We start from the raw sequence: 55,472 nt of genomic DNA, 5'->3' as shown, positions 1-55,472 counted from the left end.
CATTTAGTTTAAAATCAAGAGAATATTTAGCCATAGAAAAACACCCCAAAGTTGGTGTCCAACTTTTGGGGTGCAGTTCACCTTCGGGTGTTTTGTTTTTTCGTTTCCCCCTTTTCTTTCTCAAGCCATATGGTGTCGGCTGATTAATTACAACAAAAAAACCTCGCCTTAGCGAGGCTTCTATTATCCTAAAAATACTTTTATATCAGCCTATTCCCTTTTTCATCGACAACATTTTGTCCATCTTCTTTTGAAAAGGCACCTTTCTGTGCTTTTGGCAGAATATCTAAGACGACTTCAGAAGGACGGCATAACCGAGTTCCTAAGGATGTCATAACAATAGGTCTATTGATTAATATTGGATATTGCAACATATATTCAATAAGTTGCTCATCAGTCGCATTAATATGGTCAAGATCTAATTTATCATAAGGTTCAACATTCTTTCGTAATAATGCTCTAACTGAAATTCCCATATCAGCAATCAGTTTCTCTAAAACAGGCTTAGAGGGTGGCATCTCAAGATAATGGATAATTTCAGGCTCTACGCCACTGTTTCGTATCATTTCAAGCGTGTTTCGTGAAGTGCCACAATTGGGATTGTGGTAGATTATAACGCCACTCATATTGTCACCACTAATTCATTAATGTCAGTCTAAGTGCTAATGCAACCAATGTGACTGTTAGCACAGGAATAGTCATAATAATGCCCGTTTTAAAGTAATAGCCCCATGTAATGGTCATATTCTTTTGCGACAGAACATGTAACCACAATAATGTTGCTAAACTTCCTATTGGCGTAATTTTGGGGCCTAAATCTGCGCCAATGACATTGGCATAAATCATCGCTTCTTTAATTAAACCCGTGGCATTGCTTCCTTCAATTGATAAGGCTCCCACAAGAACTGTTGGCATATTGTTCATAATTGATGATAGAAATGCAGTGATAAAGCCTGTTCCTAATGTTGCTTCCCATATTCCTTTCTCTGCCAATATATTAAGTATTTCTGATAAATGATGAGTCAAACCAGCATTACGTAATCCATAAACAACAAGATACATACCAAGGGAGAAAATCACGATTTGCCAAGGTGCTCCTCGTAAAACTTTTCGAGTATTAATCGTCTTTCCTTGTGCCGCGACAAACCACAAAGTTACAGCACCAACTGCGGCAATAGCACTAATTGGAATACCCAAAGGTTCCAGTATGAAAAAACCAAGTAATAAAAGAAGCAATACCAACCAGCCGGCTTTAAATGTTTTTACATCTTTGATCACTGTCGCAGGCATCGCTAATTTAGACGTGTCATATTGCTGAGGAATATCTTTCCGGAAAAACCAATGCAACATAATTAACGTTGCAAAAATAGCCGCAATATCAACGGGAACCATCACTGACGCATATTCCGTAAAGCCGATATTAAAGAAATCAGCAGAGACGATATTAACTAAATTTGAAACTATTAAAGGCAAGCTGGCGGTATCTGCGATAAATCCTGCCGCCATAACAAAAGCTAATGTTGTGCCTTTACTAAATCCAAGTGCTAACAACATTGCAATCACAATGGGTGTTAAAATAAGTGCTGCGCCATCATTGGCAAAAAGCGCCGCAACAGATGCACCTAACAGGATAATATAGCTAAATAAAAGACGACCTTTACCACCGCCCCATTTTGCAACATGAAGTGCTGCCCATTCAAAGAAGCCACTTTCATCAAGAATAAGACTAATGATAATAACAGCGACAAATGTAGCGGTTGCATTCCATACAATATTCCAAACCACGGGAATATCTTGGAGAGTAATGACGCCGAGCAATAATGCGATTAACGCCCCCACTGTCGCACTCCAACCGATCCCTAATCCTTTGGGTTGCCAAATAACAAAAGTGATTGTCAGAACAAATATTAATACTGCAATAAACATAAAAACCTCTTTCAGAAAGATCACTAAGCGCTTTCTACCAGAAAAATTAATCAGCCAGTTTGCTCAATGCGTCAACACCAAGTGCCCCTTCCCGTGCTACAACATAACGTGGGATCAAAGGCGTCTCGCTTTTTCATATTGATACCTCATATCTGTTTTTCCATATATATTAAGTTAAAAAATTTTATTCAGAACAACAACTCACAGATCCTTTCTTTTCAATAGATTGAAGTAAATCTGCTATTTTATTTCTCTCTGTCTCATAAGTGACTTCAATGATATTTTTCACCCATGGCAATAATGTAGGAGACAAACGATAATGAACCCATTTCCCGTGTTTAGAATCAAGTAATAGTCCACTTTCTCGTAACATCGCTAAGTGACGAGACGTTTTCGGTTGGGATAAATTTAGCGCTGTATAGATGTCACAAACACACAACTCGCCAGATGCTTTAAGCAATAACACAATATCTAGCCTTGTTTGATCACTTAATACCTTAAATAATTGCAACGGTTCCATATTTGCTCCTCTCTTTAATACGTTCTAACGTATACTTGGAATACATATCTGTCAAATCATATATATTGAAATCATTGTTCTTACTTAACCATGCGCCCTCAAATAAGCATACCCTGTTGACTTATATCAAATGAACCAACGTTAAATGAATCGATTCATCTCACTAATGAGCTACCTCTCTTGACTTAATAAACGATGGGGTGAAAATGTACTAATACTTTAATTTATCTGAATAATAATCTGATATTGGAAGGTTTATCATGAGCTATCGTATGTTTGATTACTTGGTACCGAATGTTAACTTTTTTGGCCCTGGTGCACTGTCTGTTGTTGGCGAACGTTGCAAATTATTGGGGGGTAAAAAAGTCTTGCTGGTAACAGATAAAGGTCTACGAGCGATAAAAGATGGTGCTGTAGACAAAACTATTGGTTATCTAAAAGAAGCGGGTATTGATGTTGCCGTATTTGATGGTACTGAACCTAATCCAAAAGATACGAATGTACTTGAAGGTCTTGCCATGTTTCGTAAAGAACAATGCGATATGATCATTACGGTGGGAGGCGGTAGCCCGCACGACTGTGGTAAAGGTATCGGTATTGCCGCTACTCATAAAGGTGACCTTTATCATTACGCAGGTATTGAAACACTAACCAATCCACTTCCACCGATTATTGCAGTGAATACGACTGCCGGTACAGCAAGTGAAGTGACTCGCCACTGTGTTCTGACCAATACAAAAACTAAAGTTAAATTTGTTATTGTAAGTTGGCGTAACCTCCCTTCTGTTTCTATTAATGATCCATTGTTAATGATTGGCAAACCCGCTGGACTCACTGCTGCAACAGGTATGGATGCGTTAACTCACGCAGTGGAAGCTTATATTTCTAAAGATGCTAATCCAGTCACTGATGCCTCAGCGATCCAAGCAATTCGTTTAATTTCTCGTAACTTACGTCAAGCCGTAGCGTTGGGAACAAACCTGAAGGCTCGTGAAAATATGGCTTATGCTTCACTTTTAGCGGGAATGGCGTTTAATAACGCTAATCTTGGTTACGTACATGCAATGGCTCACCAATTAGGGGGGTTATATGATATGCCTCATGGTGTTGCTAATGCGGTACTGTTACCACATGTGCTGCGTTATAACCTGATTGCAAACCCAGAAAAATTTGCAGATATTGCTGAATTTATGGGCGAAAATGTCACAGGATTATCCGTGATGGATGCTGCGGAACGCGCTATTGCAGCTATCGCTCGCCTCTCTGCGGATATAGGTATTCCTCAACATTTAGCTGAATTAGGTGTGAAAGAATCTGATTTCCCATATATGGCGGAAATGGCACTTAAAGACGGGAATGCATTCTCAAATCCTCGTAAAGGTAATGAAAAAGAGATCATTGACATTTTCCGCCAAGCCTTCTAATTCTTCAAAAAAATACTAAACATCATTAACCCACATCATAGTGGGTTAATGTTTATTTATTCGTTGATAATTGACTCATTATTAAACGGAGGAAAGATCAACTTTATCCACATTAATGCCATAATTGCCATTGTAAATAGTGCTATTGAAAGCAACGGCATCAACTGGCGATGAGATGTCATACTCATATTTAATGAGAGTTTTTCCAACGCAAATACACCGAAAGAGAAACACCAGAAAAGCCATTTTAAGAGTTTTCTCTTCGTTGTTCCCGAATATTCCGATCCTAGTATAAATACGATAGGTTTATTTTTATATTGTCCTTTATATCGGAGTTTATAAAAATGAATATCACGTTAAAAAAGATTGGAACACTGTGTGTCGCTTCTGTTCTGCTTTTTTCACTTGCGGGTTGTTCTAGTATGACAAAACGCGACCGTAACACAGCAATTGGCGCCGGTGCAGGTGCTATCGGTGGTGCTATTTTAACAGATGGTAGCGCATTGGGTACCATTGGTGGTGGTGTCTTAGGTGGCGTTATTGGTCACCAAGTCGGTAAAAAATAACTACTCGTTTCCTATTCTACTAGACTGGGTTTATATTTTTTACTCAGTCTAGTCACATACTGCATTAAGATAATCTGCATTTATTTTGGTGTGACATGAACAAATCATTTATCTCTCTAAAAAAAGCCATCGTGGTTTTATATAAGTCGTTTAGCGATTTCATTCATATTATGGTGACCTTTATTTTGTGTTACTTCTGTTTTCTTTTATCACCCACATTGGCTATTGCCGTTATTGGTAGCATCATTGTTATTATTACCATGTTCTTACTTAGTTTATTTATTTTACCGTGATGCCAGCTCAATTTTGTTTTCTTTTTTAATAAAAAAATCAACGAAATAATGGCCTCTTTTTCTGTCAGTTAAAAACCAAAATACAGATTATTAAAGATAAAAATCTTTTATATAAGAAAAGAAGCTTGTTTTTAGCCTGATTTATCACAAAGCCGATTTTTAAACTTGACTCTTTCTGGTGATAGCCTTTTACTTTCAATTATTATCACTATCGAGGGGAATTAAATGATTATTTTTATCACGGGTGCTTCCGCGGGCTTTGGTGAAGCCATTGCGCGTCATTTTATCAGCCATGGACATAAAGTTATTGGTACCGCTCGTCGTTTGGATAAACTTAATAACTTGCATAAAGAGCTAGGTGAAGCATTTTATCCATTGCAGTTAGATGTTACAGATAAAAAATCCGTCAGTGAGATTTACACGCAATTACCTGAAAAATGGCGTGAAATTGATGTGTTAGTCAATAACGCAGGCTTAGCCCTAGGTTTAAACACCGCCGATAAAGCCAACCTTGATGACTGGGATACGATGATCGAGACAAATAATAAAGGACTGGTTCATGTTACCCGCGCTATTCTTCCTTTTATGGTAGAACGAAACAAAGGTCATATTATTAATATCAGTTCAACCGCCGCGTCTTGGCCTTATATGGGCGGTAACGTTTACGGCGCTACTAAAGCATTTGTTAAGCAATTTAGTTTAGGATTACGTGCTGATCTCCAAGGTAAAAAAGTTCGTGTGACTGATATTGAACCCGGTCTTGTTGGTGGTACAGAGTTTTCATTAGTTCGTTTTAAAGGTGATAGTGATAAAGTTGAACAAACTTATGCTAATGCAAATGCATTAACACCTGAAGATGTAGCGGAAGCGGTATATTGGACTGCAACATTACCTGCGCATGTAAATATCAATACCCTAGAAATGATGCCTGTCAGTCAGTCATTTGCAGGATTGAGCGTTCATCGTCAAAACTAAACGCACTGAAAACACATTTTTTATTAAGGTATCAGCTATAATTATTAAGATATAATAGTCATTGAGAGCAATAGCTACATAACTTTAGAGGATCGCAACCATGATAAATACACTCACTAAGAAACAAGTCATCAGAACCATGGTGTTCTCCTTATTTCTTGGTTTATCAGTGTCTTCTTTTTCTTCTATTGCCGCTTCAACTAATGTAACCATTAATGGCAATGGCTATGACAATGTCTTAGATAAAGAACAAGCTCGGCAAATGAAAGAAGACTGGGATCAGAAACGCGAGCTTCGTACCCAAGTCAATCAACGGGAAAAAATCGAATTTAATAAAGTAGATAAAGCCATTGATGAGCGCGATGCTTGCCTGAAAAGCGCGAATATCTATGCATATTGGGAGCCAGAAACCCGTCGTTGTTTAGACAGTAATACCGGTCGCCCTGTTAACCCGTAAGAAAATAGTGTAAAACAGTGATGTTTTACTCCATAAAACAAGGAGAGAATGAGATGAAAAAATATGTATTTGCAGTAATGGCAACACTGGTTGCATTTGCACCTTTAGCCGCGAATGCGGGTTGTGATGAAGTCGTTGAGTCTATTCAACAAAAAATCGTTAATAATGGTGTACCAGCAGCGAACTTTACTTTAACTGTCGTCGAAAACGACCAAGTTGCACAAACAGAAGGTAAAGTTGTTGGAACTTGCGAAAATGATAGCAAGAAAATCATCTATACTCGTCATTAATCTATAGTTGATAAAATCATGTGATTAAAAAAGGGCGCAACGTTAGCGCCCTTTTTCTTTTTCTGCGGTTTATCAATGACTACTCTTTTGATTTATCAGTATTTTATCTTCTTTAGCCTTAATTTTGTGTGCTGTTTTTATTATTAGTTATGCTTGAGACTAAATCAGAAAAAACAAAAACACCCAATGAATTGACTCATCAGGCGTTTAAAAGTAACAAGTTTGGTATCGTTTAAAAACAGATAGCAATCCACTTCGTTACTTGTTTATATTTCCTCTTAAGCAGGTACAGCGATTTCCAACTGACTTAAATCGAGGTAACAAGAGAGATCACGTTCTTCAGGACGTAACAAATAAGGGATTTCACCAATCAGCGGTGCAGGAATATGCTGAGACAGCCTTTCCACAATTTTCGCGTAATAAGGTAATCCTGGATTTATCCTGTTCGCAACCCAACCTACTAGTTTTACACCATCGTTGATAATAGATTGCGCTGTTAATATTGAGTGATTGACACAGCCTGGTTGAATACCAACAACCAAAACAACTGGGATTTGTTCTTTTACCACCCAATCAGAATAAAAGGTATTATCATCAAGTAGATAACGCCAACCTCCATTACCCTCGATAACAACACACTCTGCTTTTTTACTTAAATTATTGAGCTCATTTGAAATTTTATTAAAATCAATTTCATTTTCGCTAACATAACAATTATCAAGCAAAATAGGATTAATTTCGTCGTAGCGAACTTCAACTGGCGATGAATTATGAATAATCATAGCATCACGATTACGTTCACCATCAGCCGTTTCATGCAATTCTGTTGCAATAGGCTTATAACCCACTGCCGTTGACCCGCCACGATTTAATGACTGAAGAAGTGCTCGGGTTACAACAGTTTTACCCACGTTGGTATCTGTCCCCGTAACAAAAAAGCGTGTTAACATATAATTTACTTCCGTTATGACAGATAAATCAGGTTCATAAAAAATGACAGAGATTAGAGTTTAGGGTAACACTGTTTCGGGTGGCTTGAGATAGCTCAATTTTTTAGTTAATTGGTCAAAAATAGAGAATTCGTTAATGATCAATTGACGCATTTACGCATAAAAAACAATTTTATTACGTTTTATTTAGCTTAATTTAGCCTTGCATTAATTCAATTAACAAAGAACCGTTGTACAACGCTTCTTTTACTAAAGACGCAGCTGGCAATGTGCCTTTATTTCTTAACTCTGTTTCTTCAATAATGAGTGAATTCGCATAACGAGGCATGGCGTGATCTTGAATATGACTCAACATCAACGGAAAGAGCACTGATTTAGCGCGACACAACGGCGAACCAATTAATATTTTTTGCGGATTAAAGATATTAATCATAACCGCCAAAATAAAACCTAATCGCTGAGCAACTAAATTCACAATCTCAAGTGCTGTTTTATCACCCACCAATATCGCATCACACAATGTCTCCACGGTAATAGGATATTTGTTTAGCAATGAAGTGGGATCTTCTTGAGCTAATAATTGAGCTTTTTTAATTAATTGAGGGATCGCAATTTCTGTTTCTAAACACCCTGTTGCCCCACAATAACAGCGATTTTGAGAATCGATAACTTTAGTGTGTCCAATTTCAACAGCGCTATGACTGTTAGAATGCAATGTTTTTCCATTGCTTATCACGCCAGCACCAACAATATCATCAATAACAATTTGCAGAATATCTGATTTGTTTTTTGCCGCACCATATAAAGATTCAGCCATTGTCCATGCAGTTACACTATGTTGTAAAAATACAGAAACACCTGTTTTTTCATGGATACTATCGGCGAGTGGAATGTCTTTAATATCATAATAAGGTGAGCTATAAATAACGCCACTAATAGGATCAACAATAGCATTCATTGTAATGCTAATTGCCGTCAATCGTTCAACATGAGATTGATAACGCTCAAAAAATTTATCAATAGCAGCTAAAAAGTGATTAAGAAAATCATCACTGTATTCTTTGGGAAAATCAAAAGTATCCTCAGTAACCAGTTTGCTGTCTAACTCTCTTAAACTAAAAAGCAAACTACCTTTATTGACGCGAATACAGAGGAATTGCCAGCCTTGGCTTTCTAATTTTAGTCCGACAGCAGGTCTGCCACGAAATCCCACATCTGGGAACTCTGTTTCATGAATAAGATGTGCTTCAACTAATTCTCGCGTGATCTTAGTAATACTTGCTGGCGCAAGCTCTGCCTTTTTCGACAATGAAATACGAGAAATGGGACCATGTTCATCAATCAACCGAAAGACTGTACCAAGATTAAATTGTTTTACGTGATCGATGTGGCTAGGTTGGTTCCCCATTGAATGCATCCTTAATTAAAGAGCCATAATTAATTCGAGGCTCCAAATAATTCATTACCGATTATGTCGTCAGTTTGTGATAATTGTACAATACTTACATAAAAAGCGTGATCAAAAACACAGATAAATCAAGATTTTTGGTGATCTAAGATATTTTTCAACAGCAATTGCGTTAATCGATTCGCCGCTGCGGGAATAGCTCGTTTATTATGTGAAACTAACCAAACTTCAGAGAATGCCTGAGAATTTGCAAAATGTAGATAATGTACCCCATCAACTTTCATTCGTGTAAATGATTTTGTCACAATGGAAATACCAAGCCCAGCCGCAACTAACCCTAAAATCGTCATGGCTTCACCCGCTTCTTGTGCAATAGTTGGTGTAATTCCTGATAAGCTAAGCAGTTGAATAATCTCATCATAAAGTGCCGTACCGACATCCCTTTCAAAGAAAACAAAAGGATATTGCCCAATATCTTGAATATTGACCCCGGTTTCTTTATAAGCAAGCAGAGGATGCCCTTCATAAACCGCTAAAATAAAAGGTTCACGAAACAACAGCTGGTGGTGCAAATTGTCTGGTAATGTTGTATTTCGCATGATCCCAAGATCAATTCGTCCCGTCAGTAATGGGGATATCTGTTGTTTTGTATTCATTTGATGCATATGAATACCAACTTCTGGATAGTTTTCTCGAAACTGTCGCAAACTCAAGGTGACTAAATGCATAAAAGGCGTTGTTGAGGTAAACCCTATTGAAATTTCACCTAACTCACCTTTCTCCATTCTAGCCGCACGCGTTGCCGCTGCGTTGACCTGCGCCATAATTTGATACGACTCTTTTAAAAACATTTGTCCGGCAGGTGTTAACGACACAGAACGGTTTGTTCGCTCTAAGAGTCTAGCGCCTATTTCGTTTTCAAGTGCTTGTATTTGTTGGCTTAAAGGGGGCTGAGAAATATTCAATCTTTCTGCTGCTTTACCAAAATGAAGCTCTTCAGCAACAGCAATAAAATAACGCAAATGTCTAAGTTCAATATTCATATTTCTCTCATATCGTCATTAATACTTTAAAAGTCTTATTTCTAATGATTAATATATTAGACAAAAAAATCAAATATTTCTAACATTGACATAAATCAAATTTAAGTAATGGAAGTTTAATCAATATGGATACTCACGAAATAGACAGTAAACACATGAGCTTAGGCACTGATATTTCAGACAATACATCAAGTATAGAAAAGCCTGCTCATCGTCAATCTAACCCTAAACACTATATTCAACGTGATGATGCACTGTACATAAAAGTAACAGTGTCCTTTTTTATGGTTGGCTTAGCGACATTCGCCTTACTCTATTTTGTGCAACCCATATTGCCGGTGTTATCTAACGAATTTTCCGTTAGCCCTGCAACCAGTAGTTTAGCGCTTTCACTTTCGACCGCTTTAATGGCATGTGGATTATTAATCACAGGTCCTCTATCAGATGCCTTTGGTCGTAAAAATGTCATGGTTATCGCACTGTTTTGTGCCGCATTTTTTACATTATTAAGTGCAACCATGAATAGCTGGACAGGCATTTTAATTACGCGAGCTTTAGTTGGACTTTCATTAAGTGGCGTTGCAGCAGTGGCAATGACGTATTTAAGTGAAGAAATTCACCCCGCTTATCTCGCATTATCCATGGGGTTGTATATTAGCGGGAACTCTATTGGAGGGATGAGTGGGCGCGTTATTACAGGGGTATTAAGTGATTATTATTCTTGGCGTTTATCCGTTGTTATTCTAGGCATTTTTGCCCTTTTTGCCGCGATTACTTTCTGGAAGATATTACCCGCTTCACAGCACTTTAGACCGACAGCATTAAAACCTCGTAATCTTCTTATTACTACTAAATTGCATTTTAGAGATAAAGGACTGCCTTTGTTATTTATTGAAGGTGGCTTATTAATGGGCGGTTTTGTCACTTTATTTAACTATATTGGCTATCGTTTATTAGATGCACCCTATTCATTAAGTCAAACGACTGTAGGGCTGATTTCTATCGTCTATTTAAGTGGTACGTATAGCGCATCTAAAGCAGGCTTATTAACCACTAAATACGGTTTAGGCAAGGTCTTTATTGCTGGCATTTCAATGATGTTAATTGGCATATTGATTACCTTAATTGAATCACTGCCCATTATTTTTATTGGGATGCTTATCTTAACGACAGGTTTCTTTGCTGCTCATGCGGTCGCAAGTAGTTGGGTTGGGCGTCGCGCTAAGCGAGGAAGAGCCCAAGCCTCTTCACTTTATCTTTTTACTTACTATGCAGGTTCTAGCCTTGCTGGTACGGTGGGTGGATTATTCTGGGTGAGTTACGGTTGGCTTGGCGTAGGATTATTTATCGCCCTTTTAATGTTAACCGCTTTATTAATAGCATTACACTTAAACAAAGTTGCCCAGTAAATTTATTGATAATAAATAAAGTGCAAAAGCAGATTAACACCGTTTAATGTTGTCGATTTTGCACTCACTTCTTAAGGTATAAACCTATTCTTTAAGAAGGAACGACGATTATGCCTACCATAAAACTATCTATTACCCTGCTATTTCTCTTTTTCTCCTCTTTTGCGAGTGCATTTACAAAACAGTGTCCACCAACAAAACCAGATTGTGATGTTATTTATGACTCGTTAATACAGCCGAATGAAAAACAGACTGCCTTTGATTTAAAAACCATCAAATAATCTCCTTTTAAGAAAAATATCAAATAATCTCCTTTTAAGAAAAATATCATCAAAATATGCCCTTTTTTCGCTATACTGTATAAATAAACAGTATAGCGTATTTTTCGCATTTTACCCTATTAGACCCATGTACTTTCCACTGAAGTTAATGTATTGTTTTAAGTAAAGGCTAACTGTATGTTGTAACTAAATAAGGATATGAGTATGAACAAGTATGATTTAATCGCACAATTTAATGACTGCTTTAAACAGTTAGAAACAGAGATTGAAATGTTATCAACTTTGCTTAAAACGCTGACATTATTGCCTTCTGCTGTATTTGAATTACCCGATGTGAGTAAAGAAGAAGAACATGATGAGGTTGTTCGCGTTACAGTGTCACCTTGCTATAATGAAGAAGCCAGAGATCTCACTTTAAAACTAATAGCGAATCTTTTTATTTATGATAATGCTCCACATATCAGTAGTAAACGCGCTATTCGTTTACCCGGCGTACTCTGTTTTAGTACCGATAATCAAACATTTAAGTCTGTAAAAAAACAAATTGAGCAAATTAATTTATTAAAAAAACAGCTTTCCGATATTGTCACTAAAGAATCTGGTATATCAAAAGAAGAACGTTTTGATTTCGTTCATAACCAGCTGAAAGGCTTAATTACGCTTAATGCTTATCGTACCCTCACCCTATTATCTGATCCAGATACAGTGCGTTTTGGTTGGGCAAATAAGAATATTATTAAGAATTTAACGCGTGATGAGGTATTAACTCAATTAGAGAAAAGCCGTGCTGCCAATCGCGCAGTCCCCCCTTATACCAGTGAACAATGGGCTGAACGTCTGGACAAAGAGATCATCACGCTTTCTCAATTACCTGAAAATGCAAAATTAAAAATAAAGCGTCCGGTCAAAGTGCAACCTATTGCGCGTGTTTGGTATTCAGAACGACAAAAACAAGTGCAATATGCGTGTCCTTTGCCTTTATTCGCTTTCTATATTGATAAAGAGAGCGACTTTAAACCCGTTATTGGCGAACTTCCTGATTATGATGCGAATAACATTCAAATTCGCCATCGCCCTAAAGCTAAAAAGCTGCAATTAATTATTCCAAGAATGCATTTGTATCTTGAAAAATAGCAGATCAAAATAATGGCTTATTTTTCAATAAGTTTAATTGAGCTTCCTTGAAGAATTTGCTGAAGATAATCATTAAGCTGAACAAAGTGAGTGTCTTCAATATCTAAGCAAATTGTTATCACCACATTGTTTTTTAATACAAGGGTAATATTTTTTCGATCTAGGATGATTTTTTCAACCGTATTAATGGCTTCAATATCAGATAAATGAGTCATTAAACCAATAGAATTATCTATATCTTCATCTTCTTCATCAAATCTTGAAAGAATAATGAAATGATCTGGAGAAACAGCATCATCCCCAATTCCGATAATGGTGACATCATCTTCGACATAACAATTAACTTCGGTTGCAGTAAACGTAATATCTTCAGTCATTATTTTTCCTATAAGATCTAAAAATCCCGCCATTAATAGCGGGATTTAATATCGGCTAAATAAGTGTATTTAACACTTATTTTTTCATGCTACCAACCATATCTTCTGGACGTACCCAGCTATCGAATTCTTCCGATGTCAGGTAGTTCAGTTTCAGTGCAGATTCTTTTAACGTTAAGCCTTCTTTATGCGCTTTCTTCGCAATTTCAGCGGCTTTATCGTAACCGATATGAGTGTTTAACGCAGTAACTAGCATTAATGATTCATGCAGTAGTTTATTGATACGTTCACGGTTTGGTTCAATACCAATTGCACAGTGCTCATTGAAACTACGCATACCATCAGCCAGTAAACGGACTGATTGTAAGAAGTTATCAATGATCATTGGACGATAAACGTTCAGTTCAAAGTTACCTGATGCGCCACCAATATTGATTGCAACATCATTACCCATGACTTGAGCACATAGCATTGTTAATGCTTCACATTGTGTTGGGTTAACTTTACCTGGCATGATTGAACTACCTGGTTCGTTTTCTGGGATAGCGATTTCGCCAATACCACAACGAGGACCAGAAGCTAACCAACGTACGTCATTAGCAATCTTCATTAATGATGCAGCTAAACCTTTTAACGCACCATGCGCATGAACTAATGCATCACAAGTTGCTAATGCTTCAAATTTATTAGGAGCCGTGACAAAAGGCTGACCTGATAATTCAGCGATACGCTTAGCAACACGCACAGCATATTCTGGATGGGTATTTAATCCTGTACCCACTGCTGTACCGCCGAGTGCTAATTCACAAACATGAGGAACGGAGTCATCGATATGTTTGATGCTGTGCTCAAGCATAGCAGCCCAACCGGAGATCTCTTGACCTAATGTCAGTGGTGTCGCATCTTGCAGGTGAGTACGACCAATTTTAACGATATCATGGAAAGCTTCTGCTTTCTCTTTGAATACTTTCAGCAGTGATTTTAATTCTGGCAATAAATCCTGACGTAATGCAATAACAGCAGCGACATGCATGGCCGTTGGGAACACATCATTTGAACTCTGACTTTTGTTAACATCATCGTTCGGATGAATTTTGCGTTCCATGCCACGAATACCACCAAGTATCTCACTACCGCGGTTAGCTAACACTTCATTCATATTCATATTTGATTGAGTGCCAGAACCGGTCTGCCAGATTGCTAATGGGAATTCAGTTGGGTGTTTACCTGCGAGCACTTCATCTGCGGCTGCGATAATTGCATCTGCGCGCTCTTTGGGTAATAAACCTAAATCCATGTTAACACCAGCGGCGGCTTTCTTCGTGATAGCAAGCGCATGGATAAGTGCAACCGGCATTTTTTCAACTGAAATACGGAAGTGTTCAAGAGAACGCTGCGTTTGAGCTCCCCATAACTGGTCAGCGGGTACTTCGATTTGCCCCATTGAGTCTTTTTCAATGCGAGTGGCTGCCATTTCAATCTCCTTAAGTACACAGAATAATTGATTAATTCCGAATCACTTTTTAGTAAATAACTCGGATACCAATATCATGCCATAAACAGAATAATAAATATGAGAGCTAAAGCGAGCTTATGAAATTTATAACAGAATGAAATCTGTTGATTTTTTTAGAAAATAGGGTTAGCAATTTTATTTTATTCCTAATGTTATTTTTTAAGCATTCATATTTATATCCATACATATTATGAGCCTTTATTATTCATCATAAATAGAATTACATCACAATTAAATATTGTCTAAATCTAAAAAGGAGTAAGAAAAAAGCATTTTTATCCACTCTCAAATTATCTTATAAATCATATTCATTTTGCTTTAAACTCATTATGTTAGCGATTAACTAAGTAAGTTCTGATTGCGATTTTATTCCACTAAATCTATATTTACGGTTAATATAGATGGCGATGTATATATGTGGATTGTCTATATTTAAACTTAGTAAAATTTATCACCAATTTATCGGGTTGTTTAAGGGTTACAAAACAGCCTTTATAACGTACATCGCCAGATGTACACAGAGGATGGACTAGAATTATGAAGAAATCGCTTGTCGCTGTTGGTGTTATCGTCGCACTCGGTGTTGTTTGGACTGGTGCGTCATGGTACATGGGCAGCAAAATTGAAAGTCGCTTACAGGAAGAAACGAAACTAGCTAATGAACAATTGGCGCAACTTGCTAAAAAAGCACAGTTTGGTGCTGATGTTAAACTTGAAATTCGTGACTATAAGAAAGGGGTTTTCACCTCTAATGCAGACTTTGTTGTCGTGATTTCACCAGATGCTAGTGATGCAGACCAAGAAAAAAAAGTAGAAGAAGTTATCTTCTCTACTGATATTGACCACGGTCCATTCCCTCTTTCTGATCTGGCTAAATTTAATTTGGCGCCAAAATTAGCAGCAATGGATAACACGCTAGTTGATAACAACTCAACAAAAGAGTTATTCAAGCTGACTAAAGAAAAATCGATTCTGAATGGTCACACTTCTTTAGCTTTCGATGGTTCAGTATCCGGTACTGCGACACTAAGCTCTATCGATTTTGCTGAAAATGGTGGCACAGTTAAAACGACACCTATCACTGTTGAGTTCTCATCAGACAAAGATGCAACAAACTTTGCGACCAAAATTAAAGGTGACCAAGTTGTTGTGACTAAAGATGATGAAGAAACCTTCACAATTAAAAACATCTCTGGTGCGATTGTTGGAACGAAAGTAAATGATGATCAGTACTTATTTAATGAACAATTATTAAATTTTGCTGAAATTGCGCATACCAGCAAAGACAAAGCATCTGATTTCTCACTAAAAGATTTTTCTCTGACAACAAAAAGTGATATCAAAGATAAGCTCTTTAATATCTCTCAAACTTATTACTTTAAGTCACTGAATGTTGCTGGGCTAGAATTTGGTGCAGGTAAATTTGGCTATTCAATTGATAAAGCTGATCCAGATGCAATGTTGTTATTAACTAAAGTTTATAACAACTCATTGTTACCGTGGAATAAAAATCATTTCGACAATTCTGAAATCGTTGAACAAGCTGTTCGTGATGTTCTGGAAAAAGGCTTAGTTTTCCGTATTGATGAAGCCTCTTTAACAAACAAAAGCGGTGCAAGTAAGCTAGCCTTTAACTTAGATCTAAATGCATTTAACGTTAAGGTATTAGAAAGCCAAGAGAAATCACCAGCAGAGTTATTTAACTATCTGTTTAAAAATATCGATTTTAATATTGATTTATCTCTTCCAATGTTAGCTGAATTCCGTAACACCACTCAATATCTTGATGCGGCTCGTTACCAAGAAACAGCATTAACAGATGAAGAGAAAAAAGAGATTGAAACAGCAACAGCGGCTGATATTGAACAGTTAAAAACTGAGTTACAGCAAAATATCAACCAAATTTCTCAAGACGAGAAAGATGCATTACCTCTGATGTTACTTGCTCAGGATGGTAAAGCATTAAGCATGAAACTGAACTATGCTGCAGATAAATTCACCATGAATGGTAAAACTTATACTTTTGATGAGTTTATGGAAGTCACCCAAGCTCCTCAAATGTTAGGTTTAGCTGCAATGTTATTCGGTATGGGTGCATCATCTTATGATTACGATGACTCTGATTATTCAGAAGAAGGTTATCAAGAAGAAATGACAGAAGATCCAGCCATTATCGAAGAACAAGACATTTTAATTCCTGAGCAACCAGCACAAGCTCAATAATTGACTTTTTGTTAGAACCGTCAGTTGTTAAAACAATAAATACCCCATTTGTGAATAACATAATGGGGTATTTTTTTAGCATCGTGTTTTCATTAACAATCGCGATCTTTAGCTGGAATATGGTGATGACTCCATTCATCTTTACAACAAGAATCAATAACCTTATTAATAATTCCCGCAAGAGTATTTACAGTGGAAATAATAGAAGTGAGTTGTGTGCAGACCTGATTACAGTTAGATGTTTTTTCATCCGGTTTAGGAATATCCGGTAACGTCAAGCTATCACAGAGTATTTCTTGTAATACTAATGAGAATTGCGCAATACCTGTAGTATAGATATATGAGCGCCCTCCTGTCTCTCTTGCTAAACGTTCATATTCTCTTGTAATACTATCTCTATCAGCAATACTTGGGAAACGATCTAAATTCGTTATTTTATTATCAGGTGTTCCTTGATAGGTATACACTTTAACTTTTTTGTTCTGAGCTACAGAGATAGCTTCATCATTTTTTCTAACTGCATCATTTGTAAGAACACCACCGCCCCCTTCCATCCCTTCATCACCCAACACAAAAATAGCGCGGCGGGCACCGTCACGCCAATCAAAATACTTACTTAAATCAATTACTGCACGACATAAATCCTCTTTATTGCCTGCATGATCACGCCCATCAGCTTCTTTAAATGGTTTTCTTGCCTGTAACCGACTTTCAGGAACCCCTAGCGCTTTTAAATAGTCACTGGCTGATTGATCAAATTTAGTATCATCCCATGTACCTTCTATACCTAAAAAGGTCACTCTCAGTTTTGATGGACATTGTTCAAGTGCAGTTTGTATTGCACCATCCACTTCTTTGCTTAAATCTGACGACTCATCAGACATAGAACCACTGGTATCAATCACGACAACTAAATCTAACGCAATCACACCATCACCAGTAACGACTTGTGATCCATAAGTAAGATTATTTGCAGATGAAGGTGGAAGTAATTTGGACATTAATTGGTGTTGTACATTATTATTTTTCTTTTCAAAACGAAAATCAGAATTCTCATTCATACTTATATGCCTTAATTTAAAATAATTAGGTTTCTATTAAAAATCATTGTGTAAATAATGATATTCAGTTAAATATATCTATTTGATAGCAACCCATTATGCCGTTACTTTCCTATTCTTGCTCTCTTATTTAATAAAAGAGATATTTTATTTTTTAGCTCTATTTTATTTCCATAAATAAATTAAAATAAAAAGACTCTTTATTAATTTTATAAAAATATTCTTTTTATTCTTTATCCAAACACTTTAAGCCACGATAAAAAAGCATCTATTAAGTAACCATCATAACAAAATGATATTCCGTTGTTTTTTTCAATCATATTATCGTCTTAAACCTATCAAAGTAACTGATAAGATATTTCAATTATCATGATAAGTCTTTTCAAACCTAATTTTTAATGTGTCAGTTTACTTGATAATACACATCAATTAGATTGAATATTGTAGCTAATAAATAAACACTTATTTTTTCTATTTTTTATTTTTTAACTTAACGGCGAGAAAAAACGGCATTTTTAGTTTTAAAAATAACCAATTTAAGTTTATTTATTAGTGAATAAAATAAAAATCAGTCATAATAACCTGCAACTCATTTATATTTACCCGATTATAAGAAAATCACTATAAACGATAGATTTTCATTATTTCTATTAAAAGGAAAATAACACGTGATTGACACACAGTTGCCTTTAACCGATTTACATCGCCATTTAGATGGTAATATCCGTCCTCAAACGATTTTAGAGTTAGCAAAGCAACATAATATTGCGCTTCCCGCTTACGAATTAGAGGCATTGCGCCCTCATGTACAAATTACAAAAAATGAGCCAAGTCTTGTTAGCTTTTTACAAAAATTAGATTGGGGTGTGGCGGTTTTAGCCGATTTAGACGCCTGTCATCGTGTTGCTTATGAAAACGTAGTGGATGTGGTTAATGCAGGTATCGATTACGCTGAACTGCGATTCTCTCCTTACTATATGGCAATGAAACATCAATTACCGGTTGAAGGTGTCGTGGAAGCCATTGTTGATGGTGTACAAAGCGCATTGCAATCACACGATGTAGACATTCGTTTAATCGGTATTTTAAGCCGTACCTTTGGTGAAAACGCCTGCCAACAAGAACTAGATGGCTTACTAAAACATCAAGATAAAATTACAGCACTTGATTTAGCCGGTGATGAATTAGGTTTCCCTGGTCATTTATTCCAACCTCATTTTAATCGTGCTCGTGATACTGGCTGGAATATTACAGTTCATGCTGGTGAAGCGGCGGGTGCAGAGAGTATTTGGCATGCCATTAAAGAATTAGGTGCAAGTCGTATTGGTCATGGTGTTAAAGCGATTGAAGATCCACGTTTAATGGATTACCTTGCCGAGCATCAAATTGGTATTGAGTCTTGCTTAACATCAAATATTCAGACCAGTACGATCAATTCGTTAGCAGAGCATCCTTTAAAAACATTTTTAGAGCATGGCATTATTGCTTCTCTTAATACTGATGATCCAGCAGTTGAAGGGATTGAGCTAAAACACGAATATACTGTTGCAGCACCTGCTGCTGGATTAACACCAGTGCAAATCCGCCAAACACAAATTAATGGCTTAAAAATGGCATTTATTAGCCAAGCCGAACGTGATGCATTAATGAAGAAAGTAAGCTCACGTTAATATCGAATCGCTTATTGATTAAAACCATCTGTTTATCAGGTGGTTTTTTATTTATTAAAAATGGATGGAATTCTTAATGACTCTTAGACTAGAATTCATTTTCAAGGGGTTATTTATCATTAAGGAAAAGTTATGTGGAATATTCACCCGACAAGAGGTCAATATAAATTATTAGCACAATATCTATCACCGCTTGACGCTTCTATTGAAGCAGGTTTACTTCAATCAGAAGGTATTGATGCGATCCTGTTAGATGAAAATATTGTTTGGAATAATCAAGTGTACGCCCAAGCGATTGGGGGCGTAAAACTACTCGTTAACAATAAAGAATTTGAGCAAGCACAGACAATACTTAATGAGCTTTATCAAGGTAAATATACTATTAACGACCAGTTAGAACCCATCAATTGTAATTTAAAAATTGATGTAAAAAACAATAAATCCGACTATTTAAACATGGGATTTGTTTTCTTGATTTATCTTGTATTCGGCTTACCACTCCCTTTTAAATCTCAATCCCCTTCATTGACTGATGATAAAGAAAATAGTGAAAATCATGATCAACATAGCAAATAAAAAGGCACCGATATACATTAAATCGGTGCCTTTTTTCCATTAATTTAATTATTAATATTATTGATTATCCACCAGCGTAATACATTATTTCTTTTCCGCTTGATTAGCATAGCGCTGTGCTAGCACCGCACAAACCATTAATTGGATCTGATGGAATATCATTAACGGTAATAACATTACCCCCACCGTCGCAGCAGGAAATAACACATTCGCCATAGGTACACCATTTGCTAAACTCTTTTTAGAACCACAAAAAACAATGGTGATTTCATCTTCTTTATTAAAACCAAGCCATCTTGCACTGTAGACGTTCACAACAATAACAATCGCTAACAGAATACAACTCACTACGGCAATCGTTAATAACGACCAACCGTCAATTTTATGCCAGATCCCTTCGACAACCGCCTCACTAAATGCCACATAAACCACCAGCAAAATAGAAGAACGATCCGTTCTATTAACTAATTTTTTATGCTTATCAACCCAACGACCAATTAAAGGTCGTGATAAGTGACCAATAATAAAAGGTACCATCAGTTGCAGTAAGATTGATTGGATCGCCCCTGCCGTATCAAAATCATCCGCAGAGCCTTGCGTTTGCATTAAAAAACCGACTAATACCGGTGAAAGAAAAACACCAAGAATACTGGATGCAGATGCACTACAAATAGCCGCAGCGACATTTCCTCCAGCCACAGAAGTAAAAGCAATAGCAGATTGAACCGTCGCAGGTAACGCACAAAGATATAAAAAACCCATATAGACAGTCGGTGACATCCATTCAGGCACTATAACTTGTAATCCGAGCCCTAAAATAGGGAAAAGAATAAAGGTACTGGCAAATACAGTAAGGTGTAAACGCCAATGCCCAAGTCCTGCCAGTATCGCCTCTCTAGAGAGCTTTGCACCATGTAAGAAGAATAGCAGTGCTATCGCGCCAGTCGTAAGATATTGAAACAGGACTTTAATATCGCCTTGTGCGGGAAGTAGCGTTGCGAGTGTCACCACACCAATCATAATCATGAGAAAAGGATCAAGTTTTAGTTTTTGCCACCAAGACATTAGATTTAGCGCTCCCTTTTGCTTATAACGTAATAGTTTGTTTTAAACGATTAGATATTTCGCCCGCTTCAATCAAACGCATAATGGCTGTTGCTTGTATTGGCGTAACAGGGTTTTCTTCCCCCAAAGTAATTGCACGATAAATTTGTTGATAGTAAGCAGGATAATCACCAGAAAGTGTAGTGAGTGTGGTTGTCTCTAACTCACCGGACTCTGACAGTATTGTTAATTCACCATCATTATTGTCCATTCCCCAATTATAAGTTTGATTAGGGAGATAACCGGCTTTTAAGGCATCTTCTTGGGTATCTAACCCATACTTAACATAGCTTCCTTTTGTCCCATGAATAGCAAAGATGGGCGTCGGAGATGCAACTAACATCGAAGCGTGAAGGACAACTCTAAGATTGTCATATTCTAGTAATGCATGAAAGTAATCAGCATTTTTTGCATTAGGGCGTAATTGCGCAATATCAGCAGTAATCGCTTTAGGTTCACCAAAGAGGCAAATCGCTTGGTCAAGCACATGAGGAGCGAGATCGTACCAAAGCCCGCCACCAATTCCCGCATCTTCTCGCCAACGTTGACGAACAGTTGGACGAAAACGATCAAAATGCGCTTCATAGGCACTGATATCACCCAGTGTTTTATCAGCTAAAAGCTTTTTGACGGTTAAGAAACCCGAATCCCAACGGCGATTATGAAAGACGGAAAGAAGTTTACCGGCATCTGTTGCTTGCTGAGTCAATTTTTCAGCCTCTTCCAGTGTCAGTGTAAACGGTTTATCAACAATAACATGTTTACCTTTTTCCAGAGCCTGTGAAGCCAGTGAATAGTGAGTATTATTCGGTGTTGGAATAATGATTAAGTCTATTGAGGGATCATTGATAAGTGTTTGAGGGTCTGCATAAACCGTAATATGGGGAAAATCTTGTTTCACTTTATTTTCATCAGAGCTTGAAATTGCACTAAGATTTAAGCCTTCGGTTGTTGTTATTAGCGGAGCATGAAAGGTTTTACTTGCATAGCCATACCCGATAATTCCAACATTGAGTTTAATTGCCATAACCCTATCCTATTTTTATCTGTTTTTTTATTAACAAAAATCACTTTCACTTTTGTAGATAAATAAATAATAACAAAGTTTGTGATAATATCCCGTTTAGTTCTATACATACGAGTAGGAATAATTAATTAATGAAATTTGATCTCAAAGCAAACACACAAAATAGCCTTTCAGGAAAAGCGCCTATTACCGGGTGGTTGCTTGCGCCATTGGCTTATATGATCTTGTCAGTTATTGGTTCTGGATTGATGTCTGTTCTCTATGTTATTAAATATTTTTCAGATTTTTCGATCCTCCACCAGCTTCCTTTTCATTTGATATCAAGTTGGTATCTTTCCGCGTTAACAACATGGGTAATGTTTAGCTTTACGCTTTATCTACTAAGACAATTTTTTTATCGTGCTAAAAACTTTCCACGCCTGTTTATTTTTTGGTTGCTGATCAACTTACTATTAGCCATTAAGAGCTTTGGCTTTGCACCTGTTGACGACCAAACCGCATTACAATCCCTTTTATGGTCTGTTTTCTCGACTGTCTGCTTTGTGCCTTATATTAAGTACTCTAAACGTGTCCGTGAAACTTTCACACAAGTTCGATAACTTCACGTCTTTACCCTTGATATTATAGACACTTGTTTAGCCTCTTTATTTCAGGAGGCTTTTTGTTTCTCTGTTTAACAATTTTGGCATAACAATGACTGATTACTTGCTTCTATTCGTCGGCACCGTATTGGTGAATAACTTTGTACTCGTCAAATTCCTTGGTTTATGCCCATTTATGGGTGTATCAAAAAAATTAGAAACTGCGATTGGCATGGGATTTGCGACCACCTTTGTTATGACTCTTGCCTCGATTAGTTCTTGGCTGATGGATAATTTTATTTTAGTTCCTTTGGACTTACTTTATTTACGCACACTGAGCTTTATTTTAGTTATTGCAGTAGTTGTACAATTCACTGAAATGGTCGTAAGAAAAACAAGCCCAACACTCTATCGTTTATTAGGGATCTTCTTACCTTTAATTACCACAAACTGTGCCGTATTAGGTGTGGCATTATTAAATATCAATCAAGCCCACACGTTTATGCAATCTGCCGTTTATGGTTTTGGTGCCGCCGTCGGTTTCTCTCTTGTAATGGTATTATTTGCTGCTATTCGAGAACGCTTAGCCGTCGCCAATGTACCTGCACCCTTTAAAGGTGCTTCAATTGGTTTAATTACTGCAGGTTTAATGTCTCTCGCCTTTATGGGTTTTAGTGGTTTGGTGAAACTGTAATGAATTCTTTATGGATAGCAATTGGCGTACTCGGTGCGCTAGGTCTTATCTTTGGGCTAATTTTGGGATATTCCGCGCGTCGTTTTAAAGTGGAAGAAGATCCTATTGTCGAAAAAATTGACGCGATATTACCGCAAAGCCAATGCGGGCAATGTGGTCATCCTGGGTGTCGTCCTTATGCAGATGCTGTCGCAAACAATGGTGAGATGATTAACCGTTGTGCACCGGGTGGCGAACAAGTGATGTTAAAAATAGCTGAATTGATGGGGGTTGATCCTCAACCTCTTGATGGTGACGAAGAAGCGTTAAATCCAATTAGAAAAGTCGCCTTAATTGATGAAGATAATTGCATAGGATGCACTAAGTGTATTCAAGCATGCCCAGTTGATGCCATTGTGGGTGCAACTCGTGCTATGCACACCGTTATTGAAGACTTATGTACCGGATGTGACTTATGTGTTCCGCCTTGCCCTACTGATTGTATAACTTTAGTCCCTGTCAAAGTCACAACCTCAAACTGGAAATGGGATTTAAATACAATCCCTGTAAAGAACATTCCAGCAGAGCCAGAAGAAACCCCGGAAGATGAACCGTCATTGAAGACGGAGGATAACGCTCATGTTTAATCTCTTTTCGTTATTTAAAAAAGATAAAATCTGGGATTTTAAAGGTGGTATTCATCCTCCTGAAATGAAATTACAGTCAAGTCGTACTCCTATGCGTATAGCGCAATTACCTGATGAAGTCATTATTCCTATTCATCAGCACTTAGGTGTACCGGGTCAACTTTGTGTCAACGTAGGTGAGTATGTATTAAAAGGTCAACCTTTAACAAAAGGGATTGGCAGAACATTACCTGTACATGCCTCTATCTCTGGTACAGTGACAGCAATAGAACCTTTTCCAAGTACTCACCCTTCAGGATTACCTGAAATTGCAGTAAGAATTCAATCTGACGGTAAAGATGAGTGGCGTGAGCAATTCCCTCTTGTGGATTATCAATCACACAGTAAAGAGGTTTTACTCACTCGTATCCATGAAGCAGGTATTGCGGGATTAGGTGGAGCTGGATTTCCAACAGCCACAAAATTAAAAGGGGGTGGCGATCTTGTTAAAACACTCATCATCAATGCCGCTGAATGTGAACCTTATATCACAGCAGACGATCGTTTAATGCAAGAGCATGCCGATGAAGTGATTGCAGGATGTCAGGTCTTAATTCACCTTCTCTCTCCGGATGAAGTGCTAATTGGTATTGAAGATAATAAGCCTGAAGCCATCGAGTCATTAAAACACGCTTTAAATGCCGTTCCTGATGAAAAACGTATTTTCATTCGTGTTATTCCAACAAAATACCCATCAGGCGGTGCTAAACAACTCACTAAGATCTTAACAGGTAAAGAAGTGCCATCAGGCGGTCGTTCATCTGATATTGGCGTTTTGATGCAAAACGTCGGTACTGTTGTTGCCATCAAACGCGCCATTATTGATGATGAGCCATTAATTGAACGGGTTGTCACCGTCACAGGTAATGGCGCTAAAACACCCGGTAACTTTTGGGTGCGTTTAGGTACACCTATTTACTCATTACTAAAACAAGCGGGTTTTGTTGCAGGCTCCGAACAAATGGTGATTATGGGTGGACCATTAATGGGCTTTACCTTACCAGACTTAAATGCCCCTGTTGTTAAGATAACGAACTGCTTACTTATCCCTTCAGCTGAAGAGATGGATACAGATAACCTGGAAGAAGCCTGTATCCGTTGTGGTCATTGTGTTGATGCTTGCCCTAGTGGTTTATTACCTCAACAACTTTACTGGTTTAGTAAAGGTAAAGAGCATGAGAAAGCACAACAACATAATTTATTTGATTGTATCGAATGCGGTGCTTGTGCATTTGTTTGCCCAAGTAATATTCCGCTCGTTCAATACTATCGCCAAGAAAAAGCAGAAATACGTGAAATTGATGCGGAAGCAAAACGCGCAGCGGAAGCCAAAGCGCGTTTTGAAGCTAAGAAAATACGTATGGAGCGTGAAAAACTTGAGCGTGAAGCAAGACATCAACGCGCTGCGGTTAAACTTGATAGTGAAGATCACAGTGAAGTTCAATCAGCACTTTCACGTGTAAAAGCCAAACAAAGTATCGGCAAAATTATTTCCGTTAAAGCGGGAGAAGCGCCTGATAATGCTGCTGCTATTGCTGCTCGTAAAAAACGTAAAGAAGAAGTCAGGGCAAAACAAGCCGCTAAATTAGCGCAGCAAAAAGCACTAGAAGCCTCAAATGAAAATATCGCGAATGAGAACGAAGATGCTGATCCCCGTAAAGCTGCTGTTGCGGCTGCATTAGCTCGAGTTAAAGCGAAAAAAGCTCAACAAGCTCAACAAGCTCAAGCAGAAACAACAACGGATAATGCACCGACGCAAAATGCGGAAGCGGAAGATGTCGATCCCCGTAAAGCTGCCGTTGCGGCTGCATTAGCTCGAGTTAAAGCGAAAAAAGCTCAGCAAGCTCAAGCAGAAACAACAACGGATGATGCACCAACGCAAAATGCGGAAGCAGAAGACGTCGATCCCCGTAAAGCTGCTGTTGCGGCTGCCATTGCCAGAGTAAAAGCGAAAAAAGCTCAGCAAGCTCAGCAAGCTCAAGCAGAAACAACAACGGATGATGCGCCAACGCAAAATGTGGAAGCGGAAGATGTCGATCCCCGTAAAGCTGCCGTTGCGGCTGCCATTGCCAGAGTAAAAGCAAAAAAAGAGGCTCAGCAAGCTCAAGCAGAAACAACAACGGATGATGCGCCAACGCAAAATGTGGAAGCGGAAGATGTCGATCCCCGTAAAGCTGCCGTTGCGGCTGCCATTGCCAGAGTAAAAGCAAAAAAAGAGGCTCAGCAAGCTCAAGCAGAAACAACAACGGATGATGCGCCAACGCAAAATGTGGAAGCGGAAGACGTCGATCCACGTAAAGCTGCCGTTGCGGCTGCCATTGCCAGAGTAAAAGCAAAAAAAGAGGCTCAGCAAGCTCAAGCAGAAACAACAACGGATGATGCGCCAACGCAAAATGTGGAAGCGGAAGACGTCGATCCACGTAAAGCTGCCGTTGCGGCTGCCATTGCCAGAGTAAAAGCAAAAAAAGCTCAGCAAGCTCAAGCAGAAACAACAGCGGATGATGCACCGACGCAAAATGTGGAAGCGGAAGACGTCGATCCACGTAAAGCTGCTGTTGCGGCTGCCATTGCTAGAGTAAAAGCAAAAAAAGAAGCCGAACAACGTCGAGCTAAAGAAGAAGTTACCTTGGATTAATCACAGATGAAATTCAGACCGATACAAAATAACAATAGTAAATTAAAAATTGCGAGTTCACCTTTTACGCATAATCAACAATCCACCAGCCAAGTCATGCTATGGGTAACATTAGCAGCACTTCCGGGGATTTTAAGCCAAATCTATTTCTTTGGCTTGGGCACTATTTACCAAATTGTGTTAGCTATTATCGTGGCGCTTGTCACTGAAACACTCTGCGTAAAGCTCAAAAAAGAAGATCCCTTACTTTATCTGAAAGACAATTCAGCGCTACTGACTGGTGTATTGCTCGCCATTAGTATTCCACCGTTAGCGCCGTGGTGGATCATTGTATTAGGGACTTTTGTTGCCATTGTTATCGCCAAACATATTTATGGTGGCTTAGGACAAAATCCATTTAACCCGGCTATGGTAGGTTATGTGGTTTTACTGATCTCCTTCCCAGTACAAATGACATCTTGGATGCCCCCTGTTGAACTACAAGCTGTCTCTTACAATGTCATGGATAGTTTAAGTATCTTCTTTACTGGACAAACGCCATCAGGTTTAACACTTGAAGATTTAAGACGCTCAGTTGATGGCATTACACAAGCCACACCTCTTGATAGTTTTAAAACGGGTTTACTCACTCATTCTATTGATGAAGTCTTAGCGACACCTATCTTACAAGGTGAATTTGCGGGTATTGGCTGGCAATGGGTAAATGTGGCTTATTTAGTTGGTGGATTAATCCTGCTTTATAAACGCATTATTAGCTGGCATATCCCTGTTGCGATGATTTCTGTATTAGCACTATGTTCGGTTATTAGTTGGGGTATTGATCCTACTCGTTACTCACAACCGCTATTACAGATTTTCTCTGGAGCCACTATGTTAGGCGCATTTTTTATTGCTACTGATCCCGTTAGTGCCTCAACAACGCCTAAAGGTCGTTTAATTTATGCGGGGATGATTGGTTTATTAGTTTGGATTATACGTGTTTATGGCGGATATCCAGATGCCGTCGCTTTCTCTGTATTACTTGCTAATATCGCTGTACCTCTTATTGATAGCTATACACGCCCTCGTGTTTACGGGCATTAATGCTAAGGAGAAAATGATGATCGAAATCTTAAAACGCCATGGACTCACATTAGCTATCTTCGCAGCTTGTACTACAGGTTTAACTGCGGTGGTTTATCACTTAACCGCAGACACTATTGCAGAACAAGTTGCCTTAGAGAAACAAAAACAATTAGATCAAGTGATCCCCCAAGCGATGTATAACAACTCGCTTTCTAAAGATTGCTATCTTCTTACCGCGCCTGAATTAGGCAATGCCAAGCCCCATAAACTTTATGTTGCCCGTTTAGACGGTAAACCTGTTGCTGCTGCATTAGAATCTACTGCACCCGATGGATATTCAGGAGCCATTGAGCTTCTTGTGGGCGCCGACTTTAAAGGAAATGTCCTTGGGGTACGTGTGACCGCTCATAATGAGACTCCGGGATTGGGGGATAAAATTGAAACCCGTATTTCAGATTGGATCACGACGCTGAGTAATAAATTCATTTCCAGTGAAAACGATCCGCACTGGGCAGTAAAAAAAGATGGCGGAGATTTTGATCAATTTACGGGGGCGACGATCACCCCTCGCGCTGTCGTTAACTCATCAAAACGGACTGCGTGGTTAATACAATCTTTACCAGAGAAACTCGATACACTCTCTGTCTGTGAGGCAAATTAATATGAACTCAATTAAAGAGCTCTTTTCTCAAGGGTTATGGAAAAATAACTCGGCTTTAGTGCAATTACTTGGGTTGTGCCCTTTACTTGCGGTTTCCTCAACAGCAACAAACGCTTTAGGTCTAGGTATTGCGACAACATTAGTTCTATTTTGTACAAATGTCGCTGTTTCTAGCTTGCGTCGTTGGGTTCCCTCTGAAATTCGTATCCCAATTTATGTTATGATAATTGCGTCAGTCGTCAGTGCTGTGCAATTACTGATCAACGCATACGCTTATGGCTTATATCAATCTTTAGGGATCTTCATTCCATTGATCGTCACTAACTGTATTGTTATTGGTCGTGCGGAAGCTTTTGCCGCGAAGAATGAAGTTTTTCCTTCGGCTATTGATGGTTTAGCGATGGGATTAGGGGCAACGGCCGCACTCTTTGTTTTAGGTGCTATACGTGAAGTATTAGGTAACGGGACATTATTTGATGGGGCTGATTTACTATTAGGTGAATGGGCACAAGTATTAAGAGTTGAGATCGTACATTTAGACTCACCCTTCTTACTCGCCATTTTGCCACCGGGTGCTTTTATCGGCTTAGGTTTTATGTTAGCAGCAAAATACCTCATTGATGAAAGACAGAAAAAGCGCAGCGCTTCGACAACAAAAACTTACGAAAAAGAACAAGGCTGTGGTAGTCATATCATTAAAAATTAATTTGTGAGCATAATGAATCAAGCAAAACGTATTGAAATTCTAACTCGGTTGCGTGATAACAATCCGCAACCTACGACAGAGCTAAAATTTGACTCTCCGTTTGAACTATTGATCTCCGTATTACTCTCTGCACAAGCCACTGATGTGAGTGTTAATAAGGCAACAGCTAAGCTTTATCCTGTTGCCAATACACCACAGGCGATACTGACTTTAGGCGTCGATGGTCTTAAGAAATACATTAAAACCATTGGGCTATATAATACTAAAGCTGAAAATGTGATTAAGACGTGTCAAATATTGGTCGATAAACATAACAGTGAAGTTCCTGAAGACAGAGAAGCCCTAGAAGCCTTACCCGGCGTCGGTCGCAAAACCGCCAATGTCGTTTTAAATACGGCATTTGGCTGGCCAACAATCGCTGTCGATACGCATATCTTTAGAGTGAGTAATCGCACAGGTTTCGCCCCAGGTAAAAATGTCAATGAAGTTGAACAAAAACTGTTAAAGGTTGTTCCGGCAGAATTTAAAGTTGATTGTCACCATTGGCTTATTCTTCATGGTCGTTATACCTGTATTGCACGAAAACCACGGTGTGGCTCTTGTATTATTGAAGATCTTTGTGAGTTTAAAGAAAAAACAGATCCTGAATAATTTTTTGCCGATTTGTCTGTTTTTCTGATGCAATATTACTTGCGTCACTACACACAATCGAATAAAACTATTGCCCACTTTTTATTTTAAAACTGCCGATTTCCGGAAAAATATGTTTCAAGACAATCCGCTGCTTGCACAGCTAAAACAGCAACTCCATGCCCAGACACCGCGCGTGGAAGGCCTTGTAAAGGGAACAGATAAAGGCTTTGGCTTCCTTGAAGTTGATGGTCAGAAAAGCTATTTTATTCCCCCTCCGCAAATGAAAAAAGTGATGCACGGCGACCGAGTCATTGCTGCCGTTCATACAAACGGTGATAAAGAATCGGTTGAACCCGAAGAATTAGTCGAACCTTTCTTAACACGTTTTGTCGGTCGTATTCAGAAAAAAGAAGGTGATAACCGTCTGTGGATAATCCCAGACCATCCTCTTTTAAAAGACGCCATTCCTTGCCGTCCCGCTCAAGGTTTAACGCATAGCTTTGTGGATCAAGATTGGGCGGTTGCCGTAATGCGTCGTCACCCACTTAATAAAGGTGATAAAGGGTTTCAGGCAGAAATAACCGACTATATCACGGATAAAGATGATCACTTCGCACCTTGGTGGGTGACCTTAATGCGTCATCAACTTGAACGAGATGCCCCTGAAATGGGTAACGAAGCGCTAATATTACATGACGCTTTACCTCGCGAAGATCTGACTTCTCTCTCCTTTGTCACTATTGATAGTGCCTCAACAGAAGATATGGATGACGCGCTCTTTATTCGTAAAGAAGAGAACGGTCAATTAACACTGTTTATCGCAATCGCCGATCCAACCGCTTATATTTTACCAAATAGCGAATTAGATAAAATTGCAGCACAACGCGCACTCACTAATTATCTACCGGGTTTTAATATCCCGATGTTACCGCGTGAGCTGTCAGATAACATCTGTTCATTACGTCCTAATGAAAAACGTCCTGCGTTAGTTTGCCAAGTGAATATTACTGAAGATGGTACGCTACTTGAAGATATTCACTTCTACTCTGCATGGGTAGAATCAAAAGCTAAACTGGTTTATGACAACATTTCAGATTGGTTAGAAAGTGAAAATTCACCATGGCAACCTGAAAATGAAATGGTTCATGAGCAAGTGATGTTATTAAAAGAGATGTGTGAAAAACGTCATGAATGGCGTGAAAAACATGCTCTGGTCTTTAAAGAACGCCCTGATTACCGTTTTATTCTTGATGAAGGCGGCAATGTTTTAGATATCGTTGCAGAAAAACGCCGTATTGCAAATCGCATTGTTGAAGAAGCGATGATCACTGCCAATATCTGTGCGGCAAAAGTACTGGCGAAAAACTTAGGCTTTGGCGTTTACAACGTTCATACAGGCTTTGATCCACTTTATATCGATCAAGTTGTACAGACCTTAAAAGATAACGGTATTGAAACGACATCTGAACGTTTATTAACGCTTGAAGGCTTCTGCCAATTACGTCGTGAACTTGATAATCAACCAAATCAATTCCTTGATAGTCGTATTCGCCGCTTCCAAAACTTTGCTGAGATCAAAGCAGAACCAGGACCTCACTTTGGTTTAGGATTAGACGCGTACGCGACATGGACTTCACCCATTCGTAAGTACAGTGATATTTTAAATCACCGTTTACTCAAAGCGATTATCAGCAAAGAAAAAGCTGAAAAACCACAAGAAGAAGATGGTATTCGCATTGCTGAACGTCGCCGTGCTAACCGCATGGCGGAGCGTGATGTGGGTGATTGGTTATATGCACGTTTCTTAAAACCGTTTGCTGGCACTGAAACGCCATTTGATGCAGAGATTATTGATATTACGCGTGGTGGTGTTCGTGTCCGTTTAGTTGAAAATGGTGCGGTTGCCTTTATTCCTGCGCCATTCTTACATGCGGTACGTGATGAAATCCAATGTAGCCAAGAAACTGGCACCGTCATTGTGAAAGGCGAAACTGCTTATAAACTCAATGATATCATTCCTGTTCGCATTGAAGATGTAAAACTAGAAACACGTAATATCGTTGCTCGTCCTATCTAATAAGACTTAAATCGGTATACAATAAAGCTGATAGTTCACTCAGAACTATCAGCTTTTTTATATTTTTAATGTCTAGTCAAACTAGCGATAAAAAAGAACCTTAAAAAAGGAAATGTTTTTATGATGCACAGGTCATTTCTTTCGCATCATAAATTTAATAAGTAATAAATGGATTAAATCAATGAAAGACAAAGTACAAGTTAGTCGTTTTTTAAGTTATATCTTACGTCATGCCCCTGAAAGTATCGGTTTAACATTGGATGATCAAGGATGGGGTGAAATATCAAAATTAATCCCATTAGCACAGAAAAATGGAACACCGCTCACCCTTGAATTAATTAAAGACGTTGTAAAAACCAATGATAAAAAGCGTTTTGCTATTTCAGAAGACGGCCTTTTTATTCGTGCAGTTCAAGGTCACTCCCTTAAAACCACCATTAATTATCAAGCTATTACTCCCCCTAAAATACTTTTTCATGGTACAGCAACTCGCTTTATCGAAAGTATTTTTGATCAAGGTTTGATCCCCAATGGTCGTCAATATGTTCACCTCTCACAAGATTATAAAACCGCCGTGAATGTCGGTAATCGTCATGGAAAAGTTATTGTTTTAACCATTGATAGTGAAAAAATGTTTAGTGAAGGTTTTGAATTTTATCAAGCAGATAATGGTGTTTGGCTAACACTTTCAGTGCCAGTAAAATATCTAAGTATCGATGAAAAAGAATAGAATGAAACGCAAAAAAATAGGTGACAGCGTCACCTATAATCTTATTTATGAACTCACTGTTTTACTAATAATTAATCAGGGTGACCAGTGATCGTAATTTTAGTACCGCGCTGATCTTCTTCTAACAGTAATTCGGTAAAACCACCTGCAAACTGCTGTTCTATCATTAATTTTTTTGGACTTTCCCATTTATAATCAACAAAAACATCGTCTTGGGTATACTCTTTTTGGATGTTATTGTTCACCTTAATGGTTTTTAAGAGATAATCTTCATCATGCTCTCTGACATACTTTTTATATGCTTCTGCAATTGAAAGCCCTGCATAAACACAATATGTTAGTGCCCCATTCTCAAAGACTTCATCCATAGTTTGCTCTGGTGAAGAGCAATATTTATTATGAATAATCATGTTGTTAGTTTGAGTTTCTGCAAAAAGCGCAGAAGAATATAACAGTGCGATAATCATCAAATACGCTTTCATAAAACACCTGCAAAAAAGACATCTATTCGTGACAATAAAAAATGCGCTAATCTCAATCGAAAATCAGCGCACTATTATTCATTTTGTTACTCGCTAGCGAAATCAGCCACCAGCAAGTTTAACTTTCATTCCTTTGGCTTCTAATAGTGATTTAATTAAATCACGTTTATCACCTTGGATCTCAATCAAACCGTCTTTGACACTACCCCCACAGCCACATTTTTTCTTCAGTTCAGCCGCAAGCTTAGCTAACTCTGCGTCATCCAGATCGATACCTGAAACAACACAAACACCTTTGCCTTTACGCCCACTAGTTTGGCGCTGAATACGCACAATACCATCACCAACAGGACGTACTGGCTTCTGTTCTTCTTCTTTTATGCGACCCGTATCTGTGGAATAAACCAAACGAGAGTTATTATCCATTTACATACCTTGTATAGAACGATTAATTTGTTGCAATGTTTCATGTGGGTTATCACTACGAGTGATAGGACGACCAATCACCATATAATCAACACCGGCTGCAATGGCTTGCTCTGGTGTCATGACACGACGTTGATCACCAACATCACTTCCTGCTGGGCGAATACCCGGAGTGACTAATAAGAAATCATCACCACAAACTTGTTTAAAACGTGTTGCTTCATGTGCAGAGCAGACAACACCATCAAGACCACAAGATTTTGTCAGTAACGCTAAACGTTCTGCTTGTTCTGCGGGTGTCAATGTTATTCCCAATTCAATTAAATCTGATTGATCCATACTGGTAAGTACAGTCACTGCCGTTAAAAGTGGCGCATCTTTGCCAAAGGCAGTAAGGCTCTCTTTGGCAGCACGCATCATTCGACTTCCACCACTTGCGTGTACATTCACCATCCATACACCTAAATCAGCGGCGGCAGCGACAGCCCTTGCAACCGTATTGGGAATATCATGGAATTTTAAATCAAGGAAAATATCAAACCCTTCTTTTTGTAATTGAGTCACAAATTGAGGTCCAAAACGGGTAAACATCTCTTTACCAATTTTTAAACGACAAGACGAGGGATCGATACGCTGTGCAAAATCTAATGCACTTTTTTGGTCTTCATAGTCTAGTGCCACAATAACGGGCGCGCAGGTAAGCTCGGGCGATTTTTTATCACAATGAAATGACATTTTAGGGCCTTTATTTATAGAGAGACTATTAAAAAAGTGACATCGTCACTGACCATCTAAACCGCGAATAGGTTTAACGGTATCCCATGAACGACAGGATGGACAATGCCAATATAATGCATGAGAGGTAAAACCACATTTACGGCAACGATAATCTGGTTTTGTGCGAATTTGTTCACCCACCATATAACGTAATAAGATAAGGCTCTCTTTGGCACGTCCTTCTTCCGCTTCTGCTAAATGGTAACGCATTAAGCGGTAGAACAAACGCATAGTGGGATGACGCTCTAATTGACGATTAATGTATAACTGAGCTGCTTCAATGCCTTCTTTAGCTTCAATAATGTCAGCAAGGTACAGTTCAGCAATCGCACCACAATTACTATCCACGCATTGGCGTAAATACGTTTCCCAACGAGAAGTATCGCCTTGAGCCTGAAAACACTCAAAAAGCATTGGCAAGGTTTCACTGACCATCTCTTTATCTTGCTCAATGACGTTCATTAACACATCAATAGCTTTTTGTTTATCATTACGAGCAATATAGATACGGCCATACATAATTGAAACACGGGCACAAAGAGGGTCCATTTGCCCTGCTTTTTGCAATAAATTAAGCGCGCTATCAAGATTATCACTGCTCATTTCTTGAAGTGCCAATTCACAATAAAAATGTGAAATTTGTTCTTTTAATTCATGCTGACCTAATTTAACTAATTTTTCAGCTGTTTCTATGGCTTTTCCCCAATCACTAGTTAATTGGTAAATAGCCAGCAAAGATTGTAGTGCGCTTTGCCGAAATTCTTGTTCATCAATCAGTTGCTGAAACATATTTTCAGCACGATCGTAAACCCCTGCCGCTACATAATCACGACCTAACTGTTGAACAGCCAGTAGACGTTGATCAAAGGAAAGTGCAGCACTTTCCATTAACGATTGGTGGATACGAATAGCGCGTTCGACTTCGCCACGAGAGCGAAATAGATTGCCTAAAGTAAGATGGGCTTCAAAAGCAGAGCTATCTTCTTTAAGCATTTCGAGGAAAAGATCAACCGCTTTATCTTGTTGATCAGAGAGTAAAAAGTTAACACCCGCTACATACTCACGAGACAGGCGATCGGCATTCTGCTGTTTATCCTGTTGAGCGCCACGACGCCCCATATACCAGCCGTAAGCCGCAGCGACAGGTAATAACAGAAACAGCAATTCTAGCATCGGCTATCGTCCTTATTTCGTAGCAGAAGCAACCGTTGGGCGACTTTCTTGGTTTTCTTGTTTTGTTTGAGCGCTTTCAAGACGTTTAATTTTACGTTTTGCTCGACCTAATGATAAGCGTACACGTAAATAAAAAACACCGCTTACAATCCAGCCAAGTACAAAGCCCACACCAAACAGGGTCGCTAACAAGGTAGAAATACGATATTCACCTTGAGCAATAAGGTAATTAAATGTGACTACCTGATCGTTATTTGTGCCTAAAGTCATGGCAATCACCACGATGGCAAGAACAAGAATAACCAAAATAAAAAGTAGGACTTTTTTCACATTATTTCCTTTTTTATTCTCTTTTCTTTAGTAGACAGATAAAGGTAGCATTTTCACTGCGCACAAAGAAAGTCATTTCTTAGAATCATCTGATTTTCGTATATTTTTTCACATAAATATCGAAAAAGACATTCTGTATCTCAAAAATAAGGGCGATTGTCAGGATTTGAGCAATAAACGTCGCTCAATTACCTTAAATGCACACCAAACCAGCACTGTGCTGATAAGAATACCGACAATCACATCAGATGCCCAGTGCATTCCTAATACAATACGCCCTACCGTGACATCAATCCCCCATAATAACCCGAGTGACGCTAAAAAATAATGACGACGCAACATAAAAAGGGCAAAAACAAATAATGCGAGCGTGGCTGAAAACAAACTATGACCGGACGGAAAAGCATAACCCGTTTCAGCTTTCCAATGTTTAAGTTGCCATTCAGGGATAATCGGTGAGTTAGCTAACCCTTTTTGCAGCAATTGTTCTCGCTCAGATCGTGATATTTGATAAAAATCCTCAGCACTGATGTGCAAATTCTCACTCACCCAAACAACATAAGGTCGAGGCTCCTTTACGGTGTTTTTAACCGCAACCTTAATGAATTGACCAATAGATAATGTAGCAATAATTATTACAGCTAATTGAATGAAATGGTTACGTTTTAGTTTCAAAACGATACAGAGCAACGTTAACAACACAACAATAGTCACAATGCCCCAAGGTTTTGCTGCACTATCTGCTATCCATAATGTACTTATACCGCCTAAAGGATGATCGGTAGGCTGCCATTTCCAACCCAATATCAACACAGCACTTGGTATGATTAAGAGCAACATACTACCTAATAGAATCAACTTTGTTATTTGCTTATTCAATATATTGCCTCGTCTTAAATACCAATATTATCTTTCGAACACGGCTAAAGATGATCAGTATAAACGATACACGTTTAGCAATAAATCATTATGCAAGATGATACAAAATCTGATAATTTGTAGTGGTGTGAATTTATAAGTGTGTGTTATCCCATTTCCTTGCCTATCAGACATGGAAGCATTTCAGTGTTTTATTGCTCTTTGTTCTCGTTATAAAGTGTATAATCTTGAACGAGAGTTTCACCTGAAATTATGAGTCAAAAATAATGAAATTAAGACGTATCGCAGAAGCAAAACTACCTACTCCTTTCGGCGAGTTTTTAATGGTGGGTTTTGAAGAAATCGCAACAGGAAAAGATCATGTCGCCCTTGTTTATGGCGATATTTCAGGCTCAGAGCCTGTATTATCTCGTATTCATTCAGAATGCTTAACGGGTGATGCTTTATTTAGCCTACGTTGTGATTGTGGTTTCCAACTTGAAGCTGCACTTTCACAAATAAGCAAAACAGGTCGTGGCGTATTACTTTATCATCGTCAAGAAGGCCGAAATATTGGATTACTAAATAAAATACGTGCTTATGCATTACAAGATAAAGGATTAGATACCGTTGAAGCAAACCTCGAGTTAGGTTTTAAAGCTGACGAACGCGATTTTACCCTTTGTGCTGATATGTATAACCTATTAGGTGTTCATGAAGTTCGATTATTAACCAATAATCCGAAGAAAATTGAAATCATGAAAGCCGCGGGAATTAATGTTATTGAACGAGTTCCTTTGATTGTCGGACGTAATCCAAGTAATGCCCATTATCTTGATACTAAAGCCGATAAAATGGGTCATCTTTTATTTAAGAAAGCGCAATAATAAAGTCACTGCACAGTATTAATTATTTTCAAATCCGAGCCTGTATGGCTCGGATTTTTTATTTATTCCTTTTATTCTATTACGTTATAAATTCACTCTTTATCTATTTTCCTTTTCTTGTATCTTATTTTACATCTTTTTGATCATTAAATTATATCATGTGAAAATTTGTCATATGCGATTTCATTGACTCTTTATCGGTTCCTAAGTTATTTATTAATAAATAAAATTTTATAGGAATACATGATGCCATTACATTTTTCTGGTAGGGTTTTTAGTGCTCTATTATTAGTAGGAGCATTATTAACAGGTTGTGATAATAGCGATAAAAACAACTATTCAATCAAGGTTGGGGTGATTAATGGCGCGGAACAAGATGTGGCTGAAATCGCCAAAAAAGTCGCAAAAGAACAATATGGCTTAGAGGTGGAATTGGTGAGTTTCAGTGGTTCTTTGTTACCGAATGATCCCACTGCAAACAAAGAGCTTGATGCCAATGTTTTTCAACATCGCCCTTTTCTTGCCCAAGATAATCAATCTCGTGGTTACAATTTAGTGGCTGTGGGCAATACATTTGTTTTTCCTATGGCGGGTTATTCAACAAAAATTAAGCACCCTTCTGAGTTAAAAACTGGCGATACCATTGCCGTCCCTAATGATCCCACCAACTTAGGTCGTGCCTTACTGTTATTAGATAAAGAGAAACTGCTCACATTAAAGCCCAATAGTGGTTTATTACCTACTGCTATCGATATTATTGATAATCCACTTAAATTAAAAATTATGGAGCTAGAAGGTGCACAATTACCACGGGTTTTAAACGATCCCAAAGTGACTGTCGCTATTATCAGTACAACTTATATCCAACAAATAAATTTATCTCCGACCAAAGACAGTATTTTTATTGAAGATAAAAACTCTCCTTACACCAATATTATTGTGACAAGAGAAGACAATAAAGACGCTGATAATGTACGGGATTTTATTAAAGCGTATCAATCTCTCGAAGTTGCCGCAGCTGCCGAAACCATTTTTAACGGTGGCGCCATACAAGGCTGGTAATGGCTATTATAAGAAGATAAAAACGCCCCATTACATTTATAATGGGGCGCGTTTGATTATTTATCACAACTAGACTGAATTACAGCATATTACGAATAACATAATGCAATATGCCACCATGTTGGAAATAGGCTAATTCAGTTTGGGTATCAATACGGCAACGTGCCATAATAGTTTCCGTGCGATTATCTGCAAAAGTAATATTTACCGCGACATCTTGGCTCGGTATTAATGCATTAAGTCCTGTGATCTCAATTTTCTCATCACCTTTTAAACCTAATGTTTGGCGTGTAACACCTTCTGGGAATTCTAGCGGTAAAACGCCCATACCGATTAAGTTAGAACGGTGAATACGCTCAAAAGAACCTGCGATAACAGCTCGCACGCCTAATAAACGCGTTCCTTTCGCTGCCCAATCTCGGCTAGAGCCTGAACCATATTCACTACCCGCAATAATCACCAGTGGCGTATTTTCTTGCTGATAACGCATTGAAGCATCATAAATCGCCAGTGTTTCACCCGTTGGAATATGCTTGGTAAAACCACCTTCTATCCCTGGTACCATTTCGTTACGAATACGAATATTGGCAAATGTACCTCGCATCATGACTTCATGATTGCCTCGTCTTGAGCCATAAGAGTTAAACTCTTTTGGCTCGACACCATGTGCCCGCAAATAGCGCCCAGCAGGACTATCCGCCTTAATATTACCTGCCGGTGAAATATGATCCGTGGTCACTGAATCACCTAAAATAGCTAAAATACTGGCTTGATGAATATCTTTAATCGGAGCTGGCGTTTTTGACATTCCTTCAAAGAAAGGGGGATGTCGAATATAAGTAGAATCTGGTTGCCAATCATAAACCGGCGTATCTTGTGTTTGCAGTGATTTCCATGTCTCATCACCTTCAAATACGGCGGAGTACTCTTTATGAAACATCTCTGTCTTCACTTTTTCGACAGCATCTGCAATCGCTTTACTGTCAGGCCAAATATCTTTTAAATAAACAGGATCACCCTGTTTATCTTTACCTAATGGCTCTTTAGTAAGATCGATATTCATATTGCCTGATAAGGCATAAGCAACCACTAAAGGGGGCGATGCTAACCAGTTAGTTTTCACTAAAGGATGAATTCGACCTTCAAAATTACGGTTACCAGAAAGCACAGCCGCAATAGTTAAATCATTATCCTTAATTGCGCTTTCAATCGGTGCTAATAAAGGCCCTGAGTTGCCAATACATGTTGTACAACCATATCCCACAAGATTAAATCCTAATTCATCAAGATAAGGAGTTAATCCTGCTAGATTAAGATAATCGGTAACCACTTTAGAGCCCGGAGCCAAAGAAGACTTAACCCAAGGTTTACGCTGTAATCCTTTTTCTACCGCATTTTTAGCCAGTAATCCGGCTGCCATTAAGACATTAGGATTTGAGGTGTTGGTACATGATGTAATTGCGGCAATAACGACAGCACCATCGGTTAACTCAAAAGCAGGATAATCATCAATTTTTACTTGAGGAAATTGCACCTGTGGTTTCTTATTGGTTTCAAGATCGACTGCGGCTTTAAATGCCTTAGGTACGCTCGATAAATTAACTCTATCTTGAGGGCGTTTGGGACCTGCAAGGCTCGCTTCAACGGTTCCCATATCTAGCGATAATGTTGACGTAAAGATCGGTTCATCACCAGCGTGTCTCCATAGACCTTGCTCTTTACTATACGCTTCAACAAGTGCAATCTCTTGCTCTTCACGTCCTGTTAAACGCAGATAATCAAGCGTGATATCATCTATTGGAAAGAATCCGCAAGTCGCGCCATACTCTGGCGACATATTCGCTATTGTTGCACGATCGGCTAAAGGTAATGATGCTAAACCATCGCCATAAAACTCCACAAATTTACCTACAACACCATGAGCACGTAACATCTGTGTGACAGTTAATACCAGATCAGTCGCGGTGATCCCTTCACGTAATTTTCCTGTCAGTTTAAAGCCAACAACATCTGGAATGAGCATGGAGATAGGTTGACCTAACATTGCAGCTTCTGCTTCAATCCCTCCGACTCCCCAACCTAAAACGCCAAGACCATTGATCATGGTAGTATGAGAATCCGTACCAACTAAAGTATCAGGGTAAGCCACATGATGCCCATTTTGCACTTCAGACCAAATAGCTTTGCCTAAGTACTCAAGGTTTACCTGATGGCAAATTCCTGTCCCCGGTGGCACGACACGAAAGCGCTCAAAGGATTGCTGTCCCCAACGTAAGAAAAGATAGCGTTCATAGTTACGTTCCATTTCAATTTCTACGTTTTCAGCGAACGCATTTTTACTGGCATATTCATCCACCATAACAGAGTGGTCGATAACTAAATCAACGGGTGATAGTGGATTAACTTTATCTACTTGCCCACCCAAAGATTTCACTGCTTCACGCATAGCGGCTAAATCAACAACAGCAGGCACACCGGTGAAATCTTGCATAAGTACCCTTGCCGGTCGATACGCAATTTCTCGTGATGCATGTGCTGTTTTTTGCCACTCAACAAGTGCCTTAATATCCTCATCAACAACCGTATCATTGTCGAGATAACGCACTAAGTTTTCTAGTAACACCTTCAGAGATTTAGGAAGACGGGTAATATCGCCGAATTGACGGGCAACTTCTGAAAGACGGTAGTACTCATATTCTTGAGATCCGACTAATAGCTTGGAATGGCTCTCTTTTTTCAAACGTAACGACATAGCTTCTCCTTCTTATTTTTATACTGACAGCATGTTTAAACTATCAAAATAGGTAAGGTTATTTATTAAACATATCATATAACGTTGAATTTCGCTTAAAGACCACACAATTTGTTAACACAATGTTATGTCTGTCATGATGTTAATAAATTTTAGTCTCTAGATTTTCACTTAACTAAGCTTTAATAAAGGAGCTATCACTGTGTAAGGATAATATTTATGAATAATAAACAATCTGATTTACTCAGAAATATTATGAATGCCGATCGATATTTTTCGGAACCTATTACCCCGCCTTTTCCGCAAACGTTATCGATGAATGCATTACATTCTCAAAATATAAAAGATACAGAAGGTTTAGTGCAATTTATCATTGCCTCACCAAAGCCTTTTGAACCATCCGAAATAGAAAAAATGTCACAACTTAAAAATATTCAAATTGGACTCATTTCTATTATGGCAAACCATCTGGCTGCATTAAAAAAAGAGGATACTGGAGCCTATTATCGCCCCGAACATTGGTTAGATACTCTGAACCATTTACCACTTCTGGGGCAAAATAAAATCGAAACAAAAAAGCTTCATAAGCAAACCTTTGATTTTTCTGTTGCTCAAGCATTTATTCAATTGTTACTAGGAGCAGCAATCAAAGCCACCTCTCCAGCACTTGGAGAATTTATTGATTTTTTACGTACCCAAGGACAAAAAATAGAAGTTGGCTTACGAAAATCATTAGACAGTTATCAAACAATAACGATTGCGGGGATCACGGAAATACTCAATCATAATAATCATCTTATTTTTGTTCCAAAGCTGAAAATTTTGAGCCTACGTTTTTCTTATCAATCAGCAAAAATGCTACTCGCCAGTTGTATCGGTCGTAAAATTACCCTCTCTTTAGAATACACCACTATTACCTCTATTTTTGATGCTAACGCCCTTGATGATCCATTGATTAATCAGCAGTTTTATGATTTTTTAAATAAGTATCGTCAGCTCAGTATTGCAAAATCAGACGCTTTTTTTAGTGGGGATTTTTATTTGAAATAAGTCATAGCAGAAATTAGGTTTATGAACACGCTTGAAGGCGGGGATTACCCGCCTTTCAGTATTACACCAAGGGTAATTCGATATCTTTAAATAACGCTTCAATCTCTTCGTTAGTTCGCAACGCAACAGCTTGCTCAATCAAATTACGCGTAAGATGAGGGGCAAAACGCCACATAAAATCATACATATAGCCACGTAAGAAACCACTACGACGAAACGCAATTTTAGTGGTGCTATAACTAAATTTATCACGCATATCAATGGCAACTAAATCGCTATCAAGTACAGGATCAAATGCCATACTGGCAATCACACCAATACCTAAATGCAGTCTCACATAAGTTTTAATGACATCCGCATCAGTTGCAGTGAAAACAATTTTAGGTTTTAACCCTACTTTACCGAACGCATCATCAAGATCTGAGCGCCCTGTAAAACCTTGGGTATAGGTAACGATATCGTAACCCGCAAGCTCTTTTAGTGTTACTTCTCGTTTTTGTGCCAGTGGATGATCTTTTGAAACCACAACAATACGGTTCCAACGATAACAAGGTAGCATCACTAAATCGTTATAAAGATGCAGTGATTCTGTTGCGATCGCAAAATCACTTTTACCTCTGCATACATCTTCTGCAATTTGCGTTGGCGAACCTTGGTTCATATGCAATGACACATCTGGATAACGCTCAATAAAACCTTTTATTACTGGAGGCAATACATAACGAGCTTGCGTATGCGTTGTTGCAATTGATAGCGAGCCCCTATCTGGATATGTATGTTCACCCGCAGCTGATCGAATAGCTTCTGTTTTTGACAAAATCTCTCTAGATAACCTGACAATTTCTTCACCCGCGGGTGTCACATGCGTTAGATGCTTACCACTGCGAGAAAATATTTGTATACCAAGCTCATCTTCTAACATGCGAATTTGTTTACTTATTCCCGGTTGAGATGTATACAAACGCTCTGCCGTGGTCGAAACATTCAAATCGTTATTCACCACTTCAACGATATAACGCAACTGTTGTAATTTCATAGAGAGGCTATCCCTTCAACAAAAGACTTATTATTCCGTTATTCTATTTATATTCATATAACTAAAAAGAATAATAAAGATGTAATATATAACCACTATATCACTTATTTCATTTCGGTCTAACGTAATTAATAGCGTTATTTAGCTTTTGTTATATCGAATAGTTATAAGCTATAAATAAGCATAAAAAAAGCCGACCTTATCGGTCAGCTTTTTTTAATCATAGTGGCATTAAATTATTTGATCACGCCACATGCCATTCTTGCACCACCACCGCCAAGAGCCGCGGGATCATCAGAATAGTTATCGCCACCCACATGCACCATAATGGCTTTCTCTTTCACTTGCTCAAGTTTAGTGAGTTTGGGCGCTAATACTGCGTAATCAGCAACACCTTTGTCATTCACAACTAATCCGGGTAGATCGCCTAGATGACCATCTTTATTATAAGGTCCCAAGTGAACACCAACTTTTTCAGGATCTAAATGCCCACCAGCCTTTAACGCAGGTACAGGTTTGCCCTCTTTCATCTCCGGCTCACAAGAACCATTAGCATGAATATGAAAACCATGAATACCCGGTGTTAATCCAGTGAGTTTCGGTGTAAATAACAGTCCATAATCAGTTTCAGTGATAGTAACAACGCCAATATCATTACCTGCACCGGTCGGTAAAGCTTCTTTTAACGTGACATCTAATGTTGCGGCGCTTGCAACAGAAGTAAAAAGTAAGCCAGATAGTAACAAAGGGATCAGTTTCATAGTATCTCCGTCTTATTATTAGCAAAGTAAAATATCAGACAAGTTGAAATTAACCATCAATACTGTTTTAGTCTATTTAATTAGCATACCTTCTTAATACAAAAAAGCGACTAACTCTCATTAGCCGCTTTTTTATTTATCACGTAATGCCAAGGTTATTTGGTCTTTTCAACCCATTTACCATCAACATAAAACGCGGACCAACCTGTTGCCTTGCCATCTTTCTCTGAAGAAACATATTGCTGTTTTGTTTTACGACTAAAACGCACAATTGTTGGGTTTCCTTCAGGATCAGCTACCGGAGCTTCTGCTAAATAGCGCATCTTCTCTGCTAAACGGTCTTTAAAGCGAACCAGCTCTTCCACTTTTGGTGCTCGCGTTTCTCTTGATTTAGGAAACGTGTTTGCAGCCAGGAATACACCAGCAGCGCCATCTCGTAAGACAAAGTAAGCATCTGATTTTTCGCATAGCAATTCAGGAAGTGGAACGGGATCTTCTTTCGGTGGTGCAATTTCACCACTTTTTAAGATCTTACGGGTATTTTTGCAGTCATCATTAGTACAACCCATGTATTTACCAAAACGCCCCATTTTCAGGTGCATTTCAGAGCCACATTTATCGCACTCGATAACTGGACCTTCATACCCTTTTAAGCGGAATTCACCTTCTTCAACTTCATAACCATCACATGCAGGGTTATTACCACAAACATGTAATTTACGATGAGTATCAATCAGGTAACTGTCCATTGCAGTACCACATTTCGGACAACGACGACGTGCACGTAATGCGTTAGTTTCTGCATCTTCCCCTTCTAGAATATTTAATAATTCATCTTCAGGGATAAGGTTAATGGTTTGCTTACAACGCTCTTTAGGCGGTAAAGCATAACCCGAACATCCTAAGAATACGCCAGTTGTCGCCGTTCTAATTCCCATATGACGAGAACAAGTTGGGCATTCAATCGACGTGATCACCATTGGATTGGGTCGCATTCCGCCTTCTTCAGGATCTTTTTCAGCCACCTCTAATTGCTGACTAAAATCGGTGAAGAATGCATCTAATACCGCTTTCCAGTTTTCTTCATTATTAGCAACATGGTCGAGATGATCTTCCATTTGCGCAGTAAAATCGTAATTCATTAAGTCGCTAAAATTTTCTTCTAAGCGATCGGTTACAATTTCACCCATTTTTTCTGCATAAAAACGGCGGTTTTCAACTTTCACATAACCACGATCTTGAATGGTGGAAATGATAGATGCATACGTTGAAGGACGACCAATACCGCGTTTTTCCAATTCTTTAACTAAAGTCGCTTCGCTAAAACGTGCTGGTGGCTTAGTAAAGTGCTGAGTAGGTTCTAATTCAGCTAAAGCCAGTTTTGCCCCTACATCAACAGCTGGTAAGGTTTTATCTTCATCTTTATTACGCATCGCTGGCATGACTTTCGTCCAACCGGCAAAACGTAAAGTACGACCTTTAGCACGTAATTTATAATCACCTGATTCGACGGTTAATGTCGTTGAATCGTATTTTGCGGGTGTCATTTGACAAGCAACAAATTGATTCCAAATCAGTTGATATAAACGTTTGGCATCGTTATCCATATCTTTTAAAGATTCTGCGATAACATTGATATCAGAAGGACGGATAGCTTCGTGCGCTTCTTGAGAATTTTCTTTGCTCGAATAAACATTTGGCTCTTTCGGCAAATATTTAGCGCCAAAATTCTCATTGATATAATCACGCGCCATTTGAATTGCATCCTGACTTAAATTAGTTGAGTCAGTACGCATATAGGTTATATAACCAGCTTCATAAAGGCGTTGAGCGAGCATCATCGTCTTTTTCACACCAAAGCTTAAACGCGTACTTGCCGCTTGCTGTAAGGTTGATGTGATAAGTGGTGCGCTTGGTTTGCTTGATGTCGGTCTATCTTCACGATCTTTTACCGTAAAGGTCGCATTTTGTAATGCTTTAACCGCAACCTGCGTTTCATCAGATGAAACAGGGTTGAAGGCTTTATCATTATAATGCGTGACTTCCATGCGCAATGGCTGTTCGTCCGGCGTTAACAGTGATGCATGTAATTGCCAATATTCTTCAGGAACAAAGGCTTTGATTTCACGCTCACGTTCAACTAAAAGGCGCACAGCAACGGATTGTACTCGACCCGCAGAGAGTCCACGAGCAACCTTTTTCCAAAGTAAAGGTGAAACCATATAACCCACAACACGATCCATAAAGCGGCGTGCTTGTTGCGCGTTAACACGATCTATATTTAACTCACCCGGCGTTTGGAAAGCTTGTGTAATGGCATTTTTAGTGATCTCGTTAAAAACCACTCGACTAAATCGCTCATCATCACCGCCGATAACTTCGCGTAAATGCCACGCGATAGCTTCTCCTTCGCGGTCAAGGTCCGTTGCGAGATAGACATGATCAGCTTTCTCAGCCAATGCTTTTAGTTCAGCCACGACTTTTTCTTTGCCGGGTAGAATTTGATAGTTCGCATTCCATCCATTATAGGGATCAACCCCCATACGGCTGACTAAGGCTGATTTCTCATCCTTTTTAACTTTTTTCACGCCTTTCGTGGCGGATGAGTTTTCGCTCTTCTGGCTGCCAGAACCACTCTTTGGCAAATCACGAATGTGACCCACGCTAGATTTAACTACGTAGTCATTGCCAAGATATTTATTGATCGTTTTGGCTTTAGCCGGGGACTCCACGATAACAAGAGCTTTACCCATAATTACCTTTACCTAATTAAACTTTGTTATGACGGTATTGTTTAATACCCTCAACTAAGAAAATGTTTAAAATCTCTTTTTTATATTGCGTTAGTTTTGCAATATATCAACCTGTTTTTATTCAAAGCTTTTGTTTGAGCTCAAAACTCATGCCTTTTTTTGAGGTATTTTAATCACCTCACTACTTTGATCGGGAACAGGCAAACCATTGTTTGCTACATATAGAGTAGCTAAGCTTTTAAAAATGCCACACTCTACCTGATAAAAAGTGAGGCGCAACAAATTATTTTTCTAAGGAGCACATATTATGTCAACACAAACTACACCGATTACAACAGAGATGCTACTTGAAAAAGCGAATAAAATCATATATGAACATGAAGATTATTTACAAGGTATGCGTGCTGATTCAGTGGAACAAAAAGGTAATGTCCTCGTATTTAAAGGCGAATTTTTTTTAGATGAACAAGGTTTACCTACAGCAAAAAGCACAGCGGCATTCAATATGTTTAAACATTTAGCTCATGTGTTATCTGATAAATACCATTTAGAATAAATCATCTTTGTGATTATTTTTATTTATTCACTAAAGTAAATTGATTCACGCTTTATCGATAATAAAAAAGAGCGTTTACTTGCCAGTTATTGCCTTCATTTAGTGCCAGTAACTGGCATAACAAATCGAAAATAAAGAATAAAAATTCAACTTCATTATGACGCGAATTTTCTGTTACAACTCAACTCACGATAATATTTACCTATCAATACAATCCGTAATATCAATTATTTTTATTTTATATTTACGGCTATATTGAAGCCTCCTAGAAAGAGGAAATATTTACCCAGTTGTTGTTGTTATAAGCAATATCAATTATTTCTTTGATTGCCAGTGAAATTTTCACTGGCTTTTTTTTGCCTTATCGAAATAGAATTTTAAAAAATAGGGGCTTAGAATATTTTTTGGGAAGGTTTAGGCATAGTAATTGAATAAGAAAAGAGGATATCAGCGATAAACAGTATCACTGATATCATTTATACGTATTTATTTGGCTTATAGTAACGGTTTTTTACTTCTTTGTACCCAACGCATCATCAGTTTATCAATGCTTTCCATTGCACCGCCGGTAACACGTTCAACCATTTTCTTTTTAGTGACATATTGGATAGAGAGAACGTCAAAGTCATTAATATGATTGATTAACCAATCATCACTCACACCAACCTCATCAATTAAACCTCTATTTAACGCTTCTGAGCCATACCAATATTCACCCGTTGCAACACTATCGATATCCAGTTGAGGGCGATAATGATGCACAAATGATTTAAACAATAGATGCGTTTCATTTAAATCTTGCTTAAATTTCTCACGACCTTCTTCCGTATTTTCGCCTAATAAGGTCAATGTACGCTTATATTCGCCAGCAGTATGTAACTCAACATCAATATCATTTTTCTTGAGTAAACGGTGAATGTTAGGGATCTGAGCCACCACACCAATCGAGCCAATAATCGCAAAGGGTGCAGCAACAATTTTATCTGCCACACATGCCATCATATATCCCCCACTAGCAGCGACTTTATCAACCACTGCAGTCAGTTTAATCCCCTTTTCTTTTAAGCGTGTTAATTGAGCAGCCGCTAATCCATATCCGTGAACCATGCCACCAGGGCTCTCTAAACGTAGTAATACTTCATCACTGGCTTGTGCAACAGAAAGAATGGCACTGATCTCTTCACGTAATGCACCCACTTCGTGCGCATCCATACTACCGTTAAAATCAAGCACATATAAACAAGGTTTTACAATGCCTTTTTTACCTTCTTTCGCATTGTTTTTATTCTGTTTATTCTCTTTTTTCTGTTGCTTTTTAAACGCTTTATACCAGACTTTTAATTCAGCATCGTCCATTTTTGCTTGTTGCATAACGCGTTGTTTTTCTTCGTAAGCTTCAGCAAGATCCGTGACTCTTAATGTCCCTTTACGATTTTGCTTTTTATTTCCAATCACAACGAAAAACAACACGATAGCGATAATCGCCACAACAACAGTAACGATTTCTGCTAAAAACAGTCCATATTGTAAAATATACTCCACAAAGACCTCTTTTTAAGGTTAATAACACTGACTAAAACCAATATGCCTAGTTTAACGAAATTCTGCTTTAGCGCCAGCAACAAAGGCATGATTATGTTTAATACCATAAAGAAAACAGTCACAAATTGTAAACAAAAAATCAGACTAAACTGGTCGATAAGCAAATAAGGCGTTACACTTTATTTACTTTTTACTAGACAGGATATCAATATGTTGCAATATCAACCCGATCATAGCGTGCTAAAAGATAAAATTATTCTAGTAACAGGTGCTGGTGATGGCATCGGAAAGGAAGCTGCACTAACTTATGCGCAATATGGCGCAACACTAATCTTATTAAGCCGTACTCTATCAAAACTTGAAAGTGTTCAAGAAGAGATCATTACATCAGGTGGCCAACAGCCCATGTTATATCCACTTGATCTACTTACAGCGACAGAGAACGATTTTCAGCAATTTGCTGATACTCTCGTTAAACGTTTTCCTCATCTCGATGGTGTGTTGCAAAATGCGGGTCTGCTCGGTGTTGTTGAACCTATCATTAATCAACCTAGCAACCTTTGGCATGATGTTATGCAAGTTAACGTTAATGCGACATTTATGCTTACCAAAGCACTGTTACCTTTAATGCTAAAAGCCCCTCACGCAAGCCTTATCCTCACCACATCGAGTGTCGGTCGCCAAGGTCGTTATGGTTGGGGGGCTTATTCTGTATCTAAATTCGCAACAGAAGGCTTTATGCAGGTACTTAATGAAGAATATAAAGAAAGTACCTTGCGCATTAACTGTATTAATCCTGGTGGCACTCGTACCGCCATGCGAGCAAGTGCATTCCCAGATGAAAATGCACAAATGCTGAAAACACCTAAAGATTTGATGCCGTTATATCTCTATTTAATGAGCGATGACAGTATTGATGTGAAAGGTCAATCTTTAGATGCGCAACCTGGTCGTAAAGCGGGTCCCGCTGAATAACGTAATTTAAGTTTGAGGTAGTAAAATGAATGATGCACAACACCAAAAACGCCAACAACGTCTAAAAGAGAAAGTAGATACCCGAATTGAGCAAGCTCAGCAAGAACAAGGTATTCTGATGATCTTTACAGGCAACGGTAAAGGGAAAACAACGGCAGCGATGGGAACCGCGACACGCGCTGTCGGTCATCAAAAAAAGGTCGGTGTTGTGCAGTTTATCAAAGGTACATGGGAAAATGGTGAACGTAATCTATTAGAACAATTTGGTGTACCTTTTTATGTAATGGAGACAGGTTTTACTTGGGAAACACAAGATAAAAATACAGATACAATTGCCTGTTTAAATACTTGGCAATATGCACTCAAGCTACTTAATGATCCAGAATACGATCTGGTTATTCTCGATGAAATCACCTATATGATTAGCTTTAACTATTTACCATTAGATGAGGTTGTTTCAGCGATTAACACTCGTCCTTCCCACCAAAATGTCATAATTACAGGAAGAGGCTGCCATAGAAAATTAATCGAGTTAGCAGATACTGTGACAGAAATGCGCCCTCTTAAACATGCTTTTGATAGTGGGATAAAAGCACAAAAAGGCATAGATTGGTAATCATGGTGTAAAAAAGCCTCCATATTAACTATTAAATAAGAATAGGTTCCCCTAAAATACCGGCACCGAATATACGCCCATTCTTTTTAATAAAGTCTAAATACATCTCTCTATCAATAAAAATATGATTTCTTATTTGTTGATCATAAAGTATTGCCATCTTTATGATATGTTCATGATACTCATCATAAAATAATTTTCTTTCTGTTGGGTCTCTTGAGGTTAAATATTTTTCAACTATTTTATGAATACTTATTGCCTCTTTCATTAATTTTTCATCACGAAAACTAAAGTTATATTCTAACGGAGATAAACTATCTGTTCGTGTATTATTTTTATCGATCCAATTAAAATTATCTTTTTCGTTGTATTGAGTTAATAAATTATGCTCAGAATGAAATTTAATACCGTAGGGAAATTTAATAATATATTGATAAAAATCATCTCTTGTAAAACATTTTGTCAATACATTCACTTTTTCATTACCTTCCCAATCAGATAAATAAGTCGGTAATGATTCATCGATTGGAATATCACAGTTAAATATATTATTATCAATAAAAAGAGAATCCGAACTATTAATTGCGCCTCTTAAAAGTATACCATTTACCCATACAGTCCGCTCATCTATGCGTGTTTCCTCAGATGGCGCATACTCTTGTTTAAATAACGCGGTGAAACTATAATATATATCCCTATTAGGATTAATTATTCCACCTCGATTTCCTGGATACACCATAAATACACTTTGTTTACCTTGGCTATCAACCAATACATGTTCACCATTATTGAGTTTTATTTTTTTTACTTCACCTTTTCCCATCAGAAATTTCGTATTATCAACTTTAAACTCTAAAAGCTCTAATTGATTATTACTGATATAGAAAACACCATTTTGTTTTTCTCTTATTGCGGGATTATCACATCCCGTAACTAAAGGTGTTATATATAGCACTATTATCAAATAAAAATAACGATACATATTATTTTGAATGCCTTATCGTTAAATATCAATTTATATTGGGCGACAATATGCGTATCATAAATTTATTTATAATAAAAAGAAAGCCATCAAAAAAAAAGCCCCCATTTTTCATGAGTGCTTCTTAATAAGAAATGATATTTTAATTTGAAATAATAAATAATTATTCGCTAATTACTTTTTATTTCCTGCTGATTGGCGACGACTTGATGCTCTTTTAGCAGGTGATGTTGAAGTACGTGTTGATATTTTAGTATGACGCTTAACCGCACGACGGATCTGATTCGCTTTAATACGACGCTGATCTTTTTCTACTGCAACTTTTGTGACTGTTTCATCATTTAATTCAACTAACTGACGCAAATAGTTGATTTGATCTAACCCAAGTTCAACCCAACCCCCACGCGGTAAACCTTTCGGTAAATCAATATCACCGTAACGAACACGAATAAGACGACTGACTTGAACACCGACCGCTTCCCACATACGACGAACTTCGCGGTTACGTCCTTCGGTTAGTGAAACGTTGTACCATTGGTTAATCCCCTCACCACCACGGTAAGACACTGAGCGGAATGAAGCAGGACCATCTTCTAATTGTACACCACGCGTTAATTGACGAATTTTCGCATCATCAATTTCACCAAAAACACGGACAGCATATTCACGCTCAACTTCACGGCTAGGATGCATTAAACGGTTGGCTAATTCACCATCTGTTGTAAATAACAGTAATCCGCTGGTATTCACATCAAGACGACCCACTGCAATCCAGCGAGCACTGTTAAGGCGAGGAAGACGTTGGAATACAGTCGGACGACCTTGCGGATCACTACGAGTGCATAGCTCACCTTCAGGTTTGTAATAAGCAAGCACACGGCAGACATCTTTTTGTGCTTCACGAATATTTAGAATGCGGCCATCTAAGCGGATTTTTGCTGTAGTGGTGACATCGATACGATCACCTAATTTCGCTTTTGTACCATCAATGCTGATACGTCCCTCTTGAAGATAGCCTTCAATTTCACGGCGAGAACCGTGACCAGAACGAGCAAGGATTTTTTGTAATTTTTCAGTGCGTTGCGATTTATCGCTCATGAAACAACCTCATGTGTCGCCTTCACAGGCGTCATAAAAATAGAATTAATTTTTAAAAATCAATTAAATAAAAATAACCCATGTTTATTAAAATAAGAAATAAACACAGGTTTATTGATTCAATAATAAACAATGTTGATGATCTTTCACATCAACATTGTGATAAATAGTGACGATAAAACGATGTTGGCAACTCCTAACGATAGCTTAGCCGCTTATTTGTAGATCGAATTATTGTGTTTAGCGTTTAAAATACGCATTGATATAACCGATTTCAAAAATAGACATCGTGATTTTTATCGCGATGTATAAATTTAACACAAGCAATAAATCCCTTCACCTTTTATCTCTTTATCTCGTGATAAATTTTTTCACTATCGCGCCATTTGTATTCAATTCAGTTTAAGTCACTAAATGACTTACTGAAATGGCGTAATATCCCCCGTACCTTCACGTACGATAACTGGGGTATCTTCTGTTAAATCAATTACTGTTGTCGGTTTTTGTCCTAAATAGCCACCATGGATCACCAAATCAACTTGTTTGCTTAATAAATCCTCGATCTCTTCCGGATCAGATTCAGCAAAGTCATTACCCGGTAAAATCAGGCTTGTTGACATTAATGGCTCACCTATATTTTCTAACAATGCCAGAGCAATCGGATTAGAAGGAACACGTAAACCAATAGTTTTACGCTTATCATTCATCAAACGCTTTGGTACATCTTTCGTCGCTTTTAATATAAAGGTGTAATTACCTGGCGTGTTATTTTTTATTAAACGAAACACGACATTATCAACATAAGCGTAATTAGCGATTTCTGATAAATCACGACACATCAATGTGAAATTGTGATTTTTATCTAATTGGCGAATACGACAAATCCGCGTCATTGCATCTTTATTTTCTAAACAACAGCCAATAGCATAGCCAGAGTCTGTTGGATAAATCACCACACCGCCTTTGCGTAAAATATCAGCACTTTGTTCAATTAAACGAGCCTGCGGATTATCAGGGTGAATATAAAAAAGTTGGCTCATACATCCCTCAACGAATTTCTAATGTTACTCTTGCCATAGCGACCAAACGGGTTCTACGCCACTGGGTAACCATAAATTACGCCCCAATTCTATCCACGAGCAAGGGCGATGAAAATCAGAACCTAACGAAGCTTTTAGCCCATAAAGTTGCGCTAATGCTGCGTGTTGTTCCCGTTCTTGTGGTGGTTGTTGGCATTGTGCCACTTCGATTGCATCACCACCGAGTTGTTTAAAATAAAGTGTTAAGCGCTTTAACCATTTAGAGGATAGACCATATCGTCCCGGATGTGCTAACACAGCAACACCACCAGCCTCATGAATCGCTGTGACAGCGTCACCGATTGAACACCACTGTGGTGGCACATAACCCGTTTTACCTTTCGCTAAATAACGTTTAAACACTTTATTAACTGAGGCAACATGCCCTTCATTCACGAGAAAACGGGCAAAATGTCCTCGTGTAACTTGCCCATCTTGTGCTAATGCCTTTGCACCTTCAAATGCATTTGCAATACCCGCTTTTTCTAATCGCTCACCTATCATTATCGCACGAGTTTCGCGACATTGGCTTTGTGACGAGAGAAGCGCTTTCATCGCATTATGGTTGATATCAATATTCAATCCAACGATATGGATTTCTATATTCTCCCATAAAGTCGATATTTCGACACCTGATATCAGGGTAAGAGGCAGATTTTTTTCTGCAATATAATCATTAGCAGGAGTAATTGCCGCCGTTGTATCGTGATCCGTAATCGCTAAGACATTAATTTGACGTTCTATCGCTCTCTCTACCAATTCTTTTGGTGAAAGCTCGCCATCTGACGCGGTAGTGTGGCTGTGCAAATCATAAATCACTCTTAAATCAGATAGCACTTCTGTCATCGCTTCTCCCTTTTCACCTTAGCAAGATAATAATTTTTAAAGAGTATGCCATAAAGTACTTGACGAACCTAACGCAATCCAGTTTACTAGTACACAACACGAGCTAGTCTATTAATCAATTATCTGTCGTTAGCTGTAAGGAGATCTTATGAATATCAATCAACGTCTTATCGCTCTTTGGTGGCGCAATACTCTTTTATGGGCGGTTTGATCTCCTGCTTCACGTCAGTGATATCTAAAACCCGCCTACGCGGGTTTTTTTATGCGTTAAAAGTAGCCAGTAAAAAATAATATAGAGCGATAAAAATGAATACATCACTTGCATTCTCATTTAATACCAAGGCAATGCCACTGCCTTACCACAGCGAACCGGCTTTACTTTTCAATACATTATGTGAAAACAAACATCACACATTGTTGTTAGAATCTGCACAAATTGACACTAAAGCAAACTTAAAAAGTTTGTTAATTGTTGATAGCGCATTACGTATCAGTGCAGTAAAAAATCAAGTCACTATTGATGCATTAAGCGTGAATGGACAAGCTTTATTACCTGCATTAAAAATCGCACTAAAAGAAAAAGCCGTCTTAATGCAACAGAGCGATAAACAGTGTGTTTTTACTTTTTCGGCACCTGCACAAGATATTGATGAAGAAAGCAAATTAAAATCAGCTAGCGTATTTGATGCGTTACGCTTCTTTCTTGCTAATAAAGACTCTGAAGAGGCTAATGCTATTTTTATTGGTGGCTTAT

At 38.3% G+C, this 55,472-nt stretch carries 55 protein-coding genes (1 of these 55 running past the window's edge); 29 read left to right on the top strand and 26 right to left on the bottom strand.

Annotation, left to right across the window (positions count from 1 at the left end; translation table 11 throughout):
• Positions 1 to 200: 200 nt before the first annotated feature.
• From arsC to DK865_RS09015, 3 genes are all read right to left on the bottom strand, one after another.
• Positions 201 to 626: a glutaredoxin-dependent arsenate reductase gene (gene arsC, locus DK865_RS09025; protein WP_109391704.1), complete on the bottom strand. Its 426-nt coding sequence runs from the start codon at positions 624 to 626 to the stop codon at positions 201 to 203.
• 10 nt (positions 627 to 636) lie between these two features.
• Positions 637 to 1,926, bottom strand: coding sequence for an arsenic transporter (locus DK865_RS09020; RefSeq protein WP_109391703.1), 1,290 nt, complete (start codon positions 1,924 to 1,926; stop codon positions 637 to 639).
• Positions 1,927 to 2,110: 184 nt separating this feature from the next.
• Positions 2,111 to 2,446, bottom strand: coding sequence for a metalloregulator ArsR/SmtB family transcription factor (locus tag DK865_RS09015; protein ID WP_109391702.1), 336 nt, complete (start codon positions 2,444 to 2,446; stop codon positions 2,111 to 2,113).
• A gap of 260 nt (positions 2,447 to 2,706) precedes the next feature.
• On the opposite strand from DK865_RS09015, the gene dhaT reads away from it, so the two are divergent.
• The 6 genes from dhaT to DK865_RS08985 all read left to right on the top strand — a co-directional run bounded on the left by dhaT (position 2,707) and on the right by DK865_RS08985 (position 6,451).
• Positions 2,707 to 3,870 carry a 1,3-propanediol dehydrogenase gene (dhaT, locus tag DK865_RS09010; RefSeq protein WP_109391701.1) on the top strand — a complete coding sequence of 388 codons (1,164 nt, stop codon included), beginning with the start codon at positions 2,707 to 2,709 and terminating at the stop codon, positions 3,868 to 3,870.
• A 344-nt stretch (positions 3,871 to 4,214) separates the two neighbouring features.
• Complete coding sequence (gene osmB, locus DK865_RS09005) at positions 4,215 to 4,436, top strand: osmotically-inducible lipoprotein OsmB (protein WP_006536908.1); 222 nt, start codon at positions 4,215 to 4,217, stop codon at positions 4,434 to 4,436.
• Between the two features lie 95 nt (positions 4,437 to 4,531).
• On the top strand, positions 4,532 to 4,729 hold the full coding sequence (locus tag DK865_RS09000; protein ID WP_071788554.1) for a hypothetical protein: 198 nt from the start codon (positions 4,532 to 4,534) through the stop codon (positions 4,727 to 4,729).
• A gap of 225 nt (positions 4,730 to 4,954) precedes the next feature.
• Positions 4,955 to 5,704: a bifunctional NADP-dependent 3-hydroxy acid dehydrogenase/3-hydroxypropionate dehydrogenase YdfG gene (ydfG, locus tag DK865_RS08995; protein WP_023582244.1), complete on the top strand. Its 750-nt coding sequence runs from the start codon at positions 4,955 to 4,957 to the stop codon at positions 5,702 to 5,704.
• Positions 5,705 to 5,804: 100 nt separating this feature from the next.
• Positions 5,805 to 6,161, top strand: coding sequence for a DUF1283 family protein (locus DK865_RS08990; RefSeq protein ID WP_023582245.1), 357 nt, complete (start codon positions 5,805 to 5,807; stop codon positions 6,159 to 6,161).
• A 53-nt stretch (positions 6,162 to 6,214) separates the two neighbouring features.
• Positions 6,215 to 6,451: a DUF1161 domain-containing protein gene (locus DK865_RS08985; protein WP_099075341.1), complete on the top strand. Its 237-nt coding sequence runs from the start codon at positions 6,215 to 6,217 to the stop codon at positions 6,449 to 6,451.
• A gap of 278 nt (positions 6,452 to 6,729) precedes the next feature.
• Here the strand turns inward: DK865_RS08985 and bioD are convergent, their stop codons facing one another.
• The 3 genes from bioD to DK865_RS08970 all read right to left on the bottom strand — a co-directional run bounded on the left by bioD (position 6,730) and on the right by DK865_RS08970 (position 9,852).
• Positions 6,730 to 7,401, bottom strand: coding sequence for a dethiobiotin synthase (gene bioD, locus DK865_RS08980; protein WP_023582247.1), 672 nt, complete (start codon positions 7,399 to 7,401; stop codon positions 6,730 to 6,732).
• Between the two features lie 196 nt (positions 7,402 to 7,597).
• The gene (mlc, locus tag DK865_RS08975; protein WP_023582248.1) at positions 7,598 to 8,809 is read right to left on the bottom strand and encodes a sugar metabolism global transcriptional regulator Mlc; all 1,212 of its coding nucleotides are present in this window, start codon (positions 8,807 to 8,809) and stop codon (positions 7,598 to 7,600) included.
• 128 nt (positions 8,810 to 8,937) lie between these two features.
• Complete coding sequence (locus tag DK865_RS08970) at positions 8,938 to 9,852, bottom strand: LysR family transcriptional regulator (protein ID WP_023582249.1); 915 nt, start codon at positions 9,850 to 9,852, stop codon at positions 8,938 to 8,940.
• Positions 9,853 to 9,977: 125 nt separating this feature from the next.
• Here DK865_RS08970 and DK865_RS08965 point away from each other — a divergent pair, with 125 nt between their 5' ends.
• From DK865_RS08965 to tus, 3 genes are all read left to right on the top strand, one after another.
• Positions 9,978 to 11,261: an MFS transporter gene (locus DK865_RS08965; RefSeq protein WP_023582250.1), complete on the top strand. Its 1,284-nt coding sequence runs from the start codon at positions 9,978 to 9,980 to the stop codon at positions 11,259 to 11,261.
• Between the two features lie 110 nt (positions 11,262 to 11,371).
• Complete coding sequence (locus DK865_RS18640; protein ID WP_162556615.1) at positions 11,372 to 11,542, top strand: hypothetical protein; 171 nt, start codon at positions 11,372 to 11,374, stop codon at positions 11,540 to 11,542.
• 204 nt (positions 11,543 to 11,746) lie between these two features.
• The gene (tus, locus tag DK865_RS08960; protein WP_109391700.1) at positions 11,747 to 12,676 is read left to right on the top strand and encodes a DNA replication terminus site-binding protein; all 930 of its coding nucleotides are present in this window, start codon (positions 11,747 to 11,749) and stop codon (positions 12,674 to 12,676) included.
• 17 nt (positions 12,677 to 12,693) lie between these two features.
• Here the strand turns inward: tus and DK865_RS08955 are convergent, their stop codons facing one another.
• Both DK865_RS08955 and fumC read right to left on the bottom strand, forming a co-directional pair.
• Complete coding sequence (locus tag DK865_RS08955; RefSeq protein WP_109391699.1) at positions 12,694 to 13,053, bottom strand: hypothetical protein; 360 nt, start codon at positions 13,051 to 13,053, stop codon at positions 12,694 to 12,696.
• Positions 13,054 to 13,129: 76 nt separating this feature from the next.
• Positions 13,130 to 14,527: a class II fumarate hydratase gene (fumC, locus tag DK865_RS08950; RefSeq protein ID WP_023582253.1), complete on the bottom strand. Its 1,398-nt coding sequence runs from the start codon at positions 14,525 to 14,527 to the stop codon at positions 13,130 to 13,132.
• Positions 14,528 to 15,106: 579 nt separating this feature from the next.
• Here fumC and DK865_RS08945 point away from each other — a divergent pair.
• The gene (locus tag DK865_RS08945) at positions 15,107 to 16,792 is read left to right on the top strand and encodes a YdgA family protein (protein WP_023582254.1); all 1,686 of its coding nucleotides are present in this window, start codon (positions 15,107 to 15,109) and stop codon (positions 16,790 to 16,792) included.
• 92 nt (positions 16,793 to 16,884) lie between these two features.
• On the opposite strand, the gene DK865_RS08940 is transcribed toward DK865_RS08945, so the two are convergent.
• Positions 16,885 to 17,853, bottom strand: coding sequence for a vWA domain-containing protein (locus DK865_RS08940; protein ID WP_109391698.1), 969 nt, complete (start codon positions 17,851 to 17,853; stop codon positions 16,885 to 16,887).
• A 668-nt stretch (positions 17,854 to 18,521) separates the two neighbouring features.
• Here DK865_RS08940 and add point away from each other — a divergent pair.
• Together add and DK865_RS08930 are read left to right on the top strand one after the other, a co-directional pair.
• On the top strand, positions 18,522 to 19,523 hold the full coding sequence (add, locus tag DK865_RS08935; RefSeq protein WP_109391697.1) for an adenosine deaminase: 1,002 nt from the start codon (positions 18,522 to 18,524) through the stop codon (positions 19,521 to 19,523).
• Positions 19,524 to 19,655: 132 nt separating this feature from the next.
• Positions 19,656 to 20,099 (top strand): putative signal transducing protein, encoded by a 444-nt coding sequence (locus DK865_RS08930; RefSeq protein ID WP_109391696.1) that lies wholly within the window; start codon positions 19,656 to 19,658, stop codon positions 20,097 to 20,099.
• Positions 20,100 to 20,183: 84 nt separating this feature from the next.
• Here DK865_RS08930 and DK865_RS08925 read toward each other — a convergent pair whose 3' ends face one another.
• Together DK865_RS08925 and DK865_RS08920 are read right to left on the bottom strand one after the other, a co-directional pair.
• A complete protein-coding gene (locus DK865_RS08925; protein WP_109391695.1) occupies positions 20,184 to 21,164 on the bottom strand; it encodes a bile acid:sodium symporter family protein in 981 nt (326 codons plus the stop codon).
• A 22-nt stretch (positions 21,165 to 21,186) separates the two neighbouring features.
• Entirely contained in the window at positions 21,187 to 22,230 is a 1,044-nt protein-coding gene (locus DK865_RS08920) for an oxidoreductase (RefSeq protein ID WP_023582258.1), read from the bottom strand.
• Positions 22,231 to 22,361: 131 nt separating this feature from the next.
• Here DK865_RS08920 and DK865_RS08915 point away from each other — a divergent pair, with 131 nt between their 5' ends.
• The 10 genes from DK865_RS08915 (at position 22,362) to DK865_RS08870 (ending at position 32,677) form a co-directional block, all read left to right on the top strand.
• Positions 22,362 to 22,829, top strand: coding sequence for a DUF2569 domain-containing protein (locus tag DK865_RS08915; protein ID WP_023582259.1), 468 nt, complete (start codon positions 22,362 to 22,364; stop codon positions 22,827 to 22,829).
• Positions 22,830 to 22,923: 94 nt separating this feature from the next.
• Positions 22,924 to 23,505 (top strand): electron transport complex subunit RsxA, encoded by a 582-nt coding sequence (gene rsxA, locus DK865_RS08910; RefSeq protein WP_006536930.1) that lies wholly within the window; start codon positions 22,924 to 22,926, stop codon positions 23,503 to 23,505.
• Positions 23,505 to 24,131, top strand: coding sequence for an electron transport complex subunit RsxB (rsxB, locus tag DK865_RS08905; RefSeq protein WP_006536931.1), 627 nt, complete (start codon positions 23,505 to 23,507; stop codon positions 24,129 to 24,131). The genes rsxA and rsxB overlap by 1 nt, the downstream gene beginning before the upstream one ends.
• A complete protein-coding gene (rsxC, locus tag DK865_RS08900) occupies positions 24,124 to 26,805 on the top strand; it encodes an electron transport complex subunit RsxC (protein WP_109391694.1) in 2,682 nt (893 codons plus the stop codon). Before rsxB ends, rsxC begins: the two co-directional genes overlap by 8 nt.
• A 6-nt stretch (positions 26,806 to 26,811) precedes the next feature.
• Entirely contained in the window at positions 26,812 to 27,888 is a 1,077-nt protein-coding gene (gene rsxD, locus DK865_RS08895) for an electron transport complex subunit RsxD (protein ID WP_023582262.1), read from the top strand.
• 16 nt (positions 27,889 to 27,904) lie between these two features.
• Positions 27,905 to 28,531, top strand: a complete 627-nt coding sequence (gene rsxG, locus DK865_RS08890; RefSeq protein ID WP_036913144.1) for an electron transport complex subunit RsxG — start codon at positions 27,905 to 27,907, stop codon at positions 28,529 to 28,531.
• Position 28,532: 1 nt separating this feature from the next.
• A complete protein-coding gene (locus DK865_RS08885) occupies positions 28,533 to 29,237 on the top strand; it encodes an electron transport complex subunit E (RefSeq protein WP_109391693.1) in 705 nt (234 codons plus the stop codon).
• 12 nt (positions 29,238 to 29,249) lie between these two features.
• Positions 29,250 to 29,888 carry an endonuclease III gene (gene nth / locus DK865_RS08880; RefSeq protein WP_109391692.1) on the top strand — a complete coding sequence of 213 codons (639 nt, stop codon included), beginning with the start codon at positions 29,250 to 29,252 and terminating at the stop codon, positions 29,886 to 29,888.
• Between the two features lie 112 nt (positions 29,889 to 30,000).
• Entirely contained in the window at positions 30,001 to 31,947 is a 1,947-nt protein-coding gene (locus DK865_RS08875; RefSeq protein WP_109391691.1) for an exoribonuclease II, read from the top strand.
• 181 nt (positions 31,948 to 32,128) lie between these two features.
• The gene (locus DK865_RS08870) at positions 32,129 to 32,677 is read left to right on the top strand and encodes an RNA 2'-phosphotransferase (RefSeq protein WP_109391690.1); all 549 of its coding nucleotides are present in this window, start codon (positions 32,129 to 32,131) and stop codon (positions 32,675 to 32,677) included.
• Between the two features lie 71 nt (positions 32,678 to 32,748).
• Here the strand turns inward: DK865_RS08870 and DK865_RS08865 are convergent, their stop codons facing one another.
• From DK865_RS08865 to pgpB, 6 genes are all read right to left on the bottom strand, one after another.
• On the bottom strand, positions 32,749 to 33,159 hold the full coding sequence (locus DK865_RS08865) for a hypothetical protein (protein ID WP_109391689.1): 411 nt from the start codon (positions 33,157 to 33,159) through the stop codon (positions 32,749 to 32,751).
• Positions 33,160 to 33,261: 102 nt separating this feature from the next.
• Positions 33,262 to 33,585, bottom strand: coding sequence for a stress response translation initiation inhibitor YciH (gene yciH, locus DK865_RS08860; protein ID WP_023582268.1), 324 nt, complete (start codon positions 33,583 to 33,585; stop codon positions 33,262 to 33,264).
• Positions 33,586 to 34,320, bottom strand: a complete 735-nt coding sequence (gene pyrF / locus DK865_RS08855; RefSeq protein WP_023582269.1) for an orotidine-5'-phosphate decarboxylase — start codon at positions 34,318 to 34,320, stop codon at positions 33,586 to 33,588.
• A 45-nt stretch (positions 34,321 to 34,365) separates the two neighbouring features.
• Positions 34,366 to 35,535, bottom strand: a complete 1,170-nt coding sequence (gene lapB, locus DK865_RS08850; protein WP_109391688.1) for a lipopolysaccharide assembly protein LapB — start codon at positions 35,533 to 35,535, stop codon at positions 34,366 to 34,368.
• Positions 35,536 to 35,547: 12 nt separating this feature from the next.
• Complete coding sequence (locus DK865_RS08845; protein WP_231128925.1) at positions 35,548 to 35,805, bottom strand: LapA family protein; 258 nt, start codon at positions 35,803 to 35,805, stop codon at positions 35,548 to 35,550.
• Between the two features lie 219 nt (positions 35,806 to 36,024).
• A complete protein-coding gene (gene pgpB / locus DK865_RS08840; RefSeq protein ID WP_109391687.1) occupies positions 36,025 to 36,744 on the bottom strand; it encodes a phosphatidylglycerophosphatase B in 720 nt (239 codons plus the stop codon).
• Positions 36,745 to 37,010: 266 nt separating this feature from the next.
• Between pgpB and ribA the strand changes: the two genes are divergently transcribed.
• Positions 37,011 to 37,610, top strand: coding sequence for a GTP cyclohydrolase II (gene ribA / locus DK865_RS08835; RefSeq protein WP_023582272.1), 600 nt, complete (start codon positions 37,011 to 37,013; stop codon positions 37,608 to 37,610).
• 246 nt (positions 37,611 to 37,856) lie between these two features.
• Positions 37,857 to 38,672 (top strand): MetQ/NlpA family lipoprotein, encoded by an 816-nt coding sequence (locus tag DK865_RS08830; protein ID WP_109391686.1) that lies wholly within the window; start codon positions 37,857 to 37,859, stop codon positions 38,670 to 38,672.
• Positions 38,673 to 38,751: 79 nt separating this feature from the next.
• Here the strand turns inward: DK865_RS08830 and acnA are convergent, their stop codons facing one another.
• Positions 38,752 to 41,424, bottom strand: coding sequence for an aconitate hydratase AcnA (gene acnA / locus DK865_RS08825; protein ID WP_109391685.1), 2,673 nt, complete (start codon positions 41,422 to 41,424; stop codon positions 38,752 to 38,754).
• Between the two features lie 219 nt (positions 41,425 to 41,643).
• Here acnA and DK865_RS08820 point away from each other — a divergent pair, with 219 nt between their 5' ends.
• Positions 41,644 to 42,474 (top strand): hypothetical protein, encoded by an 831-nt coding sequence (locus tag DK865_RS08820; RefSeq protein WP_109391684.1) that lies wholly within the window; start codon positions 41,644 to 41,646, stop codon positions 42,472 to 42,474.
• A 61-nt stretch (positions 42,475 to 42,535) separates the two neighbouring features.
• On the opposite strand, the gene cysB is transcribed toward DK865_RS08820, so the two are convergent.
• From cysB to topA, 3 genes are all read right to left on the bottom strand, one after another.
• Entirely contained in the window at positions 42,536 to 43,510 is a 975-nt protein-coding gene (cysB, locus tag DK865_RS08815) for an HTH-type transcriptional regulator CysB (protein WP_023582276.1), read from the bottom strand.
• Positions 43,511 to 43,746: 236 nt separating this feature from the next.
• Positions 43,747 to 44,271 carry a superoxide dismutase family protein gene (gene sodC / locus DK865_RS08810; RefSeq protein WP_023582277.1) on the bottom strand — a complete coding sequence of 175 codons (525 nt, stop codon included), beginning with the start codon at positions 44,269 to 44,271 and terminating at the stop codon, positions 43,747 to 43,749.
• A gap of 155 nt (positions 44,272 to 44,426) precedes the next feature.
• On the bottom strand, positions 44,427 to 47,024 hold the full coding sequence (gene topA, locus DK865_RS08805; RefSeq protein ID WP_023582278.1) for a type I DNA topoisomerase: 2,598 nt from the start codon (positions 47,022 to 47,024) through the stop codon (positions 44,427 to 44,429).
• Between the two features lie 307 nt (positions 47,025 to 47,331).
• Here topA and DK865_RS08800 point away from each other — a divergent pair, with 307 nt between their 5' ends.
• The gene (locus tag DK865_RS08800) at positions 47,332 to 47,580 is read left to right on the top strand and encodes a YciN family protein (RefSeq protein WP_023582279.1); all 249 of its coding nucleotides are present in this window, start codon (positions 47,332 to 47,334) and stop codon (positions 47,578 to 47,580) included.
• Between the two features lie 495 nt (positions 47,581 to 48,075).
• Here DK865_RS08800 and sohB read toward each other — a convergent pair whose 3' ends face one another.
• Positions 48,076 to 49,122 (bottom strand): protease SohB, encoded by a 1,047-nt coding sequence (gene sohB, locus DK865_RS08795; RefSeq protein WP_109391683.1) that lies wholly within the window; start codon positions 49,120 to 49,122, stop codon positions 48,076 to 48,078.
• 213 nt (positions 49,123 to 49,335) lie between these two features.
• Between sohB and DK865_RS08790 the strand changes: the two genes are divergently transcribed.
• A complete protein-coding gene (locus DK865_RS08790; RefSeq protein WP_194295195.1) occupies positions 49,336 to 50,097 on the top strand; it encodes a YciK family oxidoreductase in 762 nt (253 codons plus the stop codon).
• Between the two features lie 25 nt (positions 50,098 to 50,122).
• Positions 50,123 to 50,713, top strand: coding sequence for a cob(I)yrinic acid a,c-diamide adenosyltransferase (gene cobO, locus DK865_RS08785; RefSeq protein ID WP_109391682.1), 591 nt, complete (start codon positions 50,123 to 50,125; stop codon positions 50,711 to 50,713).
• Between the two features lie 31 nt (positions 50,714 to 50,744).
• On the opposite strand, the gene DK865_RS08780 is transcribed toward cobO, so the two are convergent.
• The 4 genes from DK865_RS08780 to rnm form a co-directional block, all read right to left on the bottom strand.
• On the bottom strand, positions 50,745 to 51,695 hold the full coding sequence (locus DK865_RS08780; protein ID WP_109391681.1) for a hypothetical protein: 951 nt from the start codon (positions 51,693 to 51,695) through the stop codon (positions 50,745 to 50,747).
• Positions 51,696 to 51,869: 174 nt separating this feature from the next.
• Positions 51,870 to 52,793: a 23S rRNA pseudouridine(2605) synthase RluB gene (gene rluB / locus DK865_RS08775; protein ID WP_023582283.1), complete on the bottom strand. Its 924-nt coding sequence runs from the start codon at positions 52,791 to 52,793 to the stop codon at positions 51,870 to 51,872.
• A 419-nt stretch (positions 52,794 to 53,212) separates the two neighbouring features.
• Entirely contained in the window at positions 53,213 to 53,833 is a 621-nt protein-coding gene (locus tag DK865_RS08770) for an L-threonylcarbamoyladenylate synthase (protein WP_023582284.1), read from the bottom strand.
• 24 nt (positions 53,834 to 53,857) lie between these two features.
• Positions 53,858 to 54,718 carry an RNase RNM gene (rnm, locus tag DK865_RS08765; RefSeq protein ID WP_109391680.1) on the bottom strand — a complete coding sequence of 287 codons (861 nt, stop codon included), beginning with the start codon at positions 54,716 to 54,718 and terminating at the stop codon, positions 53,858 to 53,860.
• Between the two features lie 306 nt (positions 54,719 to 55,024).
• On the opposite strand from rnm, the gene DK865_RS08760 reads away from it, so the two are divergent.
• A protein-coding gene (locus DK865_RS08760; protein ID WP_109391679.1) for an anthranilate synthase component 1 crosses the window boundary here: on the top strand, positions 55,025 to 55,472 show its beginning. It continues 1,130 nt past the right edge of the window; the window shows 448 of its 1,578 coding nt (coding positions 1-448); it begins with the start codon at positions 55,025 to 55,027; its stop codon lies off the right edge, out of view.

Source organism: Proteus cibi (genome assembly GCF_003144405.1).
GTDB lineage: Bacteria > Pseudomonadota > Gammaproteobacteria > Enterobacterales > Enterobacteriaceae > Proteus > Proteus cibi.
This window is presented reverse-complemented; position numbering and strand designations above follow the sequence as displayed.

Bases quoted from the DNA above. Each gene is read 5' to 3' on its own strand.
- arsC (WP_109391704.1), bottom strand. From the start codon at position 626: ATGAGTGGCGTTATAATCTACCACAATCCCAATTGTGGCACTTCACGA.
- DK865_RS09020 (WP_109391703.1), bottom strand. From the start codon at position 1,926: ATGTTTATTGCAGTATTAATATTTGTTCTGACAATCACTTTTGTTATT.
- DK865_RS09015 (WP_109391702.1), bottom strand. From the start codon at position 2,446: ATGGAACCGTTGCAATTATTTAAGGTATTAAGTGATCAAACAAGGCTA.
- dhaT (WP_109391701.1), top strand. From the start codon at position 2,707: ATGAGCTATCGTATGTTTGATTACTTGGTACCGAATGTTAACTTTTTT.
- osmB (WP_006536908.1), top strand. From the start codon at position 4,215: ATGAATATCACGTTAAAAAAGATTGGAACACTGTGTGTCGCTTCTGTT.
- DK865_RS09000 (WP_071788554.1), top strand. From the start codon at position 4,532: ATGAACAAATCATTTATCTCTCTAAAAAAAGCCATCGTGGTTTTATAT.
- ydfG (WP_023582244.1), top strand. From the start codon at position 4,955: ATGATTATTTTTATCACGGGTGCTTCCGCGGGCTTTGGTGAAGCCATT.
- DK865_RS08990 (WP_023582245.1), top strand. From the start codon at position 5,805: ATGATAAATACACTCACTAAGAAACAAGTCATCAGAACCATGGTGTTC.
- DK865_RS08985 (WP_099075341.1), top strand. From the start codon at position 6,215: ATGAAAAAATATGTATTTGCAGTAATGGCAACACTGGTTGCATTTGCA.
- bioD (WP_023582247.1), bottom strand. From the start codon at position 7,401: ATGTTAACACGCTTTTTTGTTACGGGGACAGATACCAACGTGGGTAAA.
- mlc (WP_023582248.1), bottom strand. From the start codon at position 8,809: ATGGGGAACCAACCTAGCCACATCGATCACGTAAAACAATTTAATCTT.
- DK865_RS08970 (WP_023582249.1), bottom strand. From the start codon at position 9,852: ATGAATATTGAACTTAGACATTTGCGTTATTTTATTGCTGTTGCTGAA.
- DK865_RS08965 (WP_023582250.1), top strand. From the start codon at position 9,978: ATGGATACTCACGAAATAGACAGTAAACACATGAGCTTAGGCACTGAT.
- DK865_RS18640 (WP_162556615.1), top strand. From the start codon at position 11,372: ATGCCTACCATAAAACTATCTATTACCCTGCTATTTCTCTTTTTCTCC.
- tus (WP_109391700.1), top strand. From the start codon at position 11,747: ATGAACAAGTATGATTTAATCGCACAATTTAATGACTGCTTTAAACAG.
- DK865_RS08955 (WP_109391699.1), bottom strand. From the start codon at position 13,053: ATGACTGAAGATATTACGTTTACTGCAACCGAAGTTAATTGTTATGTC.
- fumC (WP_023582253.1), bottom strand. From the start codon at position 14,527: ATGGCAGCCACTCGCATTGAAAAAGACTCAATGGGGCAAATCGAAGTA.
- DK865_RS08945 (WP_023582254.1), top strand. From the start codon at position 15,107: ATGAAGAAATCGCTTGTCGCTGTTGGTGTTATCGTCGCACTCGGTGTT.
- DK865_RS08940 (WP_109391698.1), bottom strand. From the start codon at position 17,853: ATGAATGAGAATTCTGATTTTCGTTTTGAAAAGAAAAATAATAATGTA.
- DK865_RS08930 (WP_109391696.1), top strand. From the start codon at position 19,656: ATGTGGAATATTCACCCGACAAGAGGTCAATATAAATTATTAGCACAA.
- DK865_RS08925 (WP_109391695.1), bottom strand. From the start codon at position 21,164: ATGTCTTGGTGGCAAAAACTAAAACTTGATCCTTTTCTCATGATTATG.
- DK865_RS08920 (WP_023582258.1), bottom strand. From the start codon at position 22,230: ATGGCAATTAAACTCAATGTTGGAATTATCGGGTATGGCTATGCAAGT.
- DK865_RS08915 (WP_023582259.1), top strand. From the start codon at position 22,362: ATGAAATTTGATCTCAAAGCAAACACACAAAATAGCCTTTCAGGAAAA.
- rsxA (WP_006536930.1), top strand. From the start codon at position 22,924: ATGACTGATTACTTGCTTCTATTCGTCGGCACCGTATTGGTGAATAAC.
- rsxB (WP_006536931.1), top strand. From the start codon at position 23,505: ATGAATTCTTTATGGATAGCAATTGGCGTACTCGGTGCGCTAGGTCTT.
- rsxC (WP_109391694.1), top strand. From the start codon at position 24,124: ATGTTTAATCTCTTTTCGTTATTTAAAAAAGATAAAATCTGGGATTTT.
- rsxD (WP_023582262.1), top strand. From the start codon at position 26,812: ATGAAATTCAGACCGATACAAAATAACAATAGTAAATTAAAAATTGCG.
- rsxG (WP_036913144.1), top strand. From the start codon at position 27,905: ATGATCGAAATCTTAAAACGCCATGGACTCACATTAGCTATCTTCGCA.
- DK865_RS08885 (WP_109391693.1), top strand. From the start codon at position 28,533: ATGAACTCAATTAAAGAGCTCTTTTCTCAAGGGTTATGGAAAAATAAC.
- nth (WP_109391692.1), top strand. From the start codon at position 29,250: ATGAATCAAGCAAAACGTATTGAAATTCTAACTCGGTTGCGTGATAAC.
- DK865_RS08875 (WP_109391691.1), top strand. From the start codon at position 30,001: ATGTTTCAAGACAATCCGCTGCTTGCACAGCTAAAACAGCAACTCCAT.
- DK865_RS08870 (WP_109391690.1), top strand. From the start codon at position 32,129: ATGAAAGACAAAGTACAAGTTAGTCGTTTTTTAAGTTATATCTTACGT.
- DK865_RS08865 (WP_109391689.1), bottom strand. From the start codon at position 33,159: ATGAAAGCGTATTTGATGATTATCGCACTGTTATATTCTTCTGCGCTT.
- yciH (WP_023582268.1), bottom strand. From the start codon at position 33,585: ATGGATAATAACTCTCGTTTGGTTTATTCCACAGATACGGGTCGCATA.
- pyrF (WP_023582269.1), bottom strand. From the start codon at position 34,320: ATGTCATTTCATTGTGATAAAAAATCGCCCGAGCTTACCTGCGCGCCC.
- lapB (WP_109391688.1), bottom strand. From the start codon at position 35,535: ATGCTAGAATTGCTGTTTCTGTTATTACCTGTCGCTGCGGCTTACGGC.
- DK865_RS08845 (WP_231128925.1), bottom strand. From the start codon at position 35,805: ATGACTTTAGGCACAAATAACGATCAGGTAGTCACATTTAATTACCTT.
- ribA (WP_023582272.1), top strand. From the start codon at position 37,011: ATGAAATTAAGACGTATCGCAGAAGCAAAACTACCTACTCCTTTCGGC.
- DK865_RS08830 (WP_109391686.1), top strand. From the start codon at position 37,857: ATGCCATTACATTTTTCTGGTAGGGTTTTTAGTGCTCTATTATTAGTA.
- acnA (WP_109391685.1), bottom strand. From the start codon at position 41,424: ATGTCGTTACGTTTGAAAAAAGAGAGCCATTCCAAGCTATTAGTCGGA.
- DK865_RS08820 (WP_109391684.1), top strand. From the start codon at position 41,644: ATGAATAATAAACAATCTGATTTACTCAGAAATATTATGAATGCCGAT.
- cysB (WP_023582276.1), bottom strand. From the start codon at position 43,510: ATGAAATTACAACAGTTGCGTTATATCGTTGAAGTGGTGAATAACGAT.
- sodC (WP_023582277.1), bottom strand. From the start codon at position 44,271: ATGAAACTGATCCCTTTGTTACTATCTGGCTTACTTTTTACTTCTGTT.
- topA (WP_023582278.1), bottom strand. From the start codon at position 47,024: ATGGGTAAAGCTCTTGTTATCGTGGAGTCCCCGGCTAAAGCCAAAACG.
- DK865_RS08800 (WP_023582279.1), top strand. From the start codon at position 47,332: ATGTCAACACAAACTACACCGATTACAACAGAGATGCTACTTGAAAAA.
- cobO (WP_109391682.1), top strand. From the start codon at position 50,123: ATGAATGATGCACAACACCAAAAACGCCAACAACGTCTAAAAGAGAAA.
- DK865_RS08780 (WP_109391681.1), bottom strand. From the start codon at position 51,695: ATGTATCGTTATTTTTATTTGATAATAGTGCTATATATAACACCTTTA.
- rluB (WP_023582283.1), bottom strand. From the start codon at position 52,793: ATGAGCGATAAATCGCAACGCACTGAAAAATTACAAAAAATCCTTGCT.
- DK865_RS08770 (WP_023582284.1), bottom strand. From the start codon at position 53,833: ATGAGCCAACTTTTTTATATTCACCCTGATAATCCGCAGGCTCGTTTA.
- rnm (WP_109391680.1), bottom strand. From the start codon at position 54,718: ATGACAGAAGTGCTATCTGATTTAAGAGTGATTTATGATTTGCACAGC.